The organism is Enterobacter sp. A8 (assembly GCF_004296595.1).
Taxonomy (GTDB): Bacteria; Pseudomonadota; Gammaproteobacteria; order Enterobacterales; family Enterobacteriaceae; genus Enterobacter; species Enterobacter cloacae.
Genome location: NZ_SCMF01000007.1, coordinates 169,549 through 226,152, shown reverse-complemented (window position 1 = coordinate 226,152; position 56,604 = coordinate 169,549). Strand labels below are relative to the sequence as shown.

The following is a 56,604-nucleotide window of genomic DNA, read 5'->3' as shown; positions in this document are numbered from 1 at the left end:
TTAAGTCCATGGCATAGAGACCACTCTTAACAGACTACGATATATTTTGCGTACGCGTTAGCATTTTCATATCATGTGTTTGTTTCACTAATGCCACACAGCGCTTATCACCTAAAGGAATGAAAATGAGAATTAAGAGCATTGGATTTACTATAAAAAACAATAATAAAAACATAAATACTTCGGATGTAATGTCTGATTTCATAAAAAATTCTTCTCGTATTCACAACCGAACTGATTACTCTCGTCAAATCCTTATATCTGATGATAAGAGTTTTTACAGTGGCTTGGTTGTAACCTTCAGAAATCAGAAAAAAAACTGTTTAGCGCAATTTTCCAAGGGAAAATTCAAACTTAAAGTAGAGGACTTAACCAAAGGCGACAAACTAGTCAGCTTTAATTTCTTTTGTATAAAAAAGTCTAATCTTAAAGGCTTATATATGTATCATCATGGTTCTTGCTCGCTAAACGGCGTATTTACGCACTTACAGACTATAAGCAATGAATTTATCCGAAGTAAATGCAGTGAGGAGATAGATCTTTTAGGGAAATCTCCAGATCCAGATTTAGTAAGAAAAATAAATGAAAAATATCAAGCCAGATTCGAGTTCAGCTTAATTACCAGCAAAAAAGACATTTCATCAATTTTGCGTGCATTTAAGGAGATAAAACAAGCTACTTTTAAATTTGATCATGTAGATTTCAAATCAGGTCCAATGACTGCACTTTCACCTTTCATTAATACTACAGATATTAACTTCAATATTGAATCTGCAAGCCGAGTAAGAACAACCCCGTTATCACAGCATCTCGCAGATATTTATAAAAATGTAACCGGTATCGTAAAAGCAAGAGTAAGAGCTGTAGATCATTCAGGCATTGAAAAAGTAGTCGATTTTATGAATTGCCCTACTTTTCTTGAGACTTACGAATTCGATAGTATAGCTAAGGAAACAGATGGAATCACAAACACGAACTACCTCAAAAGCAAAGTATTCGCTATAATAAAAGACGAAATGTTGAAAGGGAAAAATAAAAATGTCTTTAACTGATGCGGTCGTTAGGCAGAAAATAGGCGTGCAATACGCTTTATTAATTATCATTTCCGCCCTGTGTCTCACAGGGCTATTCTTCCTGTATAGACATACTCCAGTAGTCAGTGATAATTTTTTTGATTTCTACCATAAAAACCTTCGTGGATATTTATTCTCAGGATTTATCTCTGTTGGTTCATTCCTTCTCAGTTTACATACATTCGTAATAGTCAACTTAAGAGATAAAGTTTTCGCCACACCTGAATATAAAGCTTCATTCTGTGAAGCTTATGAGGTAGATGAGGCGGACATAAGTGAAAAAAACTTATTCAAGCCATTAGACAACCTATCCTCATTTATAAACTCATCAATTCTTCTTTCATTTATCACAGCCATACTTCAATTTACAATAGGATTGTCAACTAACCTCTACGCTTGTTTATTATGTGTTTGGCTTGCCATACTTACAATATGCTTCCTGATTCATTGTCTAACAATAATAAGAATGAACATCAAAATCCTTCTAAAACAGAAATAAGCAGGTATCAATGAGGTTGCTACCTGCAATTTAGATCAAAAAAAGATGTTAATAATTTATCATAGATATACATCCATCGATAAAGCCGAGTGCTGTTTGTAATTCCTTTCTTATTGTTCCATCAGAGCAATTACGCCTTTTAGCTATTGCTCTTAGCGAAATACCGACCACGAAGTGGGCAATGATCAATTCATACTCATCAGGCTTAAACTTCCTCAGTCTAGCAACGCAACCATCGATCATTATACCTGTATCATCATCACACTGATTTCGTGATTTCTTTCCGTGTGGAAGAAGTCCTTTAAATCCGGCAGCGATTGGTTGCCAGTCAACGCCATTATGTTCATCTGCAGCCCAAGCACCCCAACGGTCCATTAATTCATACATATCGTTCATAAGTCCTCCTTACGCCAGAACGCCGAGCGCGTAGGCCCGGTCCAGCACTCTAATGATCATTTCCAGCTGCGAGCCATATTTGCGCTCGAATGCCAGTCGGTCGTTATGCAGTTCGATGTGATGCTTTCGGCAAAGTGGTATGGAGAAAATGTCATGCGCTTTTGTCGCCATGCCACCCTGCCCCCATCCGATTAAGTGATGTGGGTCGTCTGATTGCTGCTGGCAGCATTCACAGGGCTGTGTTTTCACCCAATTCAGATAATCGCGACTTTCCCAGCGAAGACGCTTTGGTCGACGCATGAAAGACTGAGGCGGCGCCGGATCCACCATCACACCTACTAGGGGTTCTGTCAGCGCATCAGGCTGGTCGACCGCTGAAACTAATTCCCTAAGGATGTTGCTGGCCGGCACAGAAGGCGTAATATCGCTTTCGCGACCGATCTTGCTTTCTTGAGGTAAACGAAGCGCTTCACGAACGCATGATTCTGGAAGTGCATCCGTAACCCCTTTACGAACTGCCCACCAGCAGAGTTCAGCGAGAGAAATCTCGCGGCTTTTGTCGATAGCGAGTGAAATACGAACCGAATCCAGAACAAAGGCAATTACGTTTCTCCATGCCAGTTCTGCTAGTTCCTCGGTACACTGCTCTCGAAGCTGGTTATCGCAAGAGCCACAAAGAAGGATGGATCCAGGCTCATGGTGCATGATGGTTAGTTCGTGATAGTGGTAATCACTGTGGGCGTTCTGGCAATGTCCGGCGCCGTGCTTCAGCAACCAGTAATCAAGCCCGCTAATACCGCCAGCTGCAGTCAGCACCTTTTCATTCAGAAAGAAGCTTCGCAGCTGCTCGTTTTCAGCCAGTGGCTGCCGCGCGTCCGAAACGCGACCAGTTTGATACCCGGCCATACTTTCTGGCTGGCGCTCGATTAACACTCTTCCTGCGGTGAACAACTCCATCAGCTCTCTTCCTGGCTTCAAAAGTACGACACCCAGCTCCCTAGCAATCACAGGTCGAAGAAGCGCACGCATCACTCGCTCTCCCTGATAATGATCTGCCCGTTCTCGCCCCAGAGCTTTGTTATCCTTGAATCCCAGATATGCGTGTCGTCCTCGAAGAGCGCATCCATCAGAGACTTCATCAGGTTATCAAGATCGGGTTTACCCTGATGGGGCTGCCCGTTCATCTCTGCGCGCTTCTTTTTGCTCCAGCTATTCGGCATCGGAAGAACGAAGGTAACGTGCGAATTTGACTCTGGCATGTAAATGCCCAGCAGCCGGACGTGATCGCAAAAGGCCCGGTAACGCATAACTTCAGGGCGCTTTTTCCATTTGTCTGCACGCGTCATGCGTGGCTTACCCATCGGCAGGATGTTGTAGACTGTCACAGTCACCCCCATGCCCGGGAACACATACTTTGCGCTGTCTTAGCTGAGGATTTTTGCTGAGGTAGTAATGCGCTGACTATCCAAAGACGAGGGTCAATATCGAGACTTTTCTCGACGGGGACGCCTTTAGACTTATAGCGAGCCACCAGCTCATTGGCTTCTTCGGTTGTCAGCCCGGTGTGAGTGAACCAGCTTTTCTTCATGCCGCCTCCTGCAGGAGTGACATCAAAAGAAAATTGCTGGCCCGTTGAGGGGTCAGTAGGGATTTATTCGTGTTTGGTGTTTGCGCCATGGTTTCTCTCCAGTGGCGCAGCAGGTATAGGGTGTTCAGGCCTATGACGGGAGTGTAACAGAATTCTTGGAAACGCGATAACCAGCCCGTTCAAGCATCTGCGTAAAGAGTGTCGGTGCTCCTACTATCTCATCATCCTGTAACGGCATAAAGGATACTTCATCCCCACGTCTGTACATGAGCGCGCGACCACTATCAGGAAATGAGTGCAGTCGCGCAACGATAACCCCATCGTTGCATCTGATGACCGCATAGCCCTTGTTAGGTAATTCTTCTTTTTGTTCCACCAATCTCCCCTCCAAACTGGAAAATTTCTGCATGCTGTTTCAATAAAACCAGTCGTCTGCACTTTCCCAGGTCTGCTGGAGGATTTCCTCGACCTTCTTTTTAGCTTCTTTTTCGCCATCGTAAACACTTAACCCATCGGAACCTGCGCGACGCACAATCAGACTGCACTCATCGAACTGACTCTGGATCCGTTTTAATAATTCTCTCTCAAGTGCCGGGACTGCACCCTCTGGAAGTTCTTTAGTACGATCAATGGTTAATTCAACTTTCATAAGCGCCTCCACCGCAAAAGCTGTATGTTTATACAGTACACTTATGGGGAAGTTTGATCAACGCCTTAACAGCACGAATTGTTAAAGTGTGATTATGTTGTTTACAAACGAGACAGTGGACGGTAATGTCGAAGCAAGTGTTATCCACCCAATAAATTCTTCATTAAATCAGCAGCATATAACTAATCTTTTAATGGAATCGATAAGCCATGACAATAACATCTTCGCCCAGACTCATTCTTCGTTCATTTAAAGAGAGTGATGCTTTAGCACTTCTGGACTATCTTTCTTCCCCTCGCACTCCCTGTTTTCAGGACGAAATGCTCAACTCAGTTGAGGATGCCGTAGAAGAAGTATGCAGAAGAGCAAATGATCCAAGCCAATTTGCTGTTTGCCTCAAAGACTCCGACCTCGTTATTGGCCATCTGTTTGCAGAAAATAGTGGCGAGCCAGATGCTAATACGTGGTCCGTAGGTTGGCACTTTAATCAGCGCTATGAAGGGTACGGGTATGCAACAGAATCAGTTGGGGCCCTGTTTAAATATTTGTTTAACGTGAAACAGGCAAGGCGTATCTATGCGTACGTTGAAGACTACAACCTGTCCTCTCAAAGATTGTGCTCCCGCCTTGGTATGCGACAGGAGGGTTGCTTTAAAGAGTTTGTTTCATTTATTACGGATGAAGGCGAGGAAAGATATGAGAATACATTTGTTTACGCATTATTAAAAAAAGAATTTAAATCAACGAGTTAAATTACGTTTCAAGTACTTATCAGAGTATGTAAGTTTTGGCTGTGCCATATAAATCCCCTGTGTGCAAGGAGCGGACATCCATTGTACTGGTTTGTTGAGCTCAATCAGGCAAACAATGCTGCCTGCTGCAGGTTATTTATTATTTAGCCAAATGTTTTCTCATCAGTGCATTTTCTAATGTAATTCCACGGCAAATAGGAAAACCTCTCTCCACTACATGAAAGCCGTGTCGTAGAAAGAACGCTTCCGCAGCCTTACTTACATTTGAAGTAAGCTCACTAGTTCCATGTTGCCTCGCTTCCTCATGAATGCAATTCATTAGTAATGTCCCTACCCCCTGTCCTGAATAGGTTCCTGAGACATAAAAATGGTCAATGTACCCATTTGGTTGGAGATCTGCATATCCAGCTATTTCGCCATCAAGCTCTACAACAATAGGGGATAGTTCCCTCATGTGATTGGCCCATTGTTCCTGGTCGATTTCTGCCGGGGCCCAAGCATCAATTTGTTCATGTGTGTAGTAGTCTGATGCGATGGTATGTACAGAAGAATAAAACACGTTAAATAATGAGATTTCATCCCCATTACGGAACCTTCTTATTTTCATATAACCTCATTATGAAAGCTGCTTGTAGAACAATGCTACTTTTTGTGAAACAGGGTGTCATCTCCTCTCTCACAGTGGGCCCATTCCCAGTTAGCCAGTCCGTTCTGTGCCAAAGGCGGACGTTGAGAGCACCTCTCTGCATCAATCCACGGGCAGCAGTTTACAACTTTATCGGCATTGTTAATAAGTTCTTTGATTGGTTGGGGAGAACTCTCTCCCCAACCAGTCAACCAAAGTGAACTGAGATTATTTTGTCTATTTTATTTTTATACTCTACTCTAGAAGTATCATCGAAAGGTCGCTTAAGTGTTGAGGTTAGTATCTCAAAGATAGAGTCGGTATATTTTTCATCACTGAAAACAATTTTTACTTGGCTAAAGTTATCTTTAAACTCAGTATAAGTAAATACTAAAATCTCGTTTAAAGTATTGAACGCCTCTTTTTCAATATCTTGAGAATCTAAAGACTCCTCTGTTACCCGTTGCGATAGTTTATTTATCAAAGTTGTTAATGCGCCAGCGTCAGGGTCATCATCTTTCACTAGCAATGCTAGGGTATCGATTAAATTTGAATCGTTATCCTTGAAGAAGTAATCCTCGTCAATAATTGCTAAAACACCATCTTTAATTGCGGAGCTCTCAATTTTCATCTCCAGCATTGAAAGTCTTTCAATTGCTCTCTGGGGAGTGTAAACCAACCATTCTTTATATTTGTCTTTTTGCCTTACTATATTCCTTAGTGTGTGCTGAGTGGCATCCCATGTAATTAGCATAGGGATTTGACCGACTCCCTTTTCATCGCAGTGTATGCTGTCATCAGATAAGGTTAATGCAGCATAAATATCATTATTAATAGTTCGTTGATTTCTTTTTTTTGAACCTGATATTTGTCTGGAAAACTTCCTGGCAACTTCCTCAATGATTCTATCTTCTTGATAAACTGAGGTTGAAATAACTTCAATTCTATTTAGATTTAAATACTGTGAGACTGAACGGCTTAGTTTATAAAACTTTGCATCGATAGAACCAGATGTATCTTCATAACCAATAAAATCTTCTAAGAAGTTTTCGAAATTGTAACTACTAGGCTGGCTTTTTTTAATATTTATGTATGTATTAAAAAATACGTTTTTAGAATTACCTATCTTCCCAACTAATTCATCATTGGCAAAAGAACTGATTTTCATTGCATTTACTAAATGTCGTGCTGTTTCTTCAAGATGTTCTTGGGTTACGCGAATGTATCTATTTTTAAGGTTGAATACTATTTTCTTTAACGTTTTAACGGTGCTTATTGATTTTTCACTGTTAGAAATTTTATCGTATCTTAATGCAACAAGATATGGAATCAATACTGGCGCATCTAGGTACAAAAAAAATGTTTTATTGTCAATGTATCTTTCAAGTTTCTTTTGATTTAAGAGAGTTATGCATAGTCTTGATGAGCAATAGTCTGAAAGATATTCATTTCTCCCAGATAATTCAACAAGCTCATTAGCTAATGTTGAAGACAATGAGTTGCTTATTTTTCCTTTTTCAGTTATCAGTTTTTCCAGTTGCTTAATAATTCCTTTCACAATTTGATTTCTTGGGGATTCGAAGTTTAATTCATTAAGCTGTAAATTGACTGACTCAGCATAAGCCTCCTTAATAAGGTCAAGAACCTCGGTGGATATATTTTCACTGAAATATTTTGAGGTCGCATTGCCAATTATTGTTAAAACCTCATTCCTTTTGGCTATTTCTTTTAACTCAAGATTTCTGATTCTCTTACTTTCAACCTCCGACAGACTGTATAAATCTCCATCGAGGATAATTCGATTATCTCGTTTTAAAAGATACAATCTATTTTTAAGGGTTTCATTATGCAGCCCAAGAATTTGAGTTTCATTGATTAAATCATGCTCTGACTTTCCTTGAACTGTAAGTAATGAAACTATGTATGAATCAATAATTACATTCTTTAAATTCGCTGCATCTTTACTTAACACCAGATATTCGTAAAATGCTATTTCTTTTATGTCCAACTCATCCTTTTTAGAAGATTGATAATTGTGTATATCCTCAAGAAGAAAAGTTAATATCTCCGGATAATCGTTGGTAATTTTTTGAGATATTCTATTTGCGTCATAAAACTCTAGGGTTATCCCATAATTTTTTCTGGCATTGTTTTTTAAAGTCTCAAGCTTGCTTTCAGATATTTTGTGGCTCCAAAAGAAATTCAATACAGGAGGGTAATTATATTTTTGAATTAAATCATCTGTTTTTATTAAGTCTTCTTCAAGTTTATCTTCCAAACCTTTTTTGATAATAGATACCTGTATTACCTCTCTTACTTCACGACCTCTTACTGAGTAAACGACATCCTTGCCTCCGTCATAAGGGCCATTTGTAATATAAGCATCTGCATTGAACATTCGCTGTAAAAACCGTCTAACAACCTCTTCGAAATCATTAAACCGCTCAATTGATGAAATAAATAGAATATTATTATCCATATCCGTTTGATTCCTCTATTAAAAACTAAGCCATAGGTGATATATAATCATTAATTCGCGATTTTGTAAATTTAATTGCGTACTATTGACATGAACATACTTCACAAACAATGTAGTCAATCTCGCTAAGAAAATCCAATATCTTATTGATGTAAAAGGTTTTATGGCTGATCGCTCAATATTTTGAGCAGCCCTGATACAAATGGCTCAATTTCCGCTACTCGCTCATAGCGGACTATGAAACTACCCCAGATTATTCCCTCGCTTCAAATCTCTTGCCTGTAACTTTTCCTTCAGTCCCGCGAAGGACGACCACTACAGATCCGACATTGGGGTTTTCGGATCTGCGGAAGCGGAAGCAGGCCCAGAGGATGTTCGTTACCGAGATGCGACAGCAAACATCCGCAAGTTATTGCAACTGGAGCCGGATGCCATCAAGCGTCTCCGGGAAAACAGCCAGCTTTTAAGCAGATGACAGCGGCAACGTTTGCTGACACCGGTCTGATCCCGATCCCTCAGCCTCTGATTGCAGAATTACTGCAGCCCTTTTAACGTGTATAACAGCGCTGGTCCTCCGGGCACTGACCAGCAGTTGTCTGTGCTTACGTCTTGCTTGCTATCGGTGGGAGCCCAAGATACATCAGGTCAGTGAGTGCGCCTCATGCCGGTATTGATACCTTCAGGAAATAGCAATCTCCGGTGCATGCTCCCTTATTTCTTTTAAAATAGCATTACTTAGCTCATAAATTTCACTGAAAAACGGAATATCTTTTTTTAAGACTGAGTACTGTTCTATGATCACGGTACGGTCATACAGCGCCTGCAATAGGCCTTCGTATATAGAAAATTCGGCTTTAAAATACTCCAGATCCCATACAAGATTATGTTTGCCATTTATGTATGACTGCAGGCGGGGAATAAGAACCTGAGCTTCTTTGTTGATCTCCCCCCAAAGCCTCTCAGAAATTTCATTATCGTCAGCATCCTGGCCAATCCGGGCACTGAACAGGTCAAAATCGTAGCGAAAGGGGTTCTGTTGCCTGTCCATTTCAATATGGTCCAGGTAGCCCGATGCTTGCATGGCCTCCGTAATTTCCCCGTCAAGCCCGGGAGAAGTTCTGTTTTCGAATACGGCCTGAGTAATGTCGTTTAACGTCGTGACAGTCACTTCTCCGTCTGAGTCCCCCACGGTTTTGATACCGTGATTTTTTAAAATACCGAGTGCCGCTTCCACAAAACGAACCGTGTTTTTAGCGTGACTGGCGTGCGGCGAAACCTCAAGCGCGAATGCGGTCTCTTGTTCGGAAGCACGGCGGACCATATCCGGGACTGTCACCAGAAGCCCGCACCGTTCAAGATCAGCCGGCGAGCAGAAATTCGCATCACTGACAAGATTTATGCCCGCTTTTTTAAAGCATTGCGCCACTAAGCGTGAACAAAACTGTTTTCTGCTGTTTTCACGGAATTGCCTCGTAAATTCAGGGCCTTTCACTAAAATGGCTTCAGCAACTGAATACTGGCTGCCCACAAGGTAACGGGCCTGATTGCACGCAATTGTTGTTATTTCTTGTCCCGGATCTTTGGCTAGCCTAAGGACTTTGAAATCAGATATGGCCCTTACCGCCGATCGGTTTGGAATACGACTGAATACGCCTCCGTCCCTTGTGGCTTCAATAATCGTCCCGCCAACATATATCATTGCATGAGAGTAGTAGCTGCCGGTCTGCTGGCAGATTATATCTGAGTGCATTTCATACCCCCGCTCCAGAATAATATCTCCGGGACGGAGACTGTCATGACGCAGTATGAAATACGGGCCAGCATAATCATTCGAGCTTGTAAATTTTCCCATCTTTTAATCTCCATGTTGTATTTGTGTGTTTGATCTGTCCGGGCTACCGGAACTCGAATTTAACAATGGTCTCCCTTGATACTGATTTCCCGTTACGATCTATACCGACAGTTGCCAGGCCGCCCGGCGGGAGGCCTCGGACAGAGGCATATGGCAGGGCCGTTTCAAATTCACCTTTCCTATTCAATTTAAATGGAAGAATGTAAAACCTTCCAGTAGCAGACCGCAAGAGCTCGGGTTCTGGGTGTTTTCGGATCTCAGATTATAACTGGAAGAAGCTGCGTTTTTCGATAGCCAGTCTTTCAGCCTGACGATGGCATGCGGTATGTGGATGCCGGGTGATGAAGGTTCGCTCTGTGCCAAAAACGGACATTGGTCGCACATCTGGTCGAATATACAGTGTTATTTGCTTTAATCATAAAACAGGCACGCTTTGAGTAAATCAATAGGCACACTTATTTGTTGCTGAAGAAGGAAAAACGCTCTAACTTAGATACTTAGAGTGGGCTAACCTAAAAATAACAGGCCAGAGAAAAGAAATAATGTACCAGCACGCTTTGGGGCGCAGCTCGTAGTCGTCGTTTGTAATTATCTAATTTTTATCAATATGTTAACGCTGGTGTGTCATCTGGTATAACCAGAGAAAGTGTGCTGGCACAAGATATAACTGTTAACTGGCTCATTCAACATATTCATTCGTAATCACTATATCCATACTATTTATGAGGCTTAAGATGAAGAGAACCAAGAAAATTGATATACAAATATTGACTGATGGTGATGAACTGATCAGCTCAGTTTGCCAGAATGACACTATCACTCTTACCGTTAAAAAACATGATGGCCGCTACAAAATTTTCCTCGTTGAGAAAAATAACAATGGATTGTTCAAGTTAAAGTCCGATTATGACATCTCAGTTTCTGAAGAGAAAGGAACACCCCTTGTAAAAACAAGTTCTGATGACGACGATTCAAATGACAGCGGTTACTCCGTTCGCGCTTATACGCTTTAGGAGCTAATGCTGTGAGTGAAAAGAAAAAAATTGACATGCTCATTTGGATAAAGGGCATTGATGAAGATAGCGAAGGTGATGTTCTAAAAGATGCTGTGGGGCTAAAAAAGTACACGGATGACATCGTTGTTGTTGCCGGGCCACCAGAAAAACTCTTAGCACCAGAAGCACGTAGAGAGTTACTCGAAGACTTAGATGACGACGGTGATGAAGAAGATGAGTGGGATGATGAAGATTGGGCGGTAATCGAAGGCGATGACTAAAGGAAGATCATACAAGCACCGAAAAGCACAGCGTGATGCTGTGAAAGAAGGAGCGTATAGGTGCAGAAAATGTGGGCTGGTTAGAGATGATGCTCAGGGGCACCATATTATCGAGTACCACATTGGTGGAGCCGCTGACACTCACATCATTATTCCCTTGTGTCGAGCCTGCCACATTGAGTATCACAAAAAAAATCCTGGCATTCGAATTTATAGACTTTAGCAACGGCCAGTGAACAAGTAGTTCCAGGTGACGCCTACGGCGCACCTGAACCAAGCGTTATGCACAAAGAGCTAGCCATGAGCCCTGGAATCCTAGAGTGGATTACCAATCGAGCACCTGAATTTGCGCACTTAGATGAGTCTGAGCGCAACGCTATTGCGGACTTCTCTATAGTGTGGAGCTTTTTTGAAGGCACCGATCTCAGAGGTTCTTGCAATTGACCTGCCCCCTTTTTATTTGCATACCTCTATGTTAGTCAGTTGATAGAATAATTGCTAAGGTCCGCTTCTCGCTCATAGCGGACCTTCAAGAGCATAGTGATGCCGCGGCTAAGCGGCATTTTTCATCTACTACATTCACCTTACTTTCTGGTGTGTGAAGCGTTTCAGGTCGAAATCGATTATTGTGCGTTGGTCACGGAAAATGCCGCAACGACAGTAGCGGATCAATTCGCCCCGTGCAATGGCTATTCGTATGTATTTCTCTGCGGTTGTGCGATGCAGATCGAACATCCCAACGACTTCTTTCGTCGTGATACGGCCATGCTTTTTCACCAACTCAATGATCCTTGATATGATTTGGTTGCGTTCACTCTGTGTTTTTGGTCTCGGCATCGGTTACGCCCTCCCCGCCTGACGCAGGCAGTCTTTACGACGCTTGGCGATACGGGCGACCTCAACAGCACTACCAGCTATGCCAAACATTTCTGAATACACCGCAGCTGCTCTTCGCCACAGGCCTTTTGCCTCAAGCGCCTTCGCTTTCTCCTCTGCGGCCTGCATCCTTACTGGATCGCTTTTTTCCGCCATACACGGAAGGATTACATCCGGAATATCCGCGTCTGGTACCACCTCGTATGTGTACTGAACACTATTCCGGGAACGAACGATCACGCCTTGGTCGCTTAAGTCACGAAGCAATTTGCCAGCTGTTGCACCTGACATATCCAGTGCCTCTGCAACATCGCCTACGGCGCAGTTCGGTTGGTAGCGCACAAACACTGCTACCTGCTGTTTTTGTGTTAATGCTTTGGTCATTGGTCAATGCTCGATTAGTTGGTTAAACCTGCCGCTTTACGGCGTTGGTACTCTTCTATCAGCAGCTGTGCCGGAGTTGGCCCTGCCGGATGCTGCGGTGCAGCTAGCTGCCGACGGATTGGAGGAACCGAAAGCCCGTTGCTTATGTGCTTCGTCCATTTGGTTAATAACTTCTCTGCCAGTTTTTTAAGTTCCCCCTCGGTCATCTGACGCTCAACACCAGTTCTGCGCATTTCGATGCAGATGTGATACAGCACCGGCTGCGGCCACGGATATTTGTCACTACCCGAAAAACGATACGACTCGTTACGCCAGCGTCGGTATTCACTCATCACCCGGTCGGATGTCAGCCCGAACGGATTTGCGCCACTCTCTGAAACCAGCGAAACGAACTCAGCAAGATCTGGGGGCCATGTATTACCTAATGCGCAACGGTCCATGCATTGCTGACAAACCAGTTTGATCTGGTTCTCAGTCATCGAACCTATTTGAGCTATCCACAGGGCCGTGGGTTCTGCCCCATTCTTCTGCGTCCAGCGGTTCGAGAAGATTTCCCCCATCACCTGCCATAACCGCCACGCTGTCTCCGTCGCCATCAAGTCCGTTCCGGCGTCGCCACTCTGCGTGTGCTGACTGTATTTGCTGAACAACTCGGGATGCTGCTGGCTGTGGTCTAACTGATGCATTCTCGGTACCTCCCGTTTGTGGTGCTTTCAGAACCTTTGCGCGATCCAGGTGGCGAGCGAACTTCTGCTCCCACTGAATTTGATGAAACACTTTCCCTTCGGCTTGCCAGTAAGCGATGAAACTGCTCAGCTCGGCTTCGATATTTATGCCTGCCTTGAGCGGCATGCCCCACAGGTTTGCCTGTCGTGCAAAGTCGGCTGTTGGCTTCCAGTCTTCAAACATCCGGAATTTGCCGAATGGCTGCTGTTGCCCAATTCCGATACCTGGCTGATCCGGATAATCAGGAATAACAGGTTCGACCAGTTCTGTATGTGTGGGGTTTAGATCTTTATGGTTCCTTGGTAGATTCCGTGTCCCGTTTTTGGGACTGTTTAAAGGGAAAAACGGCACTCTTTGGTTAAAATCTGACCTGTTAACAATCCCGTTTTTGGTACCCTTATTACCTGAAACAGTCCCGTTAATGGCACTGTTTGTATTAACAGTTCCGTTTTCGGTACGGTTCAAATCAACCGTACCGTTTTTGGGATCCTTTAAAGAGTTCCGGTTTTGGGTCTGTTCGGCATCGGGGATGCTTTCCTCAACACCGACCAGCTTGTACACAGGAATTTGCTTGGTCCTGCCGCGCCGTTCACCTGTGTCGACAACCAGGCCGATTTCCTGCAGATGCTGCAAGCCTGCAAGCACCGTCTTTCTGTCCATCTCAGTAGCCTCTGCAAGCGCAGCGACGGATGGGTAAGCGCACAAGTCAGCGCCGCACATATCAGCCAGCCAGGTCAGGATCGCCTTACTGGAGGATTTTCCGGTCTTAACTTTCTTGGCCCACCGCATTGCATCAATGCTCATGAAGCCTCCGGGTTGAATTCATTGGTCAAAACTCGATTAAAAAAATTGCGGCGCTACGGCGCTGATACTCGCCAGTAGTGGTCCCGCCGCGTCAGCAGGTAACATGTTGAATAAAGCGATTGCCGCTTCGCGGATCTCCTTCTCAAGCTTTTGCAGCGGTGCGCCCAGCAACTTCGCCTGATGTGCCTCACTGCATTCTTTGATAGCGCTCGCCACCAGTTCGGCTTCCGTTCTGGCATTACTGAGGCCATGCTTTCTGGCGATCTCAATGGGCATAGCGGCGACGATTGCCCCCGACAGTTGCATGATGTAAGCGGTGTATTTTTCCGAACCACCTTCATTTTTCAGATACCGGAATAAATTCTGCTTGTTGACCGCGATACCGCGGCCCCCTTCCTTCGTCCACTGCTCTGCCACCAGCAGAGCGATTTTTTCCTGCGCCTGGCCGGGCAAAGTAGATTCCCACTCCCGCACTGCTTCAAATATTCGTCGGCAGCTAATTTGCCCCCTGCGTTTCATATGGAAATGATTTTCGGATTTCAAAGAAGCATTGGTCATGTTGATATGATGTTCATACGTTATGTATTGCATTCTTCACTCCTTAGGGGGGATTGGTGGAAATACACTATCGAGAGTGCATTGAGACCCGAGTTCATTAAATTTTTCTACAATACGTCGGCAATCATTCAGGTTTGGCTTGCGAGTCCCATTTTCATAATTAGAGATACGTGATTGACGCCACCCGAACATCAGAGCTAGCTGTTCCTGTGTTAAACCGAGAGATAGTCTCTCGCTCGCTATTTTGTTCATATTGGACCTCTTGGTTATCGATAGATCGGATTTAAACACGCTTCGTGTTTCAATGTCAACACGATTTGTTTTTGAGCAATAACACGCTTCGTGGTAAAACGATTTTATGAATACAAATGAACGTATTGCTGCGCGGCTAAAGCAGGCCAGAGAGCAAAAAGGCTTATCTCAAAAGACACTCGCAGAATTGTGTGGGTGGGCTCAATCACGTATAGGCAACTATGAATCTGCAAGCAGAGCTATTGGTATTGATGATGCTATAGCGCTGGCCAAAGCATTGAGGATCCCTCCGGCAGAACTTGTCTTTGGACCCGAATCTACTCAAGAGTGGCTTTCTCCTCAACATAGGAGACTGCTCGACTTGTTTGATCAGTTGCCAGAAGCCGAGCAAGAACGAATGATCGATTTGTTCCAAGTTCGTTTGAAAGAAATTGATGACTATGTTGAAAAGTATCTTCGAGGTCGCTTCAAATCTGCAGAAGATTAGATTGCCATAGAGTCTACTGAACCAGCCTGCAGGCTGGTTTTTTTGTGCCCATAAATTCCCTTCCCTGAAAATCCCACCCAGCAAAACACATCATGTGTTGACATTAAATCACATTATGAGTTTAACTATAAACACAGCAACGTCATCAAGGCAGGACGCCCACGAAGTAGCTGCCGGCGGCATACGAAACACCGGATGAGATGGCAAGACAATCGCGCAGCAGGTTTAACGTTCCGCTAGCCGGCGATAAGGCGAAATGAGTTAACACCCCTGGTTCACCCGACATAGGGGTTAACTATCAAGGTAGGAAATAATGCATATCGAAATATTCAGAATTGAAGGGCGAGCTTGTTTACTCATATCCCCCATCAGAATCTCTGTAGCGGAGCGACTGGCTTCCGCCATGGAAAACAGCGAAGTCGTTGCAGCTCTTGGTGCTTATTTCACACCCGTTGGCGAGGCACCAGTTGGTGAACTCGTTGGGCTCTATCTCTACTTTGATAACCTCGATACCGCTGCGTTCATAACGATCAATCATCTGATTGAAACGGATAAGCCAATCCCGGTAATCGTCAGGTAGAACCCACGAATCTGTCAGTAACTCTATGCAGGAATCATATTGGTCGCGGTTTTTGAACCAATAAACACTTATTGGACGGGTTGCCATTTTTATGTCCTTGCAGGCTGATTTCAGATTTCAGCATACCACCGAGACTGAGGTGGTTAAAAGGCAGGCATTAACAGGAGAAGATCAACTATGACCGATTTCGCTAGAAAACCAGTACGGTGCCAGGCCGTACATCTGCCCTATTTTTGGGTGTTAGTCCGCCGCATTTGCTACGCCCTCGCTCAAAAAGGCGATCCCAGCGCTTCATAAAGCACAAAACCCGCGCAAGGCGGGTTAAGTACCCGGTCAGCCGACCAAAGCTTTCCGGAATCGAGTTTTGACCAATGACCACTACCCAAGGCGGCAATCACTAGCTGCGGGTATCTTACAACCAAAATTAAGGACCCGATATGGAATTCTTTCATTTAATCAAGGCAACGCAGAAATCCGGCAAAGAAGATGCCGTTATCTGGTTCACGGCTAAATCAGAAGCACGAGCCAATTTGCAGCTGGATGTAGAGCTGGAAGATGCTGGCATTGAAACCGGCCGGGGCAAGGATTATAGCAAGCCTGTCCGTACCGATTTCCCTGTTTACAACGACCTGCCGGAAGAAAGCACAGTAGATTACACCTGGTGCAAACGCTACGAATTGCAGGACGATGGACGCACCTGGCTGCCAAAGGCTGGTGCTGGATCAACTGAAGCCGTGGACAATACTGCCGCACCGGAACCGACCGTTAAAGTCGAAAGTACCGTCGAGAGTGTTCCTCTTGAAAACCGCACTCCAGCGGTCCGTTTTGCCGTCCACATGACCAGCGAAAAATACCAGTCACATATCACTAAAGAGCAGCAGCTGGCTGCCAGCGAAATGTCACTGGATGAAGGCAATACCTATCTTCAGAACATGCTGCTGGCGAAGAACAACATCCCTGAAGTTGCCGAACTCAGCCTGAACGCTGAGTGGAAACTGGTTCAGGCGATTAAGCAGGTATTCGCGCCAGATGAAGCGCACGAAACTGAAGATATCGCTGCATTCATGGCTGACTGGGCTAAAGCAGATGCCAGCGTTCACAACCAATTAGTTGAAGACTGGCGCAGTGGCAAATTTACCCCTCTGAAATCTGAAAGCACCAGTGACACCGGCGTTATAGCAGGTCAGGGTCTTGAAGCTGATAACGGTATCCAGATTGACAAGAATGATGACGAAACCACACGTTATCCAGTCGTTCGCATGCCCTTCCGCAAGCAGGTACTCGCCCAGTTCACCTGCGACGAACTGCGCCACCACTTAACCCGCGAAGAATACGAAGGTATCAGCGCGCTGGAGATGGACACTGACAATAGCTATGTCCAGAACCTGCTGCTGGCGGCAGAAAACTGCGAACAGGTTAAGGGTTACGACACCAAAGACCTGTGGCGCTATACCGACGCCATTCGCAAGGTGTTCAGCCAGGAAAAGCGTCACGAACTCGCTTTGGTTCTCCGATTCACCAGAATCTGGGCGGCGACTGATTACATTGACCGCGGCCTGCTGGTAAAAGAATGGGCCAAAGGCAATCGCGTTGCAGAAATACAGCGTACTGAAAGCGGTACGAATACTGGCGGAGGCAACAAGACCGACAGAAACCCTGACCTTAAACATGATCTCGACACTCTCGATTTAGAGATTGCGCTGGCCACGTTACCAATGGATTTCAACATTTACGATATCCCTGGTGGTGTTTTCCGTCGGGCTAAAGAGATTGTTAGTAAGAAAGAAAGTCCGTTCAAGGAATGGTCTAAAGCCCTTCGTGCAACCCCGGGAGTTTTGGATTACTCGCGTGCGGCTATCTTTGCACTTATCCGTAGCGCTCACCCAGAACATTATCTGTATCCGGCACGTCTCAGCGGATTCATTAACGCGAACCTGACTGAAAGCGATCATTCTGCACCATCAGACGAAACTCTTGTTGCGGCACGCCATAACCCGGAGGTGAGCTGGACAAACGAGATAGTGACTGATTCTGCTTTTGAAACTGGCGGCCAGAATGAAGGTGCGCAAGTCGACGGCGGCACGCTGGGCGGCACGCTGCCGGTTCTCGAAAAAGTTGGTAATGGTCTTTTTTCTATTGAAGGGCTGGCCACCAGCAACGCTGTAAATGTCCAACAAAATACCGCGGCGGAGTACCTTGATAATGTGCAGATGGAAGAAACTGGCAATGATGAAACCCCGGACGGTGCTGCGTTATCAGAAGGCACGGAAGAAACTATCTCAGGCGCAAGCACTACTGAGACTTATAGCAGCACAACTGCCATAAATAATGATTCCGGTCATCATAATTATACAGAGCCTGAAATGCTCTATACACACCTTATGATCGACATTGAAGCTTTTGGTAAAAAAGCTGATTCACCAGTCGTATCTATCGGGGCCGTGTTCTTTGATCCATCTACAGGTAATACCGGATCGGAATTTTACAAAGTTATTAGCCTGGAATCAGCCATGGCCAGCGGCGGAGTTCCGGATGCATCTACCATTATCTTCTGGCTAAAAGCTTCGCCCGAAGCGCGCTCTGAGTTGGTAATGGATGACGCTATTCCGCTCGATGATGCATTACTGCAGCTAAATGAGTTTATAGGCGAGAATGCGGTTAACGGCCCTGATTCTGTTCAGGTCTGGGGTAATGGTGCCACTTATGACAATGTCCTGCTTGAGGCATCTTATGACCGTACGGGGATCCCCTGCCCATGGAAATTCTGGAATAACCGGGATGTAAGAACCATTGTCGAGTTGGGTAAAGCCGTTGGCTGCAAGCCTCGCTATGAGATCCCATTTGAGGGAGAACCTCACAAGGCTATTTCGGATGCTCTTCATCAGGTCAAATACGTGTCAGCAATCTGGCAGCGTCTGACTGAACACTGATTTTTTAATATCAGAAAATGGCCCTGATATGGGCCATTATGAGGTAAATCACATGCTTCAAATGCTGACTTTAGAAGAATGGGCTGCGGAAAAATACCGGAGTAATCCTCCAAGTCTGAATACTTTACGCCGATACGCCAAAGAGAGCATGTTCACTCCCCCGGCCACCAAAGAAGGAAGATACTGGCGGGTAAGAGAAGATGCCGAGATTACAGGTAATTTAACCCAGCCCGTTATTAAAAAATCTGATTCTCCTATGCTTCAAAGGATACTGTCTGATGGCTGCTCGACCACGTAAAAACAACGTCAAGATACCTAATCTCTATCCGCTATACAGTCGGAAGGTAAATAAAATTTACTGGCGCTATAAACATCCCATTACAGGTAAGTTTCATAGTCTTGGAACTAACGAGGCCGAAGCAACAGCAATAGCAATCGAAGCGAATGAGAGACTGGCTGAACAGCGCACCAGGCAGGTTTTGGCTATCAGTGACAAGATCGCCACCAGCAAAGGAAAGGCGATAACAACAAATACTTGGTTGGATCGATATTGGAAAATTCAGGATGAAAGACTTGAGAATGGTGATATCAAGCCGAACACTCATAAGCAAAAGGCTAAACCAGTAGCCCTGCTTCGTGAGAGCGTAGGAATGAAATTGATTTCATCCGTCGATGTTCGAGATGTTGCCCTGATACTGGAGTCCTATGTTGCAGAGGGCCAGCCAAGAATGGCACAAGTCATACGCTCAGTCTTGATTGATGTATTCAAAGAAGCCCAACATTATGGCGAGGTACCGCCGGGTTATAACCCGGCTCTTGCTACAAAACAACCGCGCCGGCGGATTACTCGACAGCGTCTAAACCTCGACGAATGGCAAAAGATTTTTGAGATAGCTGATGCCCGCCACCAATACATGGGCAATGCAATGCTATTGGCACTCGTTACCGGTCAACGCCTCGGGGATATTTCCAACATGAAGTTTAGCGATATTTGGGATGACCATCTTCATGTCGTTCAGCAAAAGACGGGGAGCAAGCTAGCGATCCCCCTATCCCTAAGGCTTAACGCGATCGACTGGAGTTTGAGGGATGTAGTTGCGCGTTGCCGTGACTATGCAGTGAGTCCATACCTAATCCACTTTTTCCGGGCGACTTCAATGGCAGAAAGAGGGGCACAGGTGAAGTCGAACACATTAACGATGAATTTCAGTAAGGCTCGTGATAAAGCAGAAATAAATTGGGGGGATGGCACACCTGCTACCTTCCATGAACAACGCTCTTTAGCGGAGAGATTATATAAAATACAAGGAATTGACACGAAAAAGCTGTTGGGACATAAATCCCAACAACAAACAGAACGCTACAATGATGATCGCGGGAAAAATTGGACCATAGTGGTTTAAGACTTTTTAATCGGCCCCAACATACAATTTCTTATCATGCGATTCTTTATCGAATCGCTTAATATTTTCTAATATTTTTATCAATGCATGACTCGTTTTCTCTTGGCCAATTGCCACAGCATTCATAAAATAAGCTATCCGTACCCATGATTTGAAATGATCATTTTCTAATTCAGAAGAAACAGGGATCATATTATTAATGATATCATGTTGACTTTTACAGTACGCTTGAATCTTTAACACATTTTCTTCGCTTAAGCCACTATCTTTGATATGGGAAATTAACGCAGTCAATGATTTTTGATTTTGCTCGTAGTCGGTGCCGTAGAATCTTCCAGGTCTACTTGCTACTGGAAAATCTTGGCATGTATGATTTAAGAAAAAAATTAAAAACTCTCTTAAACGTCTTTCAACTTTAATCAGTTTTCTTCGTTCATCTCTTTGTTGCCAAACTTCGAAAACCTTAAGAATAATAATAAGATCTACACATACCCCAATGAATTCCGGAATTAAATTCCCTACAAAATAAGTATTATCATTTCCAAAGTGAGCAATTAACGATAAGCATATTAAGAGCAGAATTAATAGAGCTGTAAAAACATTCTTTGAGATTCTATCCATGACATTACTTCCAGAGCTGTTTTGATAACTTGTTTTGTTAAATTTTTGATAACCATTCGAAAACTAATAATAAAAACGGGAACCAACAGGCTCCCGTTCTATTTTAGGCCAGATTCTGAACTACATGTTCGCGATAATCGCGTCGCCAAACTCTGAGCATTTCAGCAGCTTAGCGCCTTCCATCAGACGTTCGAAGTCATAGGTTACGGTTTTCGCGTTGATCGCGCCTTCCATACCTTTAACGATCAGGTCTGCGGCTTCGAACCATTCCATATGACGCAGCATCATCTCTGCGGACAGGATGATAGAGCCTGGGTTCACTTTGTCCTGGCCTGCGTATTTTGGTGCAGTACCGTGGGTTGCTTCGAACAGGGCGCATTCGTCACCGATGTTCGCGCCTGGGGCGATACCGATACCGCCAACCTGTGCAGCCAGGGCGTCGGAGATGTAGTCACCGTTCAGGTTCATACAGGCGATCACGTCGTATTCCGCTGGACGCAGCAGGATCTGCTGCAGGAACGCATCGGCGATAACATCTTTAATGATGATCTCTTTGCCGGTGTTCGGGTTCTTGATCTTCTGCCATGGGCCGCCGTCGATCAGCTCACCGCCGAACTCTTCTTGCGCCAACTGGTAACCCCAGTCTTTGAACGCGCCTTCGGTGAACTTCATGATGTTGCCTTTGTGAACCAGGGTCACAGAGTCACGGTCGTTGGTGATCGCGTATTCAATTGCTGCGCGCACCAGACGTTTGGTCCCTTCTTCGGAGCACGGCTTGATGCCGATACCGCAATGCTCAGGGAAGCGAATTTTCTTCACGCCCATCTCTTCGCGCAGGAATTTAATCACTTTTTCTGCGTCAGCAGAGTCAGCTTTCCATTCGATACCCGCGTAGATGTCTTCTGAGTTTTCGCGGAAGATAACCATATCGGTCAGCTCAGGGTGCTTAACCGGGCTTGGGGTGCCCTGATAGTAACGAACCGGACGCAGACACACGTACAGGTCCAGCTCCTGACGCAGTGCCACGTTCAGGGAACGGATACCGCCACCAACTGGCGTCGTCAGTGGGCCTTTGATAGCAACGCGGTAGTCGCGGATCAGGTCCAGCGTTTCTGCTGGCAGCCAAACGTCCTGGCCATAAACTTGAGTAGATTTTTCACCGGTGTAAATTTCCATCCAGGAAATTTTACGCTCGCCTTTGTAGGCTTTCTCAACAGCGGCATCAACCACTTTCAGCATTGCCGGGGTAACGTCTACACCGATACCATCACCTTCGATGAATGGAATGATCGGATTGTGAGGAACGTTAATCTTGCCGTTTTGCAGGGTGATCTTTTTACCTTCCGCCGGAACAACTACTTTGCTTTCCATTAACCTCTCCTTCGAGCGCTTCTGGTTGTTACTGATCTTATGTTAATAAATTGTAATGAGCCCTTCGATAGTACCTGATTGTCCTGCGCCATGAAAGGTCTTCGTTATTAGGCTATAATGCGGCAATTGATAACGCCTGAAAATACCATGAAGAAAACTTCTTTTACAAAACACCGGGTTGAGCGATTCAGCTCAGGACAAGCCGCCAGAAGACCGCAAGAAAGCCAACCAAAGCGGGTTATTTTGTTCAATAAACCCTACGATGTGTTGCCGCAGTTTACCGACGAAGCCGGGCGCAGCACGTTAAAGGATTACATTCCTGTTCAGGGCGTTTATGCCGCGGGTCGTCTGGACCGCGATAGCGAAGGTCTGCTGGTCTTAACCAACGACGGAGCCCTACAGGCAAAACTCACGCAGCCCGGAAAACGCACCGGCAAAATTTACTTTGTGCAGGTGGAAGGTGAGCCGGATGAAGAGGCGCTCGCCGCACTCCGCAACGGCGTGACGTTAAACGATGGCCCCACCCTGCCCGCAGGTATTGAACGTGTGAATGAACCGGAGTGGCTGTGGCCGCGCAACCCGCCCATTCGCGAGCGCAAATCTATTCCCACCAGCTGGCTCAAAATCACCCTTTATGAAGGCCGCAACCGTCAGGTTCGGCGCATGACCGCCCACGTGGGCTTCCCTACCCTGCGCCTGATTCGCTATGCCATGGGCAGTTACACGCTGGATTCCCTGGCTAACGGTGAATGGCGGGACGTTGCCCCTTAAGGAGTCAATATGTTTAAACCTCATGTCACGGTCGCCTGTGTGGTTCACGCGCAGGGGAAATTCCTGGTTGTAGAAGAGAGTATTAACGGCAAAGCGCTGTGGAATCAGCCAGCCGGGCATCTGGAAGCCAATGAAACCTTATTACAGGCCGCAAAACGTGAACTCTGGGAAGAGACGGGCATCCACGCGGATCCTCAGCACTTCATTCGTATGCATCAGTGGATTGCGCCTGATAAAACGCCCTTCCTGCGTTTTTTATTTGCCGTCGAGCTTAGCGAAACGTGCGCCACTGAGCCGCACGACGACGATATCGATCGCTGCCTGTGGGTCACCGCCGACGAGATCCTGAACGCGCCAAACCTGCGCTCGCCGCTGGTTGCCGAAAGCATTCGCTGCTGGCAGTCAGGCGCACGCTTGCCGCTGGAGGTCATCGCAGAATTTAACTGGCCGTTTACAGAGGGTGTCAATGGTGGGGGGGCGTGATAGAATACGCCGCCTTGAAGTTCAATGTCGTGAGTATTCCATGTCAGATAACAGCCAGAAAAAAGTGATCGTCGGCATGTCCGGCGGTGTCGATTCCTCCGTTTCCGCCTACCTGTTGCAACAACAGGGCTATAAGGTGGAGGGCCTGTTCATGAAGAACTGGGAGGAAGATGATGGCGAGGAATATTGCACTGCCGCTGCGGATCTCGCCGATGCGCAGGCCGTGTGCGACAAGCTCGGCATTGAACTGCACACCGTTAACTTTGCCGCAGAATACTGGGATAACGTGTTTGAGCTTTTCCTGGAAGAGTACAAAGCGGGCCGTACCCCAAACCCGGATATTCTGTGCAACAAAGAGATCAAATTTAAAGCCTTCCTCGAATTCGCGGCGGAAGATCTGGGCGCAGACTATATTGCGACCGGTCACTACGTGCGTCGCGCCGATGTGAACGGCAAAAGCCAGCTGCTGCGCGGTCTGGACGGTAATAAAGATCAGAGCTATTTCCTTTATACGCTAAGCCATGAACAGATTGCACAAAGCCTGTTCCCGGTTGGCGAGCTGGAAAAGCCAGAAGTCCGTAAAATCGCTGAAGAGCTGGATCTGATCACCGCGAAGAAAAAAGACTCCACCGGTATCTGCTTTATTGGCGAGCGCAAATTCCGCGATTTCCTTGGTCGCTACCTGCCTGCGCAGCCGGGCAAAATTGTCACCGTCGATGGCGACGAAATTGGCCAGCATCAGGGGCTGATGTACCACACCCTCGGCCAGCGTAAAGGCCTGGGTATCGGCGGTACCAAAGACGGTAGCGAAGATCCGTGGTACGTGGTCGACAAAGATGTCGAAAACAATATTCTGATCGTCGCTCAGGGGCACGACCATCCGCGTCTGATGTCCGTTGGCCTGATCGCGCAACAGTTGCACTGGGTCGACCGTGAACCGCTCAAAGGTACCCTGCGCTGCACGGTAAAAACACGCTACCGTCAGACGGATATCCCTTGCACCATTACCGCGCTGGATGACGATCGCATTGACGTGCGTTTTGACGAGCCAGTTGCAGCCGTCACGCCGGGCCAGTCCGCCGTCTTCTACAGCGGTGATATCTGCCTGGGTGGTGGGATCATAGAACAGCGCCTGCCGCTGCCGGCCGTTTAACCCGATTGCACACATAAAGGAGAACGTGTGGCGAAGAACTATTATGACATCACCCTGGCACTGGCAGGAATTTGCCAGTCAGCCCGTCTGGTGCAACAGCTGGCGCATCAGGGTCATTGTGACGCTGACGCGCTGCACGTTTCGCTCAACAGCGTTATCGATCTCAACCCCGGTTCAACCCTGGGTGTCTTCGGTGGCAGCGAAATCAATCTTCGTCTCGGTCTTGAAACCTTGCTTGGCGTGCTTAATGCCAGCAGCCGTCAGGGATTAAACGCAGAGCTTACCCGTTATACGTTAAGCCTGATGGTGCTGGAACGTAAACTCAGCGCAGCGAAAGGCGCGCTGAATACGCTGGGTGACCGCATTGCCGGCTTGCAGCGTCAGCTCGACCATTTTGATCTGCAGTCTGAAACGCTGTTGAGCGCCATGGCCGGTATTTATGTTGATGTCATCAGTCCGCTGGGCCCGCGTATCCAGGTCACCGGTTCACCTGCCGTACTGCAAAGCCCGCAGGTTCAGGCAAAAGTACGCGCCTCGCTGCTGGCCGGTATCCGTGCCGCCGTGCTGTGGCATCAGGTTGGCGGTGGCCGCCTGCAGTTAATGTTTTCTCGTAATCGCCTGACGACTCAGGCAAAACAAATTCTTGCTCATTGTTAACCTCCCGGAGTTGCGAATTATGGAATTATCCTCACTGACCGCCGTATCCCCTGTCGATGGACGCTACGGCGATAAAGTCAGCGCGCTGCGCGGGATCTTCAGCGAATATGGCCTGCTGAAGTTCCGTGTTCAGGTTGAAGTACGCTGGCTGCAAAAGCTGGCCGCCCAGGCAGCAATCAAGGAAGTTCCTGCTTTTGACGCCCAGGCAAACGATTACCTTGATAAAATCGTTGCTGACTTCAATGAAGAAGATGCTGCTCGCATCAAGACCATTGAACGTACCACCAACCACGACGTAAAAGCGGTTGAGTACTTCCTGAAAGAGAAAGTGGCAAGCGTTCCGGCGCTGCACGCGGTGTCTGAATTCATTCACTTCGCCTGTACTTCTGAAGACATCAATAACCTGTCTCACGCATTGATGCTCTCTACCGCGCGCAAAGAGGTGGTTCTGCCTTACTGGCGTAAAATCATTGACGCGGTGAAAGCGTTGTCTGTGGAATACCGCGACATTCCCCTGCTCTCCCGTACCCATGGTCAGCCCGCTACGCCATCCACGATGGGTAAAGAGATGGCTAACGTGGCATACCGTATGGAGCGTCAGTATCGTCAACTGGAACAGGTTGAGATCCTCGGTAAAATCAATGGTGCGGTAGGTAACTACAACGCCCATATCGCCGCTTACCCGGAAGTGGACTGGCATCAGTTCAGTGAAGAGTTCGTGACCTCCCTGGGAATTCAGTGGAACCCGTACACCACTCAGATTGAGCCGCACGACTATATCGCCGAGCTGTTCGACTGTATCGCCCGCTTCAACACCATTCTGATCGACTTCGACCGTGACGTGTGGGGTTATATCGCGCTGAACCACTTCAAGCAGAAGACCATCGCCGGTGAAATCGGCTCTTCAACCATGCCGCACAAAGTGAACCCGATTGACTTCGAAAACTCTGAAGGCAACCTGGGTCTGGCCAACGCCGTGTTGCAGCATATGGCGAGCAAACTGCCGGTTTCCCGCTGGCAGCGCGACCTGACCGACTCCACCGTGCTGCGTAACCTGGGTGTGGGGATTGGCTATGCGCTGATCGCCTATCAGTCCACCCTGAAAGGTGTGAGCAAGCTGGAAGTGAACCGCGATCGTCTGCTGGACGAGCTGGACCACAACTGGGAAGTGCTGGCCGAGCCGATCCAGACCGTGATGCGTCGTTACGGCATCGAAAAACCGTATGAAAAACTGAAAGAGCTGACCCGTGGTAAACGTGTCGATGCGGAAGGTATGAAACAGTTTATCGATAGCCTCGCATTGCCGGAAGCGGAAAAAACCCGCCTGAAAGAGATGACACCAGCGAATTACATTGGCCGCGCCATCACCATGGTCGACGAGCTGAAGTAATCTCCCCCGCCCCCTTTTCGCCCGAAAAGGGGGCTGCTTTTTCCCCGGTTTACTCAATGTTTATCCCCACAACAACATAATCAGCGTTAAACTATTCATACTATTAATTCTGGGAGAAAGATGATGCGCGTACTGGTTGTTGAGGATAACGCATTGCTACGTCATCACCTGAAGGTTCAGCTTCAGGAGATGGGACATCAGGTGGATGATGCGGAAGATGCAAAAGAAGCCGATTATTATCTCAATGAACACCTGCCGGATATCGCCATCGTTGATCTCGGGTTACCTGACGAAGACGGACTGTCATTGATTCGCCGCTGGCGCAGCCATGATGTCTCCCTTCCTGTCCTGGTGCTGACCGCGCGTGAAGGCTGGCAGGACAAAGTGGAAGTGCTCAGTGCCGGTGCCGATGATTACGTCACCAAACCGTTTCATATTGAAGAAGTGGCGGCACGCATGCAGGCACTGTTACGCCGCAACAGCGGGCTCGCCTCCCAGGTGATTTCCCTTCCACCTTTCCAGGTGGATCTCTCCCGTCGGGAATTCTCAATCAACAATGAAGTCATCAAACTGACGGCCTTCGAATACACCATCATGGAAACGCTGATCCGTAACAACGGTAAAGTGGTGAGCAAAGACTCCTTAATGCTCCAGCTTTATCCGGATGCCGAACTGCGTGAGAGTCACACCATTGATGTGCTGATGGGCCGTTTGCGTAAGAAGATTCAGGCGCAGTATCCGCATGATGTGATCACAACCGTGCGCGGTCAGGGCTACCTGTTCGAATTACGCTAAATGAAACGACTAATGCGGCACATTATGCCCCTTTCACTGCGGGTTCGCTTTTTGCTGGCCACAGCCGCCGTTGTGCTGGTGCTGTCGCTTTCTTACGGCATGGTGGCGCTGGTTGGTTACAGCGTCAGTTTTGATAAAACGACCTTTCGTCTGCTGCGCGGTGAGAGCAACCTGTTTTATACCCTCGCAAAGTGGGAAAACAACCAGATCAGCGTCGAGATGCCGGAGAATCTTAACCAGCAGAGTCCCACGCTGGCGCTGATTTACAATGAAAAAGGGAAACTGCTGTGGGCACAGCGTGATGTTCCCTGGCTGGTGAAAAGCATCCGCCCGGAATGGCTGAAAACCAACGGATTTCATGAAATTGAAGCCGATCTGAATACCACCAGCAGCCTGCTGCGCGAAGATCGCTCTCTGCAAAAAAAGCTGAATGAGATCCGCGCCGATGACGCCGAAACAGAAATGACCCACTCCGTCGCCATCAACCTCTATCCCGCCACGCCTGACATGCCGCAGCTGACCATCGTGGTGGTGGATACCATCCCCGTCGAGCTTAAACGCTCTTATCGGGTCTGGGGCTGGTTCGTCTACGTGCTGGCTGCCAATCTGCTGCTGGTCATACCGCTGCTGTGGATTGCTGCCTGGTGGAGTTTGCGCCCGATTGAATCGCTGGCGAAAGAGGTTCGCGAGCTGGAGGAGCATCATCGCGAGAAGCTTAATCCTGAGACAACGCGTGAGCTAACAAGTCTGGTGCGTAACCTTAACCGCCTGCTGAAAAGTGAACGCGAGCGCTACGATAAATACCGCACCACGTTGACTGATCTCACTCACAGCCTGAAGACCCCGCTGGCCGTCATGCAAAGCACCCTGCGATCCATGCGCAGCTCCAGAATGAGCGTCGATGATGCCGAGCCGGTGATGCTGGAGCAGATCAGCCGTATTTCGCAGCAAATTGGCTACTATCTTCATCGCGCCAGCATGCGTTCCGGCAGCGCCCTGCTGAGCCGGGAGCTGCACCCCGTGGCACCACTGCTGGATAACCTGACCTCTGCGCTGAATAAGGTGTATCAGCGTAAAGGGGTGAACATCAGTCTCGATATCTCTCCTGAAATCAGTTTCGTCGGCGAAAAAAATGATTTCATGGAGGTGATGGGTAACCTGCTCGATAACGCCTGTAAATATTGTCTGGAGTTCGTGGAGGTTTCCGCCCGTCAGACGGACAACGAGCTGCACATCATTGTTGAGGACGATGGCCCGGGGATCCCGCGCAACAAACGTGACGTGGTATTTGATCGCGGTCAGCGTGCGGATACATTGCGTCCCGGCCAGGGGGTGGGGTTGTCCGTCGCACGCGAGATTGTCGACCAGTACGATGGCAAAATCGAAACCGGTGAAAGTTTACTTGGCGGTGCCAGAATGGAAGTGATTTTTGGCCGTCAGCAGCCCACATCGAACGATAGTTAGCCCGTTATGTGAAAAATGCGCGGATCTCGCACCCAGGCTTCTGCGCTTCCGTTATAATCCGACTCAGTAAGAGCCTGCGGAATAAAAAAATATGGATTATCACTTAGCACTGAACTGGCCCGAGTTTATTGAACGCTACTGGCAGAAACGCCCGGTAGTTCTTAAGCGCGGGTTCAGCAATTTTGTCGACCCTATCTCGCCTGACGAACTGGCTGGCCTGGCCATGGAAAACGAAGTCGACAGCCGCCTGGTGAGCCACCAGGATGGAAAATGGCAGGTCAACCATGGTCCTTTCGAAAGCTACGATCACCTCGGTGAAAATAACTGGTCATTACTGGTGCAGGCGGTCAACCACTGGCACGAGCCGACGGCAGCCTTAATGCGCCCGTTCCGCGCCCTGCCCGACTGGCGAATGGACGATCTGATGATCTCCTTCTCCGTGCCTGGGGGCGGCGTTGGCCCACATCTGGATCAGTACGATGTGTTTATCATTCAGGGGACCGGCCGCCGTCGCTGGCGCGTGGGTGAAAAAGTGCCGATGAAACAGCACTGCCCGCATCCTGACCTGCTTCAGGTGGATCCGTTTGACGGGATCATCGACGAAGAGCTGGAGCCGGGAGATATTCTTTATATTCCGCCGGGATTCCCGCATGAAGGCTACTCGCTGGAAAACTCCCTCAACTACTCTGTCGGGTTCCGCGCGCCAAGCGGTCGTGAGATGATCAGTGGTTTTGCCGATTACGTACTGCAACGCGAGCTGGGCAGCCATCGCTACAGCGATCCGGATGTGCCTTCCCGCGAGCATCCGGCAGACATTCTGCCAGCAGAACTGGATAAGCTGCGCGGCATGATGCTGGATCTGATCAACGAGCCGGAACATTTCAGACAGTGGTTTGGTGAGTTTATCAGCCAGTCACGTCACGAGCTGGATGTGGCGCCTCCGGAGCCGCCGTACCAGGCCGACGAGATTTATGATGCGCTGCTGCAGGGTGACAAGCTGGTTCGCCTGGGTGGGTTACGCGTGTTGCGCATCGGTGAAGATGTCTTCGTCAACGGCGAGAAGCTGGATTCTCCGCATCGCCCGGCGCTGGAAGCCATCGCCAGCCATCTGGTACTGACTGCCGATACCTTTGGCGACGCCCTGGAAGATCCCTCTTTCCTCGCCATGCTTGCCGCGCTGGTCAACAGCGGGTATTGGTTCTTTGAGGACTGAGTTGTAATGTATTGCCGGGTGGCGCTGCGCTTACCCGGCGTTTTTACTTCCACTCCCCCGCCGCAAAATCCACAATCTCCGCGGCCCAATCCGCCGGATACAACCCTTCCCGTACATCCCGATGAAACGTTGAAAACGGCCAGTCGACAACCTTACCAACGTACCCATGTTTCACCGGGTTGAGGTAGATGTAATCCATATGTCGGCGGTAATCATTGTCGTTGCGGATGGTATGTTCCCAGAAACGCGCCTGCCAGATATGGCGCATTTCAATATTTCGTGAGAACATTTTTTTGATGTCACGCCAGCGCCCGGAAAAATCGCTGTCACCTTCCGGCAAGGTCCAGATACAGTGCATATGTTCAGGAAGGATCACCCAGCCATTAATCGTAAAGGGCTTTGATCGTTTCACCGAGGAGGTGGCCTGGCGGAGGCTATCAATATGGCGGGTAAGTAAATCGCTCTGTCGGTTTTGCAGGTTAACGGTAAAAAACCAGGTGGCGCTGCGCTTACCGGGCCTACGATCCGAATGTAGGCCGGGTAAGGCGAAGCCGCCACCCGGCTTAATGTGGCTAACGCTTCGCGGTTAACTCCGCAATCCGCACAATCACCTTCACCGCTTTTTCCATCCCTTCCAGCGTCACAAACTCATGCTTACCGTGGTAGTTGTATCCCCCGGTAAAGAGATTCGGGCACGGCAATCCCATGAAGGACAGTTGCGAACCGTCGGTGCCGCCGCGAATCGGCTTCAGCACCGGTTCAATATCGCAGTCGCGCATGGCCTGCTGGGCGATATCCAGGATATGCGGATGCTCCATGACCTTCTCGCGCATATTGTAGTAGCTGTCTTCAATAATCAGCTCAATATAGCAGTCCGGGTGTAGCCCCTTACCCACCTTCTTCGCGATTTCCATCATCTTACGCTTGCGCGCTTCGAACGCTTTACGGTCAAAGTCACGCACGATGTAGTGCATCTGCGCGCTGTCCACCGTGCCTTTGATGCTGGTCAGGTGATAAAAACCTTCATAACCTTCGGTCTGCTCCGGGCTCTCATTCGCCGGAACTTCCGCATGAATACGGGACGCCAGCGACAGCGCATTCACCATCACACCTTTGGCGGAGCCAGGATGCACATTATTACCCACAATTTTGATGGTCACGGACGCGGCATTGAAGTTTTCAAATTCCAGTTCGCCCACGCCACCGCCGTCCACGGTATAGGCCCACTGCGCGTTAAAGGCCTCGACATCAAAATGTTTCGCCCCCTTGCCCACCTCTTCGTCCGGCGTAAAGGCCACACGGATATCACCGTGCGGAATATTTTTTCCTTTCAGCACCGCCAGTGCCGTCATGATTTCCGCGATACCCGCTTTGTCATCTGCCCCCAGCAGCGTTTTGCCATCCGTGGTGATCAGCGTCTGCCCGAGGAGCTGGTGCAGCACCGGGAACATTACCGGCGAAAGCACTTCGTCACCTATTCCCAGCGCAATGTCACCGCCACGGTAGTTTTCCACAATCTGCGGATTAACATGTTTACCGCTAAAATCCGGAGAGGTGTCGACATGGGAGATAAAGCCAATCGCCGGAATATCACCGGGGACGTTGGCAGGCAGCGTTCCCATCACAGTGCCTTTTTCGCTCAGGGTGACATTGACCAGCCCCATGGCCTCAAGCTGCTCTTTGAGCAGGTTTAATAACTTCCACTGGCCTTCGGTGCTTGGCACCTGGCGGACACCCGGTTTAGATTGGGTATCCAGCGAAACGTACTGTAAAAAACGCTCAAGTAATTTATCCATGCAGTCACCCTCACTTTTTGTGACAACATTATCAATAAGCATCAAAACGCAAATATTGCGTCAGGTCACTTTTATCCCGCAAACGAGAATATTTTCCGTTTATATCGTGTACGTCAGTAAATGTAGCTTATGAATCAGTGACAAGGATTGGCGATTACAGTGGTTTGCCGTAGAATGTCCGCCCTCATTACGAGTCACCAAGGTGGTTACACACAAACCCCGCTTCGGTCTGCTGCCCGGAGCGTCTATATGGGACAGCGCAAAAATTGAATACTCAATCCCGTTCACGTTCACCGCTGGTGCAACTGGAACGAATTCGTAAAAGTTTTGATGGTAAAGATGTCATTTCCGACCTCAATCTGACCATCAATGATGGTGAATTCCTCACGCTGCTTGGCCCTTCTGGCTGCGGCAAGACAACCGTACTGCGCCTTATCGCCGGGCTGGAAAGCGTCGATAGCGGCCATATCCACCTTGAAAAGCAGGACATTACCCAGGTCCCCGCTGAAGATCGTCACGTTAACACCGTTTTTCAAAGCTATGCTTTGTTCCCGCACATGACCGTGTTTGAAAACGTTGCGTTTGGTCTGCGGATGCAAAAAACACCGGCCAGCGAGATCCCGCCGCGCGTGACCGAGGCGCTACGGATGGTACAGCTGGAGGAGTTTGCTCAACGCAAACCGCATCAGCTGTCTGGTGGTCAACAGCAACGTGTGGCCATCGCCCGTGCGGTGGTCAACAAACCGCGTCTGCTTCTGCTGGATGAGTCCCTCTCCGCGCTGGACTACAAACTGCGCAAGCAGATGCAGAACGAGCTTAAGGCCCTGCAGCGTAAGCTCGGCATCACCTTCGTCTTTGTGACGCATGACCAGGAAGAAGCGCTCACCATGTCCGACCGTATCGTGGTGATGCGTGATGGCAAAATCGAGCAGGACGGCACGCCGCGCGAAATCTACGAAGAGCCGAAAAACCTGTTTGTGGCGAGCTTCATTGGCGAGATCAATATCTTCAACGCCACGGTTATCGAGCGTCTGGATGAGCAGCGCGTTCGGGCGAATGTCGAAGGCCGCGAGTGCAATATCACCGTTAACTTTGCCGTTGAGAAGGGACAAAAGCTCAACGTGCTGTTACGCCCGGAAGATCTGCGCGTCGAGGAGATCCACGGCAATGCGCAAGCCGAAGGATTGATCGGCTATATACGCGAGCGTAATTACAAGGGGATGACGCTGGAATCCGTTGTCGAACTGGAAAACGGTAAGATGGTGATGGTCAGCGAGTTCTTTAACGAGGACGACCCGGACTTCGATCATTCGCTCGATCAAAAAATGGTTATTAACTGGGTAGAAAGCTGGGAGGTTGTGCTGGCTGATGAAGAACACAAGTAAATTCCAGAATGTGGTGATTGCCACGATCGTCGGTTGGCTTGTGTTGTTTGTCTTTTTACCCAACCTGATGATCATCGCCACCAGCTTTTTGACCCGCGACGATGCCCACTTTGTGGCGCTGGTCTTTACGCTGGATAACTACTCACGTTTGATCGATCCGCTCTACTTTGATGTGCTGCTGCACTCATTGAACATGGCGCTGATCGCCACCGTTGCCTGCCTGGTGCTGGGGTATCCCTTCGCGTGGTTCCTGGCGCGTCTGCCGCAAAAAATCCGCCCGCTGCTGCTCTTTTTACTGATTGTGCCGTTCTGGACCAACTCCTTAATTCGCATCTACGGGCTGAAAATTTTCCTCAGCACCAAAGGCTATCTGAACGAGTTTCTGCTGTGGCTGGGAGTGATTGATACGCCAATCCGCATTATGTTTACCCCGGGTGCGGTGATTATTGGTCTGGTCTATATCCTGCTGCCGTTTATGGTGATGCCGCTCTACTCCAGCATTGAGAAGCTGGATAAACCGCTGCTGGAAGCGGCCAAAGATCTGGGGGCGAATAAGCTGCAGACCTTTATCCGCATTATCATTCCGCTGACGATGCCCGGCATTATCGCGGGCTGTCTGCTGGTGATGCTTCCGGCGATGGGCTTGTTCTACGTCTCTGACCTGATGGGCGGTGCGAAAAACCTGCTGATCGGAAACGTGATTAAGAGCCAGTTCCTTAACATTCGCGACTGGCCGTTCGGCTCCGCCACCAGCATTACGCTGACGGTGGTGATGGGTCTGATGCTGCTGGTTTACTGGCGCGCTTCACGGCTGCTGAATAAGAAGGTGGAACTCGAATGATCGGTCGACTGCTTCGCGGCGGTTTTATGACCGCCATTTACGCTTACCTGTATATTCCGATTATCATTTTGATCGTGAACTCGTTTAACAGTTCACGCTTCGGGATCAACTGGCAGGGCTTTACCACTAACTGGTACAGCCTGCTGATGAACAACGACAGCCTGCTCCAGGCCGCGCAGCACTCATTAACGATGGCGATTTTTTCAGCAACGTTCGCCACGCTGATTGGTTCTCTCACCGCCGTGGCACTGTATCGCTACCGCTTTCGCGGTAAACCGTTCGTCAGCGGCATGCTGTTTGTGGTGATGATGTCACCGGATATCGTCATGGCGATTTCTCTGCTGGTACTGTTTATGCTGCTGGGTGTCCAGCTCGGCTTCTGGTCGCTGCTGTTTTCCCACATCACCTTCTGCCTGCCATTTGTGGTGGTGACGGTCTATGCACGCCTGAAAGGCTTTGATGTGCGTATGCTGGAGGCCGCAAAAGATCTCGGCGCCAGCGAGATGACCATTTTGCGCAAAATTATCCTGCCGCTGGCGATGCCCGCCGTCGCGGCCGGGTGGCTGCTCAGCTTCACCCTGTCGATGGATGACGTTGTGGTCTCCTCTTTCGTGACCGGGCCGAGCTATGAAATTCTGCCGTTGAAAATCTATTCGATGGTGAAAGTCGGCGTCTCGCCTGAGGTGAACGCGCTGGCGACCATACTGTTAGTGTTCTCGCTGGTACTGGTAATTGCCAGCCAGATTATTGCTCGTGATAAAACAAAATCTCAGGGGACAATGAAATGAAAAAAATGCTTGCCGCTGCAGCACTGGTGCTCGGAATGGGCGTCGCGCACGCTGATGACAGCAAAACGCTCTACTTCTATAACTGGACTGAGTATGTGCCGCCGGGTCTGCTGGAGCAGTTCACCAAAGAGACGGGCATTAAGGTCATCTACTCTACCTACGAGTCCAATGAAACCATGTACGCCAAGCTTAAAACGTACAAGGACGGCGCGTACGATCTGGTGGTGCCATCGACCTACTTCGTCGACAAGATGCGTAAAGAGGGCATGATCCAGAAGATCGACAAGTCGAAGCTGACCAACTTCAACAACCTCGATCCGCAGATGCTCAACAAACCGTTCGATCCGAACAACGACTACTCCATTCCGTACATCTGGGGTGCGACCGCCATCGGGGTTAACAGCGAAGCAATCGATCCTAAAACCGTCACCCAGTGGGCCGACCTGTGGAAGCCTGAATACAAAGGCAGCCTGCTGTTAACCGACGATGCCCGTGAAGTGTTCCAGGTGGCGCTGCGCAAGCTGGGTTACTCGGGCAACACAACGGACCCGAAAGAGATTGAAGCGGCCTATAACGAGCTGAAAAAACTGATGCCTAACGTGGCGGCGTTCAACTCCGATAACCCGGCGAACCCGTACATGGAAGGAGAAGTGAATCTCGGCATGGTGTGGAACGGCTCTGCATGGGTTGCGCGTCAGGCCGGTACGCCGCTGGAGGTCGTCTGGCCGAAAGAAGGCGGTATCTTCTGGATGGACAGCCTGGCTATTCCTGCGAATGCGAAAAACGTTGACGGTGCCCTGAAGCTCATTAACTTCCTGCTGCGCCCGGACGTGGCGAAGCAGGTTGCCGAGACCATTGGCTACCCAACGCCAAACCTGGCCGCCCGCAAGCTACTGAAGCCTGAAGTGGCGAATGATAAATCCCTCTACCCGGATGCCGACACCATCAACAAAGGTGAATGGCAAAACGATGTCGGCGATGCGAGCCGTCTGTATGAAGAGTATTACCAGAAATTAAAAGCCGGCCGATAAGGGCCGCAGTCTGGCTCCTCACGTCGCCACGCCGTGAGGGGCCTTAACCCGCCGCATTTTCCCCCGCCCAGATCGTCGCCGTTCTCATGGCATCCACAACGTCATCATCCGACAGCCCAAGACCGTTCGCTATCCTGGCCGCCTCCTCCCACTCCTGCTGTTCATAGTGGCGGCACAGCGCCACCATATCGGCTAACACGCCTTCCTGATGACACAGGGCCTGGCTGACAGCCTGCGGCACCGCAATTTGCTTCATCAACTCTGCCATTGGCAATTCAAGCAAGGTATCAAGCAGAGAGAACAGGCCACACATAAACGCGTTTTCCGCCAGCCCCGGCGCAGGCATCTTCTCTGCAATCAGCTCACAGAATTTGCCCCGCATCATGCTCAGAGGATACAGCTCGTCGACGGTGTCGTTGCCGGCACTGGCCAGCACCACCACCGCAACAAAGCGTCGCAGCTGATTTTCCCCCAGATACCTGAGGACTTCGCTGAGCGTTAACTTGCTAAAATTGCAGGCACCGACGTGTTTAAACGCCGTGTGTTTCATATAACGCATGATCTTATAGGACAAGGTGAGATCGGTTTTTATTAACGACTCGATGATCCGAAAATCAGGTTTATTCCGCCCTACTTCCATCTGCAGGCGGAAAATCGCCAGTTGATTTTGTGATAAGCGTTTATATTTAATCACTTCAGGGCGACAGAAAAAGTAACCCTGAAAAAGCGAAAAACCGGCATCACGATAGCGTTTGAATTCCTCTTTAGTCTCAACTTTTTCAGCGAGATACTTTATATGGTGGGTCAGGTTTTTGCGAGTATTCAGGTAATCCTGAATTTGCGCTAAGGTATAATTTCTGACATCAAATTTAAGTACAGAAATATAGGGTAAAAAGCGATCCCATTCCGGCGCGAGGGTAAAATCATCAAGCGCAAAGCGATATCCGTGCGCATTCATCTCTTTCACAGCCTGCAATAACGCCTCGCCGGGAACCGCATCTTCAAGGATCTCAATGACCACGCTCTCCTTGTCCAGCGCTTCACCGCTGCGGTCGATGACCATTCTGGATGGAAAGTTGATAAACAAGGTCTGTGTCCCGGCGATACGCTGAGACGGTACAGATAAAAAATGATCGGATATCATTCTGGATGTTGCATATTCTGCCGATACATCCGGAAAACGGTTTGCCATCCCATCCCTGAAAAGCAGTTCATAAGCTACCGTATTCATATCCGGGTTAAAAATGGGTTGTCTCGCAATAAATCCGTACATATCCCATCCTCCTTATCGACGTTATATTTATTAGCATCCTCTTTCTACACCACGATAACGAGCATTATTAAGCACTATTTTGAGTGAATGCACAAAATAATAGCATCCACACTAATTAACAGGGCTTATATTGTGGTTTAGTAAACATCATTAATGGTAATTTCAGCGGACGAGTTTATAAACAAAAAAGCACCCGCTTAACGGGTGCCTTTTCATACTGTCGCTATTACAGACCTTTGAGCAGCTTGTCGACGAACTCGGGTACGACCTCGCTTGCCAGCCCATAGTGCTTCTCTTCAAACTCGCTTCCCACCTGGCTGGGTTCGAGGTTCAGCTCTACGGTATGCGCACCGTGCAGACGCGCTTCGTGAACAAACCCCGCCGCCGGATAGACATGCCCAGAGGTACCGATGGCGATAAACACATCCGCCATGGCCAGCGCGCTGTAAATCTCATCCATCCCCAGCGGCATTTCACCAAACCAGACCACATGCGGACGCAGACGCGAAGGGAACTGGCAGCAGTGACATTTATCCTCAGGCAGCACGTCCTCTTTCCAGTCCAGCACCTGGCCGCTCCAGGCACAGCGCACCTTCAGTAGCTCGCCGTGCATGTGGATGATGTTTTTGTTGCCGGCTCGCTCGTGCAGGTTATCGATATTCTGCGTAACCAGCAGAAAACGGTCACCCAGCGCTTCCTCCAGCTTCGCCAGCGCCAAGTGCGCCGGATTAGGCGCTATTTCTGGCTGCTGAAGCTGACGACGGCGGGCATTGTAAAATGCCTGCACAAGATCCGGGTCACGGGCGAAGCCTTCTGGTGTCGCCACATCCTCCACACGGTGCTCTTCCCACAACCCGTCCGCAGCACGGAAGGTTCGAATACCGGACTCGGCAGAGATCCCCGCCCCGGTCAGCACCACCACTCTGGGTTTATCCATCGCTTCTGGCATCATTCTGTCTCTGAAAAAGATCCGCTGGCGCAAGCGCTCACGTAAGCGGCGTTTATTTTTGCGAAAACGGCTGAGTCGACCCTGGCGACGCGACAGCATAGTAACCTCGTAAACTAGTCGGTGAGATGAAGGAATGCGGCTCCGCGCATGCCTCCTGCGTCCCCGTGTCGCGCACGTTCAATACGCGGCACGCGGGCGACTGGCAATAAATGTCGGGGCAGACGCCCGGACAGGTGTTCCGTTATCGCGGTAAAGTTTGATAACCCGCCCCCAATCACCAGCAGATCCGGATCGACGATGGTGAGGATATTTCCCAGACACACCGCCAGCAGATCGAGATAACGTTCAACGTGCTCTCGCGCCTGCGCATCGCCCTGCTCCCACAGGGTAATGATTTGAGGGGCTTCGAGTTTCTGATGATAGAAGTGTTCGTAAAGCCATGCAAACCCACGACCTGACAGGTAGTTCTCAATACAGCCATGCTGACCACAGCCGCAGCGGGTAAGCGGGAAATCGCGTCCCACGACCTCAAGCGCATCTACCGGTAAACGGATATGACCAAACTCTCCCGTGATATAGCTGCGCCCGGTGATCGGTTTGCCATTAATAACAATTCCCCCGCCAACGCCGGTGCCAAGGATCAACCCCATCACCAGCGGATAGTGACGGAATTCATCATCCCAGGCTTCAGAGAGCGCAAAGCAGTTGGCATCGTTATCTAAACGCACGTCGCGTTCAAGGAGAGCAGTGAGATCGGCGCGCAGCGGTTTGCCGCTGGCAGCAGGGACGTTGGCGGCATACAGCGTGCCGTCGTCGGTTTCAGGCATGCCTGGAATACCGATGCCGACGCTGCCTTTTACGCCAAAGCGTTCATCCGCTTGCGCCACCAGCGCGGCAATGGCGGTTAAAAATTCATCGTAGCTTTCGCGCGGCGTGGGAACGCGGGTTTCCCACTGCAGTTTGAGATCGTTATCAAACGCGCCGAGCGCAATTTTGGTGCCGCCAATATCAAATCCGTAATACATAACGCATTCCTCTTTTAACCTGGCGGCCCGTAAGCCGCTAGATCATGACGTAATTACTGGCCACTTAATACCCTCGCCGGATCAATTCGGCTTGCGCGACGCGCCGGATACCAGCTTGCCAGCAGACTCAGTAAAAGTGCTGTAACCAGCACATAAATAACGTCCAGCCAGTGCAATTCAGACGGCAGGAAGTCAATAAAATAGATATCACCCGACAGGAACTGGTGGCCGATCAGCTTCTCAATCCCGTTGATGATTGGCGTAAGCTGTAACGACACCACGACGCCAATCACCACCCCGCACAGGCTACCGAACAGCCCCGCCAGCAGACCATACCAGACAAAGATGGCGCGAATAAGACCGTCCTTTGCCCCAAGGGTACGCAGAACCGCGATGTCGCCACTCTTGTCTTTGACCGCCATAACCAGCGTCGAGACGATATTAAAGCACGCCACACCAATCACCAGCACCATCGCCAGATACATGATGGCGCGGATCATCTGGATATCACGATACATATACCCGTAAGTGCCGATCCAGCTTTTGATGTAGACATAGTTATTGGTCACGCTGCCCGCATCACGCACCAGTTTATTGGCATTGAAGACGTCGTTGACCTTAATGGCGATGCCCGTCACGCTGTCGCCCATGTCCAGATACTGACGTGCGTCTTCCAGCGGTACCATTGCAAAGCTGTGATCGAGTTGACCGCTCAGTTGCAGGATGCCGGTGACGTGCAGACGCACGCGCTTAGGCTGCTGCAATTTATGGTCAGCGCTGGCGTTTGGGATCATGATCGACACCCAGTCGCCCTGCTTCACTTTCAGCGCGTCGGCCACACCTTTGCCCATGATGATCTGTTGCTCACCGGCCTTAAAGTTTGCCCACGCGCCGTTCTGCACATACTTCGGCAGCGCGCTCAGACGCGCCTCCTGCGCCGGGTTCACCCCTTTCACCTGGATGGCGCGCAGGTTAACACCGCTTTCCACCAGCCCTGTAAAGTTGATGTAAGGTGCAGCGGCGGCAATGCCCGGCACGTTTTCCACTTTGCTGAGGGCGTCACGCCAGTTGTTCCACGGCTGATTAACCGGTTCAATTTCGCCGTGCGGCACAACGGCCAGAATACGGTTATTCAGCTCACGCTCAAAACCGTTCATGGCGCTTAATCCCACAATCAATACCGCCACGCCGAGCGCAATACCGATGGTGGAGATCACCGAGATAAGAGAGACCATCCCGCCGCGACGACGGCCGCGGCTGAAGCGTAGCCCGATGAGTAACGATAACGGTGAGGCCATTACTCCGCTCCCATCAGAGTCAGTTCAGCGTTCAGATGACCGTCACGCATCTCAAGCTGGCGTCCCATCCGTTTTGCCAGCTGCAAATCGTGGGTCACCACCAGAAACGCCGTCCCCTGTGAGGCATTCAGCTCACCCAGAAGCTGGAAAATACTGTCAGCATTGCGCGCATCCAGGTTGCCGGTTGGTTCATCCGCCAGCACCAGACGCGGGTTGTTCACCAGCGCACGGGCAATAGCCACACGCTGACGCTCGCCACCGGACAGCTCAGACGGGCGGTGGTCACCGCGATGCCCCAGGCCTACGGCTTTCAGCATGTCGCTGGCACGGGCATTAATTTCTGCCGGTTTCTTTTTACCAATCAGCAAAGGCATCGCCACGTTTTCCAGCGCCGTGAAATCTGGCAGCAGATGGTGGAACTGGTAGATAAAGCCCAGCTCACGGTTACGCAGCTCCGCTTTTGCCGCAGAAGACATTTTGCTCATCGGCTGGCCTGAGAAAATTACGTCGCCACTGGTCGGCGTATCCAGCCCGCCCAGCAGGTGTAATAAGGTACTTTTGCCGGAACCGGAGCTGCCGACAATTGCCATCATCTCGCCTTCGCCCACGCTGAAGCTCACATTGTGCAGCACATCAGTCTGTACAGAGCCTTCCTGATAGCGTTTGGACAGGTTGTCGCATTGCAACAGGATCTTATTCATAACGTAAAGCCTCAGCGGGTTGAGTGGCGGCAGCGCGCCAGGAAGGATAGAGCGTAGAAAGCAGCGCAATGGCCATCGCGGCCAGCGCAATACCGACCACCTGCAGCGGCTCGATAGCAACCGGCAGCGCCGCGCCATCAAGCAGCGCGCCGATGATCGGCATTAAGTTATTCAACTGACTGGCCAGCAGCGCCCCGAGAACGGCCCCGAGTAACGCGCCAATGATCCCGGCGCTGGCCCCCTGCACCATAAAGACGGCCATAATCTGGCGCGGCGTCAGCCCCTGGGTTTGCAGGATGGCAACTTCGCCCTGCTTTTCCATTACCATCAAGCCAAGCGAGGTGATGATGTTAAACGCCGCGACCGCGACGATCAGGCTCAGCAGCAGGCCCATCATATTTTTTTCCATACGCACGGCCTGGAACAGTTCGCCTTTACGCTCGCGCCAGTCCTGCCATTTTGTGCCTTCCGGCAAGGTTTGCTGGCTGAGGGTATCGACCTTCAGCGGTGCGTCGAGCCACAGACGCCAGCCGGTAATGTTGCCCACCGGATAACGCATCAGACGCGAAGCATCCTGGATATTCATGAGCATCTGGTAGCCGTCAACTTCGCTGTTGGCGGCAAACGTGCCAATAACCGTGAACAGACGCTGGCTGGGCAAACGTCCCATCGGCGTAAACTGGCTGGCAGACGGCACCATCACGCGCAGCTGGTCGCCACGGTTCACGCCAAGCTGCCCGGCAAGCTGTTCGCCGAGGATGACGTTGTATTTGCCCGCTTCCAGATCGCTTTGCTTCACGTTGACCAGATACGGCGTGAGCGGATCTTTTTGCGCCGGGTCAATCCCCAGCATGACGCCCACCGCCACGCTGCGGGCGCTTTGCAGGACGACATCACCCGTTGTCACGGGCGCAACGCGCGTGACACCCTGTAACTTCGCCGCACTTTCCGGCAGTTGTTGCGGGTTAACGGAACCGTTGGTTGAAGAGAGAATGGCCTGCGGCATCAGCCCCAGGATGTTGTTTTGCAGCTCGCGCTCAAAGCCGTTCATGACGGAAAGCACCGTCACCAGTGCCATCACGCCAAGCGTAATGCCAATAGTCGAAAGCCAGGAGACAAAGCGACCGAAACGGTCCGCGGCGCGCCCACGCATGTAGCGTAAGCCTATGAAGAGTGCGACAGGTTGATACATGAAGTCCGTCTGTTTGCTGATAGCAGACCCACGAGTATATAAGCGAATCCGTTAAGCGTAAATGACTGAAACCGTAAGCTTTGGTAATCATTTTTCTGAAAAATTCAGATAAATCAGAACGCTACTCTTCGAATTATCGCGCCACACCCTCCACCTTTTCCGAAAAACTTCCTGATACAGACTGTTTCCCGTTACATCCCGGCTGCGTTTACCAACAATTGTTCGTTCGTTTATGGCAATAAGGTAGTTGCGAACAATGAAGCAAAAAGCATTATGGATTAACCAGATAAAGGGGCTGTGTATCTGCCTGGTGGTAATCTATCATTCGGTTATCACATTTTATCCCCATCTGACGGGGCTACAACATCCGTTGTCCGGTCTTCTCGCCAAATGCTGGGTCTATTTTAACCTTTATCTCGCGCCCTTCCGTATGCCGGTATTTTTCTTCATATCCGGTTATCTGATCCGTCGTTATATTGACGAGGTGAACTGGCGCACCAGTTTTGACAAACGGATCTGGAGCATTGTCTGGGTCCTTGCGCTGTGGGGCGTATTGCAATGGCAGGCGCTGAGCCACCTCAATGCCTGGTTGGCACCTGAACGTGAGCTGGCCACCTCCTCGAACGCCGCGTATGCCGATTCACTTTCCGGGTTTGCGTGGGGGATGCTCACTGCCAGCACCAGCCTGTGGTATCTGTACGCCCTGGTGGTCTATTTCACGCTATGTAAACTGCTTAGCCGCTGGAAGCTGCCCGTACTGGGGCTGCTGGCACTGGCCAGCATCACGATCAATTTCCTGCCGCTGCCGTGGTGGGGAATGAACAGCGTGGTACGCAATATGATCTACTACAGCCTTGGCGCGTGGTATGGCGCAGAGCTGATGGCCTGGATGAAGGGGCTGAACCTGCGTCGTACCTGGCTGGCGCTGGCCGCTTTTGCTGCGGTCTCCGTGGTACTGTGGTTTGCTAACGTTCCGCTGCTGCTTTCCCTGCTGTCGATCGTGCTGATCATGAAGCTTTTCTATAGCCTCGAGCAGCGTTATGCCGTTCATCCCAGCAACCTGCTTAACGTTATCGGCTCAAACACCATCGCTATCTACACCACGCACCGCATCCTGATAGAGGCCTTCAGCCTGTTCCTGATCGGTGAGATGAATGCTGCCTACTGGCCGGTCTGGGCCGAGCTTGCCTTGATCCTGGTCTACCCATTTGCCAGCCTGTTGATCTGCACCCTCGCCGGACTTGGCGTACGCAAAATATCGACGGCACTGTTTGGCGATCTGTTCTTCTCTCCCCCTTCCGCGAGCGCACTGTCTCCGGCAACCCGATAATACCGCCCTCGCCCCCCGTCCGGGGGCGAATCTTCCCGCGTTGCAGTTCAGATTTGCTTATGCAAAACGATCGAGGATAATAAAGACATTGCGTATCAGTGATATGCCCCAATACTGTTGGTATATCCACAAGAGACTCTGACATAGCCATGCCTGAACACTATCGTTATTCCCTGCCTGTTAAAGCGGGCGACCAGCGCCAGCTGGGCGAACTCACTGGCGCTGCGTGCGCCACGCTGGTGGCAGAAATCGCTGAGCGACATCCTGGTCCGGTGGTGCTGGTCGCCCCGGATATGCAAAATGCGCTGCGACTGCATGATGAAATTCGCCAGTTCACCGATAACCTGGTCTTCAGTCTGGCCGACTGGGAAACGCTGCCGTATGACAGCTTCTCCCCGCATCAGGAGATCATCTCCTCGCGCCTGTCGACCCTCTATCAGTTACCGACCATGCAGCGCGGCGTGCTGATCGTTCCGGTCAACACCCTGATGCAGCGCGTCTGTCCTCACAGCTATTTGCACGGCCATGCGCTGGTGATGAAAAAAGGTCAGCGCCTGTCCCGGGACGATCTGCGCGCGCAACTGGACAGCGCCGGATACCGTCATGTCGATCAGGTTATGGAGCACGGGGAATACGCCACGCGCGGTGCGTTGCTCGACCTGTACCCGATGGGCAGCGACCAGCCGTATCGACTGGACTTCTTCGACGATGAGATCGACAGCCTGCGCGTATTCGACGCCGACACGCAGCGCACGCTGGAAGAAGTGGAAGCCATCAATTTATTACCCGCCCATGAATTCCCGACGGACAAAACCGCTATCGAGCTGTTCCGCAGCCAGTGGCGCGACAAGTTCGACGTTAAGCGCGACGCTGAGCATATCTATCAGCAGGTCAGCAAAGGTACGCTTCCTGCCGGGATCGAATACTGGCAGCCGCTGTTCTTTAACGAGCCATTGCCCGCTCTGTTCAGCTACTTCCCGGCGAACACGTTGATTGTCAACACCGGTGATATCGACGCCAGCGCCAGCCGCTTTGAGAGCGAAACCCGCGCGCGCTTTGAAAACCGGGGCGTAGACCCGATGCGTCCGCTGCTGCCACCTGAAGCGCTGTGGCTGCGCACCGACGAGCTCAACGCCGAACTCAAGCGCTGGCCTCGCGTACAATTGAAAACCGATACGCTTGCCGATAAAGCTGCCAACACCAATCTTGCATTCCAGAAGCTGCCAGATTTAGCCGTTCAGGCACAGCAGAAATCCCCGCTGGAGAGTCTGCGCAAGTTCCTCGATGCCTTTACCGGCCCGGTTGTCTTCTCCGTTGAGAGTGAAGGCCGCCGTGAAGCGCTGGGCGAACTGCTGGGGCGGATTAAAGTTGCTCCGAAACGCATTTTGCGCCTGAGCGAAGCCACGGGGACGGGGCGTTATCTGATGATCGGTGCCGCCGAGCACGGGTTTATCGATACCCTCAACAACGTGGCATTAATCTGTGAAAGCGACCTGCTGGGTGAACGTGTTGCGCGTCGCCGTCAGGACAGCCGTCGCACCATTAACCCGGATACGCTGATCCGCAACCTGGCGGAACTCCATCCGGGCCAGCCGATTGTGCACCTTGAACATGGCGTGGGTCGTTATCAGGGGATGACGACGCTGGAAGCCGGTGGCATCAAAGGCGAATACCTGATGCTGACCTACGCCAACGACGCCAAACTCTACGTGCCGGTCTCATCCCTGCATCTGATCAGTCGCTACGCCGGGGGTGCAGAAGAGAATGCACCATTGCATAAACTGGGCGGTGACGCCTGGGCACGCGCCCGGCAGAAAGCGGCGGAAAAAGTGCGTGATGTGGCGGCCGAGCTGCTGGATATCTATGCCCAGCGTGCGGCCAAAGAGGGCTTTGCCTTTAAGCATGATAAAGAGCAGTACCAGCTGTTCTGCGACAGCTTCCCGTTTGAAACCACGCCGGACCAGGCTCAGGCCATCAATGCCGTGTTAAGCGACATGTGTCAGCCGCTGGCAATGGACAGGCTGGTCTGTGGCGATGTCGGCTTCGGGAAAACCGAAGTAGCCATGCGCGCGGCGTTCCTCGCCGTCGAGAATAACAAGCAGGTGGCGGTACTGGTGCCCACCACCCTGCTCGCTCAGCAGCACTTCGATAACTTCCGCGACCGCTTTGCCAACTGGCCGGTACGCATCGAGATGCTGTCACGTTTTCGCAGTACCAAAGAGCAAACGCAAATCCTGGAGCAGGCCAGCGAGGGTAAGATCGATATTCTGATCGGCACCCACAAACTGCTGCAGAGCGACGTGAAGTGGAAAGATCTGGGGCTGCTGATTGTTGATGAAGAGCACCGTTTCGGGGTACGCCATAAAGAGCGTATTAAAGCGATGCGTGCCGACGTCGATATCCTGACCCTGACCGCGACGCCGATCCCGCGAACCCTGAACATGGCGATGAGCGGCATGCGCGATCTGTCAATTATCGCCACGCCGCCGGCGCGTCGTCTGGCCGTGAAAACCTTTGTGCGCGAATACGACAATCTGGTGGTGCGTGAGGCCATTCTGCGTGAGGTGCTGCGCGGCGGTCAGGTCTATTACCTCTACAACGACGTGGAAAATATCCAGAAAGCGGCAGACCGCCTGGCAGAGCTGGTGCCGGAAGCGCGTATTGCCATCGGTCACGGGCAAATGCGCGAACGCGAGCTGGAACGGGTGATGAACGACTTCCACCACCAGCGCTTTAACGTGCTGGTGTGTACGACCATCATTGAGACCGGGATCGATATCCCGACGGCCAACACCATCATTATTGAACGCGCGGATCATTTCGGTCTGGCGCAGCTTCATCAGCTGCGTGGCCGCGTCGGGCGTTCGCACCATCAGGCCTATGCATGGCTGCTGACGCCGCATCCAAAAGCGATGACCACCGATGCGCAAAAACGTCTGGAAGCGATCGCCTCGCTGGAAGATCTGGGCGCTGGCTTTGCACTGGCGACGCACGACCTGGAGATCCGCGGTGCGGGTGAGCTGTTGGGTGAAGATCAAAGTGGCTCGATGGAAACCATCGGTTTCTCGCTCTACATGGAGTTGCTGGAAAACGCGGTCGATGCTCTCAAGGCCGGACGCGAACCGTCGCTGGAAGATCTCACCAGCCAGCAAACCGAAGTTGAGTTACGCATGCCATCTCTGCTACCGGACGATTTCATTCCGGATGTGAACACCCGCCTGTCGTTCTACAAACGTATCGCCAGTGCGAAAAATGAGAACGAGCTGGAAGAGATCAAAGTCGAGCTTATTGACCGCTTTGGCCTGCTCCCGGATGCCGCACGCAACTTGCTGGATATCGCGCGGCTGCGTCAGCAGGCGCAGAAGCTGGGCATTCGTAAGCTTGAGGGCAATGAGAAAGGCGGCGTGATTGAGTTTGCCGAGAAAAACCACGTTAACCCTACGTGGCTCATCGGTTTACTGCAAAAGCAGCCGCAGCATTTCCGCCTGGATGGGCCAACGCGTCTGAAATTTACGCAGGAGCTGACGGAGCGTAAAACCCGTATGGACTGGGTACGCAACTTTATGCGCCAGCTGGAAGAGAACGCGATCGCATAATCTGCTCTGCCCCCGGTTGCGCCATGCTACCGGGGGTAACAATTTACAAACTCTTTTCACTTCACCCGATCTTCCCGACAGACCCCTTCGCCATAATTATCACTAACCGTTATAAAACAATCACCCTGTCATTTATATGGATTATAGTGATGATGACCTCTTCGCGTTTCACTCGCTGGATAACCGTGTTAGCGCTGGCCGCAACGGTCGCGGTTGCATTTCCCGCTCGCGCAAACACCTGGCCACTCCCGCCTGCAGGCAGTAAGGTGGTTGGGGAAAACCGTTTTCATGTGGTTGAAAACAATGGTGGATCGCTTGAGGCGATTGCCAAAAAATATAACGTCGGCTTTCTGGCCTTACTGCAGGCCAACCCCGGCGTTGACCCTTATGTCCCGCGCGCTGGCAGTGTGTTAACCATCCCGCTGCAGACGATTTTGCCGGATGCGCCGCGTGAGGGGATCGTGATAAACCTTGCCGAACTGCGTCTTTACTATTACCCGCCCGGTAAAAATGAGGTGACCGTATACCCTATTGGTATTGGCCAGTTGGGCGGTGACACGCTGACCCCGACGATGGTCACCACCGTATCAGACAAGCGTGCAAACCCAACCTGGACGCCAACGGCCAATATTCGTGCCCGCTATAAAGCGCAGGGGATCGATCTGCCCGCCGTTGTACCGGCCGGCCCGGATAACCCAATGGGCCACCATGCCATCCGCCTCGCGGCCTATGGCGGCGTGTACCTGTTACATGGAACGAACGCGGACTTTGGTATTGGCATGCGCGTCAGCTCCGGCTGTATTCGTCTGCGCGATGACGATATCAAAACGCTCTTCAACCTGGTCACACCGGGCACCAAAGTGAACATCATTAATACCCCGATCAAGGTCTCTGAGGAGCCAGGCGGCGTGCGACTGGTTGAAATTCACCAGCCTTTATCGAAAAACATTGATGACGATCCGCAGACGCTGCCAATCAACCTGAATGCGGCGATGGTGAGTTTTAAAACCGATGCAAGGACGGATGGCATTGTGATGGAGCGGGCAATGGAAGCACGTTCGGGCATGCCGACTGACGTCACACGACATCATGGTGTCGCCCAGCAGTCGATGTAAACCCAAACGCAAAAACGCCCTGCACATGCAGGGCGTTTTTTTAGCAGTGGCATAAATGAGGGTTTAGCCAGGCTTATTTGTAAATAACAGCGGTACCGTGCAGGGTGTTAGGACCGGTTACAGAGGTAATGCGGAACGATTTCGCACCCATCTCATCCGCTTTTTGCGCCAGCTGGTCTTCCAGTGAACCCAGGTTAGTCCCGGCGCTGGCAGAGATGGTCCCTACTTTATGCTGGTCAGCAGGCGTTGACTGGACTTCCACAGCAGCAAAGCTTGCGAAAGAGAGTGAGCTAAGAACAGCAGCGGCGATGAGGGTTTTTACGTTTTTCATGATTTTTACCTTTGGCAGATGAATTTTGAGGTCGTTAGCCATTTAGTTAACGATCGATAGGTAAATGATAGGTGTGATCCAGCTCACACGTCAACATATTTTTATAACGACCATTAAATTAATTTTAATTCCGTTGTTTTTCATACCCATATGATTAATTTATTTTTCAGAAAACAGCACTGGTGGTGAAATGCGTTTATTTTTATAATGGTTATTCAACAAACCAACAGAGGACCAACGGCAAATGACAACCGATGTCACGAGTTGTGCGAAGAAAAGCCGTGGCCGACCAAAAGTGTTCGACAGGGATGCAGCGCTTGATAAGGCCATGACTCTCTTCTGGCAACATGGGTATGAAGCGACTTCGCTTTCCGATCTGGTAGAAGCCACCGGAGCCAAAGCGCCGACGCTGTATGCGGAATTCACGAATAAAGAGGGGTTGTTCAGGGCGGTACTGGACCGATACATCTCTCGCTTCGCATCGCGATACGAAGCACAGCTATTTTGTGAAGAGAAAACGGTTGAGCAGGCACTGCATGACTATTTCACCGCCATCGCCACCTGCTTCACCAGCAAAGAGACGCCCGCGGGCTGTTTTATGATTAACACCTCCGCGACGCTTGCGGCCTCCTCAAAAGAGATCGCCAACACGGTGAAATCGCGTCATGCCATGCAGGAGGAGACGCTCAGCACCTTCCTGGCCCAGCGCCAGCAGCGTGGTGAAATTCCGGCGCATTGCCGCCCTCAGGAATTAGCACAATACCTGAGCTGTATTTTACAGGGGATGTCGATTAGCGCCCGAGAAGGGGCGACGCTGGAAAAACTGCAGCATATCACCGAGACCACCCTGCGACTGTGGCCCGAACTGCTTAAAATACAGGGCTAAAAAAAAGCTCCTCAGCCTGAGCGCTTGAGGAGCTAAGTTCAGAGAACATCTTTTTTACGCTTTGTTATTCAGTACCAGCTGGCCATTTCCATCCAGCGGAATTTGTGTGCCAGGGTCTCTGTCCATACGGATTTTGCCCTGCTGGTCACCAATTTTGTACGTCACGTCATAACCCAGCATTTTTTCCGACTTGTCATAGACGGTTTTACAGCGCTGCTGTGTCGTGGTGTACGTATCGTTATCCTGCATTGCGCCCTGCACCTGGTTACCGGCATAGCCGCCACCCAGCGCACCGACCACGGTTGCCACATCTTTACCACGGCCGCCACCAAACTGGTGACCAATCACCCCGCCTGCTACCGCGCCCAGCACAGAGCCGGCAATACGGTTTTCATCCTGAACCGGACGACGATGGGTGACAGAGACGTTACGGCACTCCTGACGAGGCGTTTTAACTGTTTCTTTAATCGGGGTTGCAGAAACCACCTGCGCATACTGTGGGCCGCGATTCAGTACGTTGAGACTGGCAACGGCAGCCACACCTAACGCAGCAGCGACGCCAATCCCTATACCCGCCAACATTGATTTATTCACGGGACTTCCTCCTTTGTTGCTATTGGTAACAATTTTGCAATGCAGGCTACGCTTCGCCAATAAGACAAAGGCTCAAAAAAGTGGCTTTCAGGAGAGTGACTGGGCGTTTAGGAGAACTCTTAATCACTCAATCTGTGATGAGCAGCATGATATGCTAAAAAATCCCTCCGGAGGGCCCGGAGGGAGAGAAAAATTAGTGCAGCTTCAGACGTGGACGGATCACGCGGTTGATTCGCCCTACCAGCATCATCAGGCCGGTTTTGAAGTAGCCGTGCAGCGCAATCTGGTGCATACGGTACAGGGAGATATAGACAAAGCGTGCGATGCGCCCTTCTACCATCATCGAGCCGCGCATCAGGTTCCCCATCAGGCTGCCTACGGTTGAGAAGTTTGACAACGAAACCAGAGAGCCGTGGTCTTTGTAGACGTAGGCCTTCATTGGCTTGCCTTTGCGCTGTGCCAGAATATTGTGCAGCACCAGGCTTGCCATCTGATGCGCTGCCTGGGCGCGAGGAGGCACGAAACCGCCTTCTGGACGCGCGCATGACGCACAGTCACCAATCGCGAAAATCTCTGGATCGCGCGTGGTTTGCAGCGTCGGCTCGGTCACCAGCTGATTGATACGGTTGGTTTCCAGCCCGCCAATGTCTTTCATGAAATCAGGTGCTTTGATACCCGCCGCCCAGACCATCAGATCCGCTTTGATGTACTCGCCATCCTTGGTGTGCAGGCCACCTTCGTCTGCGCTGGTCACCATCGTCTGGGTGAGAACACGTACGCCCAGTTTGGTCAGTTCGTTATGCGCCGCGCCAGAAATACGCGGAGGCAGCGCAGGCAGAATACGCTCACCTGCCTCAACCAGCGTTACGTTCAGCGCTTCATTGGTTAACCCTTTGTACCCGTAGCTGTGCAGCTGTTTTACCGCATTGTGCAGCTCAGCGGAGAGTTCAACGCCCGTTGCGCCACCGCCTACAATGGCGATATTCACCTTACCATTCGCACCCATGTTATTGGTGTACTTAAGGAACAGGTTCAGCATTTCCTGGTGGAAACGACGCGCCTGGTGCGGGTTATCCAGGAAAATGCAGTGCTCTTTCACACCCGGGGTGTTGAAATCGTTGGAGGTACTGCCCAGCGCCATGACCAGTGTGTCATAGGCAAGCTTGCGCTCCGGGACCAGCAACTCCCCTTTTTCGTCACGCAGCTCGGCCAGGGTAATGGTTTTGCTCTCACGGTTGATATCCACCACGGAACCCAGCTGGAACTGGAAATGGTGGTTACGTGCGTGCGCCAGATAGCTCAGCGCGTCCACGCCCTCATCCAGTGAACCGGTCGCCACTTCGTGCAGCAACGGTTTCCACAGGTGGCTGTGGTTACGATCCACCAGCGTGATTTTGGCTTTTTTGCCGCGACCCAGCTTCTTACCCAACTGTGTCGCCAGCTCCAGCCCGCCAGCACCACCGCCTACAATCACTATCTTTTTCAATGGCGTAGTCAACGTGACCCCCTCAAATTATTAACCAATTGTTAATTAAAAGTTATAAAAATAACCCTTAATTAACAACAGGTTACAGCACTGAAACCATTCAGGTGCATTGAGAATACCACGTCAGGCGCATTGGTCATACCAAAATTGATGTGCATCAAGTTTTGGTGGCTTAAAAGTAGACAATTCTGCAGAAAAAGAAAGCCCGGCACGCTTTCGCGGCCGGGCCTGGGAGATCTTATGCAGTATCTTAGCCCAGTGTTTTGAAGGCTTTGATGCGCTGCAGATGCGGGGAGATGTTCTTGAACTTGTGGGTCTGTTCTTCGTCCCAGACAATTTCATAGTAGTGATGCAACAGCTCAGCCGCACGGTGGCTGTTGAGCGCCTCATCATTACGCGAAAGGATCACCAGACAGCGGTCGCGGTTCTTTTCACGGAAATTGCTGACGCACTTGGTGGCAATATCGACATACTCTTCTGGGCGGTCAATCTTGCCTTCCATGTTCTCGTTCGGGAACAGGTTAGGATTGAATACCACCTGGCGAATATCGCACAGGAATCCAATCCGCTCCGCCCAGTAGCCACCCAGCCCCACCCCGCAAATCAGCGGGCGATCGTCGATGTTGAGCTGCAGCATCTTGTCCACTTCTTTGAGCAGATGCTGCATGTCATGTTTCGGATGGCGCGTGCTGTAGCTGATCAGCCGTACATCCGGATCGATAAACTGCAGTTGCAGTACCTTCTCATGATTACCAGGACTGTTTGAGTCAAAACCGTGTAAATAGATGATCATCGTCTTCTCACCACGCTACGCCTTCCGGGAGGATTTACAGACTGGCTTTATGTGCCTGCCAGCGCTCATTCAGTGCTTCAAGCCGGGCGTTAACCGCTTTCCAGCGTGCCGAATCCATCAGCTCCTGACGGCTAAATGAACCTTTATGATACAAATGTGTAACACGCTCTGCATTGATCGGCGACAGGTTATCCAGCACGCTGACTGCGCCTTTACGATTATTGCAGACGAGGATCATATCGCAACCTGCGTCGAGCGACGCCTGCCCACGCTCCGCGTAGCTGCCCATGATCGCCGCCCCTTCCATCGACAAATCGTCGGAGAAGATCACGCCGTTGAAACCGAGTTCCTGACGCAGCACGGTTTTTAACCAGTGCGGAGAACCGCTCGCCGGGCGCGGGTCGACGTCACTGTAAATCACATGCGCAGGCATAATGGCATCCAGCTTGTTATCGCTAATCAGCGAGCGGAACACCGACATATCTTTGGCACGAATTTCCGCCTCCGGGCGCGGATCACGCGGAGTCTCTTTATGCGAATCCGCCGTCACGGCGCCGTGCCCCGGGAAGTGTTTACCGGTGGTTTTCATTCCTGCATCGTGCATGCCGTCGATAAAGCGGGTGGCCATCTCCAGCGCAATACGGGGATCGCTATGGTAAGAGCGCTCGCCAATTGCCGCACTGATATGCCCTACGTCCAGCACCGGGGCAAAACTGATGTCGATATCCATGGCAATCATCTCGCTGGCCATCAGCCAGCCGGCCTCCTGGGCCAGATTTCCGCCCTCTTCGGTGCCGAGCAGCGCCGCGAAAGACTGGGCCGCGGGCAGACGGGTGAAGCCCTCACGGAAACGCTGCACGCGCCCGCCTTCCTGATCGACGGCCACGACCAGATGATTACGCGACGCCGCGCGGATCTGGCGAACCAGCTCACGCAACTGCGCCGGATCGTGATAGTTGCGGGTAAACAGGATGAGCCCCCCCACCAGCGGGTGCGCCAGAATTTCACGCTCCTCCGCATCCAGTTCAAACCCTTCTACATCCAACATGACTGGACCCACAGCAACCTCTCTTATCCTTTAATGTGTAACTGACGCCAGGCATCATCTGCCAGCGCCATAAATTGTTTCTCGCCGGACTGCTGAAAACGCATTTCAAACCAGCCCGCCATCAGCATGACGACCCAGGGCCGCCAGCGTCTGACCTGACGCGCCAGCTGTCCCGCGTCCAGATGCGCAATGCGGGCGTAATCACCGATCAGTCTTTGGCGCGCTGTATCATCTTCCACCCAGACGGCCGCCAGCTCCAGTGCCACATCCCCATCACCGGCATACTCCCAGTCGATAAGCCTGATGCCGGTGGACGTATGCACAATATTTCCGGCATGAACATCCATGTGTAATGGCGACAGCCGAAGCGGCTGAGGCTCTCCCGCAGTGCGTAACCGTTTAAGCTGCGCAAGCCACCGTGGGGTACGTCTGTCCGGTGAGGCTCGCTGCCAGTATTGTTCCAGCAAAGGGAGCAGCGTGACTCGCCACCCCAGACACGGCTGATGGTGCAACTGACAGAGCGTCGTCGCAAGCGTTGCGCTGTCGGGCAGCGTATGCCGGATCTCCCCTGCCAGATACTCTACCGCCATCCAGCCCTGTCTGAAAAAGCGCGGGGCTGGCACGAGATCCGCCGGTAGACGCTTCAGGGCACGAAACTGACGGCGAAAATGGGAAACGGGGGCTAAGGGATCGTGGTGATGACGCAACACCAGACGCTGCTCGCCCTGTTCCAGAATGCAACTCGCGCCGCCAAGCCCGGAGTGGGCCTGCGGCGCGATAAGACGATACTGCGGAAAATAATGCGTGAGGATCGCTTCACGCGTGCAGTCAGAGTTGCGTAACCGCACCTTTACCTGACCAGATAATCTCGCCTGTCTGAACCAGCATCAGCTGCATCTGCAGGGCTGGCGTATTCACGTTACCGGTGGCATTAGAGTACAGCACATACTGCGCACCAACGTTACGGGCAATCCCCATCGCCTTACTGCGCGTACCGAGGCTGTCCTGTGGCGACAGACCAAGCTGCTGTTTGGCTACTGCCAGCTGCTGTGCGGAAACCAGCGTAAACTTGCCGTTATTGGCCAGTGCATTGCGCAGGGTTTCTGTCGCTTCCCCGGCATTAAGTGAACCGTTAGTCCGGTTATTTACGCTATCCACCAGCAGTACACTGCCTGCCGTCACGCCCTGCGCCTGCAGCATTTTGCCCACCATCGGTTGCATCGCACCGTTCCAGTCATAATGACGCACGCGCGGCGTTGGCTGGGAGGCCTGGTCCGGATGTTCAATCGGGCCAGGCTGCGACGGGATCGTCGGTACAGACGGCACGGTTGGCTGCGGTTGCGTTGGCTGTGTCGGCTGCTCCGTACCCGGTTTTGCCTCGTCCACCGGCGCAGGCTGTTCGGTTCGCGTCACACATCCTGCAAGGAACAGTGCAAAAGCTGTCACGAGCGCATAACGGCTCATATTTTTAATCAAGGTTCACCTCTTACAGATAAAGATAAAGTCTCACCTTATGCGCACCCAGATAGTTGGCGCTACCATAGAGCGTTACCGACGATCCTGCCGGAATGGTCACGCTGCGCGGCGCTTCCAGCGGGTGCATTTCAAGACCCCGTACGTCATACCAGAAGAAACGGTAGTGCACCGTCACCGGTTCGTGTCTTTCGTTAAAGAGCGTAGAAGACGCAGAAGATTTAATTTCACTGATGATCAACGTAGGTTGTTCTGCGGTGATGCCCGCGGCAAGTACCGAGGACTCCATCACCAGCGTCTGTTCATCACTGACAGGAATGGCCGGGCGCGTGCTGCATCCCACCATTACCAATGTCATTGCCAGCGCTGCAATACGCCCTTTTAACATGTCAAAGACCTTTATGTGACAGCATCGGTCCCAGAGGACGCCCACCCAGAAGATGCATATGAATATGATAAACTTCCTGACCACCATGGCGATTACAGTTCATGATCAAACGGTAACCGTCTTCAGCAATCCCCTCCTGCTCGGCGATTTTCGCGGCTACCGTCAGCATACGGCCTAACGCCACTTCATGCTCGGCTTTTACGTCATTGACGGTGGGAATCAGAATATTTGGAATGATAAGGATATGAGTCGGAGCCTGAGGAGAAATATCTCTGAAAGCCGTCACCAGCTCATCCTGATAAACGATATCCGAAGGGATTTCGCGGCGGATAATTTTACTGAAAATGGTTTCTTCAGCCATGACCTGTTCCTTTGTAGTTTAATCTGGCGTGGTGCGTCCGCTATTAACACAATCTCTGCATGAGTGTGTGGCACAATGGAAGAGTATGAGCGACTTTCTCCTGTCCTTTCAACCTTCTCCCCGGATTTCTTTCCTGAAAGTGTTTCAGCTGTCTGAAGAGTAACCGCTCTCGACGCTTCACCACCTGAAACATAATTTCATTTCCTTTTGACACATCTGTTTACAGTGCTAATCACAATGCGTATATTTCGCATTTGCATTTTCATGCGCATTTTTAACATAGAAAACAACGTCAGCCCGTTCTCACGGGACTGTCGCACTCACCTTTCACCATTCAGTAAGGGTTTGATGATGTCTTTCATTTATCACACCAGGGATGGGCAACCGCAGCCAGCCGCCACGCCTTCGTTGCTGGCTGCCTGTATTGCTATGGCATTGATGCCAGCCGTCAGTTTCGCCGCCTCTGCAACCGAAGATACCGTGGTTGTCGAGGGCGGTTTTGATAACGCACAGGACCCGTCCAGCAGTCAGGATACGGACTACAGCGTTAAGACCACCACCACGGGGACGAAACTGTTACTGGTTCCCCGCGATATTCCGCAGTCCGTCAGCGTCATTAGCCAGCAGCGTATGGCAGATCAGAATCTGCAATCCCTCGGCCAGGTGTTAACTAACACCACCGGCGTCACCGCGCAGGTACAGGACAGCGACCGGACGGTATTTTACTCGCGCGGCTTCTTTGTCAGTAACTATGCGTATGATGATCTGCCAACCTCCATCAGCGAAGTATGGAACTTTGGCGACACCGCCGCCGATA

The 56,604-nt window shown here is 50.7% G+C and carries 59 protein-coding genes (1 of these 59 only partly in view); 26 read left to right on the top strand and 33 right to left on the bottom strand.

The window, feature by feature from the left end; genetic code table 11:
- Window positions 1-125 precede the first annotated feature (125 nt).
- Window positions 126-1,052: a hypothetical protein gene (locus EQV24_RS22070; RefSeq protein WP_121425927.1), complete on the top strand. Its 927-nt coding sequence runs from the start codon at window positions 126-128 to the stop codon at window positions 1,050-1,052.
- 568 nt (window positions 1,053-1,620) lie between these two features.
- Here the strand turns inward: EQV24_RS22070 and EQV24_RS22060 are convergent.
- The 5 genes from EQV24_RS22060 to EQV24_RS22035 form a co-directional block, all read right to left on the bottom strand.
- The gene (locus EQV24_RS22060) at window positions 1,621-1,968 is read right to left on the bottom strand and encodes an antiterminator Q family protein (protein WP_121425926.1); all 348 of its coding nucleotides are present in this window, start codon (window positions 1,966-1,968) and stop codon (window positions 1,621-1,623) included.
- Window positions 1,969-1,977: 9 nt separating this feature from the next.
- On the bottom strand, window positions 1,978-2,997 hold the full coding sequence (locus tag EQV24_RS22055; protein WP_130627053.1) for a DUF968 domain-containing protein: 1,020 nt from the start codon (window positions 2,995-2,997) through the stop codon (window positions 1,978-1,980).
- Window positions 2,997-3,353, bottom strand: a complete 357-nt coding sequence (locus EQV24_RS22050; RefSeq protein WP_225828815.1) for a RusA family crossover junction endodeoxyribonuclease — start codon at window positions 3,351-3,353, stop codon at window positions 2,997-2,999. Before EQV24_RS22050 ends, EQV24_RS22055 begins: the two co-directional genes overlap by 1 nt.
- 2 nt (window positions 3,354-3,355) lie before the next feature.
- Window positions 3,356-3,556: a hypothetical protein gene (locus tag EQV24_RS22045; RefSeq protein WP_086581621.1), complete on the bottom strand. Its 201-nt coding sequence runs from the start codon at window positions 3,554-3,556 to the stop codon at window positions 3,356-3,358.
- Between the two features lie 415 nt (window positions 3,557-3,971).
- Window positions 3,972-4,205 carry a DinI-like family protein gene (locus EQV24_RS22035; protein WP_130627051.1) on the bottom strand — a complete coding sequence of 78 codons (234 nt, stop codon included), beginning with the start codon at window positions 4,203-4,205 and terminating at the stop codon, window positions 3,972-3,974.
- A 209-nt stretch (window positions 4,206-4,414) separates the two neighbouring features.
- Between EQV24_RS22035 and EQV24_RS22030 the strand changes: the two genes are divergently transcribed.
- A complete protein-coding gene (locus EQV24_RS22030; protein ID WP_086581623.1) occupies window positions 4,415-4,957 on the top strand; it encodes a GNAT family protein in 543 nt (180 codons plus the stop codon).
- A 139-nt stretch (window positions 4,958-5,096) separates the two neighbouring features.
- On the opposite strand, the gene EQV24_RS22025 is transcribed toward EQV24_RS22030, so the two are convergent.
- The 3 genes from EQV24_RS22025 to EQV24_RS22015 form a co-directional block, all read right to left on the bottom strand.
- Window positions 5,097-5,564: a GNAT family N-acetyltransferase gene (locus EQV24_RS22025; RefSeq protein ID WP_086581624.1), complete on the bottom strand. Its 468-nt coding sequence runs from the start codon at window positions 5,562-5,564 to the stop codon at window positions 5,097-5,099.
- A 226-nt stretch (window positions 5,565-5,790) separates the two neighbouring features.
- A complete protein-coding gene (locus EQV24_RS22020) occupies window positions 5,791-8,061 on the bottom strand; it encodes a hypothetical protein (protein ID WP_130627050.1) in 2,271 nt (756 codons plus the stop codon).
- A gap of 679 nt (window positions 8,062-8,740) precedes the next feature.
- Entirely contained in the window at window positions 8,741-9,913 is a 1,173-nt protein-coding gene (locus tag EQV24_RS22015; RefSeq protein ID WP_086581180.1) for a YiiX/YebB-like N1pC/P60 family cysteine hydrolase, read from the bottom strand.
- A 734-nt stretch (window positions 9,914-10,647) separates the two neighbouring features.
- Between EQV24_RS22015 and EQV24_RS22010 the strand changes: the two genes are divergently transcribed.
- Together EQV24_RS22010 and EQV24_RS22005 are read left to right on the top strand one after the other, a co-directional pair.
- Window positions 10,648-10,926, top strand: coding sequence for a hypothetical protein (locus EQV24_RS22010; RefSeq protein ID WP_130627049.1), 279 nt, complete (start codon window positions 10,648-10,650; stop codon window positions 10,924-10,926).
- Between the two features lie 11 nt (window positions 10,927-10,937).
- The gene (locus EQV24_RS22005) at window positions 10,938-11,189 is read left to right on the top strand and encodes a hypothetical protein (RefSeq protein ID WP_126544525.1); all 252 of its coding nucleotides are present in this window, start codon (window positions 10,938-10,940) and stop codon (window positions 11,187-11,189) included.
- Between the two features lie 579 nt (window positions 11,190-11,768).
- On the opposite strand, the gene EQV24_RS21995 is transcribed toward EQV24_RS22005, so the two are convergent.
- The 6 genes from EQV24_RS21995 to EQV24_RS21970 are packed head-to-tail and all read right to left on the bottom strand — an operon-like array spanning window position 11,769 to window position 14,789.
- Complete coding sequence (locus EQV24_RS21995) at window positions 11,769-12,026, bottom strand: DUF977 family protein (RefSeq protein ID WP_086581177.1); 258 nt, start codon at window positions 12,024-12,026, stop codon at window positions 11,769-11,771.
- A 3-nt stretch (window positions 12,027-12,029) separates the two neighbouring features.
- On the bottom strand, window positions 12,030-12,449 hold the full coding sequence (locus EQV24_RS21990) for a PerC family transcriptional regulator (protein ID WP_023292752.1): 420 nt from the start codon (window positions 12,447-12,449) through the stop codon (window positions 12,030-12,032).
- Between the two features lie 14 nt (window positions 12,450-12,463).
- Window positions 12,464-13,009: a replication protein P gene (locus tag EQV24_RS21985; RefSeq protein WP_126775338.1), complete on the bottom strand. Its 546-nt coding sequence runs from the start codon at window positions 13,007-13,009 to the stop codon at window positions 12,464-12,466.
- Window positions 12,921-13,979 (bottom strand): DnaT-like ssDNA-binding domain-containing protein, encoded by a 1,059-nt coding sequence (locus tag EQV24_RS23870; RefSeq protein WP_130627048.1) that lies wholly within the window; start codon window positions 13,977-13,979, stop codon window positions 12,921-12,923. Before EQV24_RS23870 ends, EQV24_RS21985 begins: the two co-directional genes overlap by 89 nt.
- A 36-nt stretch (window positions 13,980-14,015) precedes the next feature.
- Window positions 14,016-14,570: a toxin YdaT family protein gene (locus EQV24_RS21975; protein ID WP_023343834.1), complete on the bottom strand. Its 555-nt coding sequence runs from the start codon at window positions 14,568-14,570 to the stop codon at window positions 14,016-14,018.
- Window positions 14,571-14,573: 3 nt separating this feature from the next.
- A complete protein-coding gene (locus EQV24_RS21970; RefSeq protein WP_071787673.1) occupies window positions 14,574-14,789 on the bottom strand; it encodes a helix-turn-helix transcriptional regulator in 216 nt (71 codons plus the stop codon).
- 106 nt (window positions 14,790-14,895) lie between these two features.
- Here EQV24_RS21970 and EQV24_RS21965 point away from each other — a divergent pair, with 106 nt between their 5' ends.
- The 5 genes from EQV24_RS21965 (at window position 14,896) to EQV24_RS21935 (ending at window position 20,189) form a co-directional block, all read left to right on the top strand.
- Window positions 14,896-15,276, top strand: a complete 381-nt coding sequence (locus tag EQV24_RS21965) for a helix-turn-helix domain-containing protein (RefSeq protein WP_032637657.1) — start codon at window positions 14,896-14,898, stop codon at window positions 15,274-15,276.
- Window positions 15,277-15,679: 403 nt separating this feature from the next.
- The gene (locus EQV24_RS23740; protein WP_243649074.1) at window positions 15,680-15,856 is read left to right on the top strand and encodes a hypothetical protein; all 177 of its coding nucleotides are present in this window, start codon (window positions 15,680-15,682) and stop codon (window positions 15,854-15,856) included.
- Window positions 15,857-16,293: 437 nt separating this feature from the next.
- Entirely contained in the window at window positions 16,294-18,786 is a 2,493-nt protein-coding gene (locus EQV24_RS23910; RefSeq protein WP_340347429.1) for a 3'-5' exoribonuclease, read from the top strand.
- Window positions 18,787-18,838: 52 nt separating this feature from the next.
- The gene (locus EQV24_RS21940) at window positions 18,839-19,084 is read left to right on the top strand and encodes an excisionase (protein ID WP_071787694.1); all 246 of its coding nucleotides are present in this window, start codon (window positions 18,839-18,841) and stop codon (window positions 19,082-19,084) included.
- Window positions 19,065-20,189 carry a site-specific integrase gene (locus EQV24_RS21935; protein WP_086581175.1) on the top strand — a complete coding sequence of 375 codons (1,125 nt, stop codon included), beginning with the start codon at window positions 19,065-19,067 and terminating at the stop codon, window positions 20,187-20,189. The genes EQV24_RS21940 and EQV24_RS21935 overlap by 20 nt, the downstream gene beginning before the upstream one ends.
- 6 nt (window positions 20,190-20,195) lie before the next feature.
- On the opposite strand, the gene EQV24_RS21930 is transcribed toward EQV24_RS21935, so the two are convergent.
- Window positions 20,196-20,810 (bottom strand): hypothetical protein, encoded by a 615-nt coding sequence (locus EQV24_RS21930; RefSeq protein ID WP_023292760.1) that lies wholly within the window; start codon window positions 20,808-20,810, stop codon window positions 20,196-20,198.
- Between the two features lie 120 nt (window positions 20,811-20,930).
- Window positions 20,931-22,181: an NADP-dependent isocitrate dehydrogenase gene (gene icd, locus EQV24_RS21925; RefSeq protein WP_013097077.1), complete on the bottom strand. Its 1,251-nt coding sequence runs from the start codon at window positions 22,179-22,181 to the stop codon at window positions 20,931-20,933.
- Window positions 22,182-22,298: 117 nt separating this feature from the next.
- Here icd and rluE point away from each other — a divergent pair, with 117 nt between their 5' ends.
- The 8 genes from rluE (at window position 22,299) to EQV24_RS21885 (ending at window position 30,107) form a co-directional block, all read left to right on the top strand.
- Complete coding sequence (gene rluE, locus EQV24_RS21920; RefSeq protein ID WP_100168567.1) at window positions 22,299-22,952, top strand: 23S rRNA pseudouridine(2457) synthase RluE; 654 nt, start codon at window positions 22,299-22,301, stop codon at window positions 22,950-22,952.
- A 9-nt stretch (window positions 22,953-22,961) separates the two neighbouring features.
- Window positions 22,962-23,435, top strand: a complete 474-nt coding sequence (locus EQV24_RS21915) for an NUDIX hydrolase (protein WP_038419123.1) — start codon at window positions 22,962-22,964, stop codon at window positions 23,433-23,435.
- A 40-nt stretch (window positions 23,436-23,475) separates the two neighbouring features.
- The gene (gene mnmA, locus EQV24_RS21910; RefSeq protein ID WP_013097080.1) at window positions 23,476-24,588 is read left to right on the top strand and encodes a tRNA 2-thiouridine(34) synthase MnmA; all 1,113 of its coding nucleotides are present in this window, start codon (window positions 23,476-23,478) and stop codon (window positions 24,586-24,588) included.
- A gap of 27 nt (window positions 24,589-24,615) precedes the next feature.
- Complete coding sequence (hflD, locus tag EQV24_RS21905) at window positions 24,616-25,245, top strand: high frequency lysogenization protein HflD (protein ID WP_130627047.1); 630 nt, start codon at window positions 24,616-24,618, stop codon at window positions 25,243-25,245.
- Window positions 25,246-25,264: 19 nt separating this feature from the next.
- Window positions 25,265-26,635: an adenylosuccinate lyase gene (gene purB, locus EQV24_RS21900; protein WP_040019575.1), complete on the top strand. Its 1,371-nt coding sequence runs from the start codon at window positions 25,265-25,267 to the stop codon at window positions 26,633-26,635.
- A gap of 123 nt (window positions 26,636-26,758) precedes the next feature.
- The gene (phoP, locus tag EQV24_RS21895) at window positions 26,759-27,430 is read left to right on the top strand and encodes a two-component system response regulator PhoP (protein WP_013097083.1); all 672 of its coding nucleotides are present in this window, start codon (window positions 26,759-26,761) and stop codon (window positions 27,428-27,430) included.
- Window positions 27,431-28,894 carry a two-component system sensor histidine kinase PhoQ gene (gene phoQ, locus EQV24_RS21890; RefSeq protein WP_029881973.1) on the top strand — a complete coding sequence of 488 codons (1,464 nt, stop codon included), beginning with the start codon at window positions 27,431-27,433 and terminating at the stop codon, window positions 28,892-28,894.
- Between the two features lie 91 nt (window positions 28,895-28,985).
- Window positions 28,986-30,107, top strand: a complete 1,122-nt coding sequence (locus EQV24_RS21885) for a cupin domain-containing protein (RefSeq protein WP_130627046.1) — start codon at window positions 28,986-28,988, stop codon at window positions 30,105-30,107.
- Between the two features lie 43 nt (window positions 30,108-30,150).
- On the opposite strand, the gene EQV24_RS21880 is transcribed toward EQV24_RS21885, so the two are convergent.
- Together EQV24_RS21880 and pepT are read right to left on the bottom strand one after the other, a co-directional pair.
- A complete protein-coding gene (locus EQV24_RS21880) occupies window positions 30,151-30,585 on the bottom strand; it encodes a transposase (protein ID WP_130627045.1) in 435 nt (144 codons plus the stop codon).
- A gap of 94 nt (window positions 30,586-30,679) precedes the next feature.
- Complete coding sequence (pepT, locus tag EQV24_RS21875) at window positions 30,680-31,903, bottom strand: peptidase T (RefSeq protein ID WP_013097087.1); 1,224 nt, start codon at window positions 31,901-31,903, stop codon at window positions 30,680-30,682.
- A 266-nt stretch (window positions 31,904-32,169) separates the two neighbouring features.
- Here pepT and potA point away from each other — a divergent pair, with 266 nt between their 5' ends.
- Genes potA through potD form a run of 4 tightly spaced genes read left to right on the top strand, consistent with a single transcriptional unit; the run spans window position 32,170 to window position 35,948 of the window.
- A complete protein-coding gene (gene potA / locus EQV24_RS21870) occupies window positions 32,170-33,288 on the top strand; it encodes a spermidine/putrescine ABC transporter ATP-binding protein PotA (RefSeq protein WP_013097089.1) in 1,119 nt (372 codons plus the stop codon).
- Window positions 33,272-34,129 carry a spermidine/putrescine ABC transporter permease PotB gene (gene potB, locus EQV24_RS21865; RefSeq protein ID WP_130627044.1) on the top strand — a complete coding sequence of 286 codons (858 nt, stop codon included), beginning with the start codon at window positions 33,272-33,274 and terminating at the stop codon, window positions 34,127-34,129. Before potA ends, potB begins: the two co-directional genes overlap by 17 nt.
- Window positions 34,126-34,917 carry a spermidine/putrescine ABC transporter permease PotC gene (gene potC, locus EQV24_RS21860; RefSeq protein ID WP_013097091.1) on the top strand — a complete coding sequence of 264 codons (792 nt, stop codon included), beginning with the start codon at window positions 34,126-34,128 and terminating at the stop codon, window positions 34,915-34,917. The genes potB and potC overlap by 4 nt, the downstream gene beginning before the upstream one ends.
- Complete coding sequence (potD, locus tag EQV24_RS21855) at window positions 34,914-35,948, top strand: spermidine/putrescine ABC transporter substrate-binding protein PotD (RefSeq protein WP_040019552.1); 1,035 nt, start codon at window positions 34,914-34,916, stop codon at window positions 35,946-35,948. The genes potC and potD overlap by 4 nt, the downstream gene beginning before the upstream one ends.
- Before the next feature lie 43 nt (window positions 35,949-35,991).
- Here the strand turns inward: potD and EQV24_RS21850 are convergent, their stop codons facing one another.
- The 6 genes from EQV24_RS21850 to lolC form a co-directional block, all read right to left on the bottom strand.
- Complete coding sequence (locus EQV24_RS21850) at window positions 35,992-37,221, bottom strand: HDOD domain-containing protein (protein ID WP_130627043.1); 1,230 nt, start codon at window positions 37,219-37,221, stop codon at window positions 35,992-35,994.
- A 226-nt stretch (window positions 37,222-37,447) separates the two neighbouring features.
- Window positions 37,448-38,269, bottom strand: a complete 822-nt coding sequence (gene cobB / locus EQV24_RS21845) for a Sir2 family NAD+-dependent deacetylase (RefSeq protein ID WP_029881967.1) — start codon at window positions 38,267-38,269, stop codon at window positions 37,448-37,450.
- Window positions 38,270-38,283: 14 nt separating this feature from the next.
- The gene (nagK, locus tag EQV24_RS21840; RefSeq protein WP_013097095.1) at window positions 38,284-39,195 is read right to left on the bottom strand and encodes an N-acetylglucosamine kinase; all 912 of its coding nucleotides are present in this window, start codon (window positions 39,193-39,195) and stop codon (window positions 38,284-38,286) included.
- Window positions 39,196-39,248: 53 nt separating this feature from the next.
- A complete protein-coding gene (gene lolE / locus EQV24_RS21835) occupies window positions 39,249-40,493 on the bottom strand; it encodes a lipoprotein-releasing ABC transporter permease subunit LolE (protein WP_013097096.1) in 1,245 nt (414 codons plus the stop codon).
- Entirely contained in the window at window positions 40,493-41,194 is a 702-nt protein-coding gene (gene lolD, locus EQV24_RS21830) for a lipoprotein-releasing ABC transporter ATP-binding protein LolD (RefSeq protein ID WP_013097097.1), read from the bottom strand. The genes lolE and lolD overlap by 1 nt, the downstream gene beginning before the upstream one ends.
- The gene (gene lolC / locus EQV24_RS21825; protein ID WP_013097098.1) at window positions 41,187-42,386 is read right to left on the bottom strand and encodes a lipoprotein-releasing ABC transporter permease subunit LolC; all 1,200 of its coding nucleotides are present in this window, start codon (window positions 42,384-42,386) and stop codon (window positions 41,187-41,189) included. Before lolC ends, lolD begins: the two co-directional genes overlap by 8 nt.
- Window positions 42,387-42,642: 256 nt before the next feature.
- On the opposite strand from lolC, the gene EQV24_RS21820 reads away from it, so the two are divergent.
- From EQV24_RS21820 to EQV24_RS21810, 3 genes are all read left to right on the top strand, one after another.
- Window positions 42,643-43,716, top strand: a complete 1,074-nt coding sequence (locus tag EQV24_RS21820) for an acyltransferase family protein (RefSeq protein ID WP_013097099.1) — start codon at window positions 42,643-42,645, stop codon at window positions 43,714-43,716.
- Between the two features lie 149 nt (window positions 43,717-43,865).
- Window positions 43,866-47,312, top strand: coding sequence for a transcription-repair coupling factor (gene mfd / locus EQV24_RS21815; protein WP_020689586.1), 3,447 nt, complete (start codon window positions 43,866-43,868; stop codon window positions 47,310-47,312).
- A gap of 149 nt (window positions 47,313-47,461) precedes the next feature.
- Window positions 47,462-48,427, top strand: a complete 966-nt coding sequence (locus EQV24_RS21810; protein WP_038419115.1) for a L,D-transpeptidase family protein — start codon at window positions 47,462-47,464, stop codon at window positions 48,425-48,427.
- 73 nt (window positions 48,428-48,500) lie between these two features.
- On the opposite strand, the gene bhsA is transcribed toward EQV24_RS21810, so the two are convergent.
- Window positions 48,501-48,758, bottom strand: coding sequence for a multiple stress resistance protein BhsA (gene bhsA / locus EQV24_RS21805; RefSeq protein ID WP_013097102.1), 258 nt, complete (start codon window positions 48,756-48,758; stop codon window positions 48,501-48,503).
- 244 nt (window positions 48,759-49,002) lie between these two features.
- Here bhsA and EQV24_RS21800 point away from each other — a divergent pair, with 244 nt between their 5' ends.
- Window positions 49,003-49,644: a TetR/AcrR family transcriptional regulator gene (locus tag EQV24_RS21800; RefSeq protein WP_013097103.1), complete on the top strand. Its 642-nt coding sequence runs from the start codon at window positions 49,003-49,005 to the stop codon at window positions 49,642-49,644.
- Between the two features lie 54 nt (window positions 49,645-49,698).
- Here the strand turns inward: EQV24_RS21800 and EQV24_RS21795 are convergent, their stop codons facing one another.
- The 8 genes from EQV24_RS21795 to hinT form a co-directional block, all read right to left on the bottom strand.
- Window positions 49,699-50,238 carry a glycine zipper 2TM domain-containing protein gene (locus EQV24_RS21795; RefSeq protein WP_013097104.1) on the bottom strand — a complete coding sequence of 180 codons (540 nt, stop codon included), beginning with the start codon at window positions 50,236-50,238 and terminating at the stop codon, window positions 49,699-49,701.
- Window positions 50,239-50,431: 193 nt separating this feature from the next.
- Window positions 50,432-51,736, bottom strand: coding sequence for an NAD(P)/FAD-dependent oxidoreductase (locus EQV24_RS21790; RefSeq protein WP_013097105.1), 1,305 nt, complete (start codon window positions 51,734-51,736; stop codon window positions 50,432-50,434).
- A gap of 238 nt (window positions 51,737-51,974) precedes the next feature.
- Window positions 51,975-52,517 (bottom strand): alpha/beta hydrolase YcfP, encoded by a 543-nt coding sequence (ycfP, locus tag EQV24_RS21785; RefSeq protein ID WP_013097106.1) that lies wholly within the window; start codon window positions 52,515-52,517, stop codon window positions 51,975-51,977.
- Window positions 52,518-52,551: 34 nt separating this feature from the next.
- Entirely contained in the window at window positions 52,552-53,577 is a 1,026-nt protein-coding gene (nagZ, locus tag EQV24_RS21780) for a beta-N-acetylhexosaminidase (protein ID WP_044158668.1), read from the bottom strand.
- An 11-nt stretch (window positions 53,578-53,588) separates the two neighbouring features.
- Window positions 53,589-54,413, bottom strand: coding sequence for a thiamine kinase (gene thiK, locus EQV24_RS21775; RefSeq protein WP_130627042.1), 825 nt, complete (start codon window positions 54,411-54,413; stop codon window positions 53,589-53,591).
- Entirely contained in the window at window positions 54,394-55,041 is a 648-nt protein-coding gene (gene lpoB / locus EQV24_RS21770; protein WP_130627041.1) for a penicillin-binding protein activator LpoB, read from the bottom strand. Before lpoB ends, thiK begins: the two co-directional genes overlap by 20 nt.
- Before the next feature lie 10 nt (window positions 55,042-55,051).
- Window positions 55,052-55,426 (bottom strand): YcfL family protein, encoded by a 375-nt coding sequence (locus EQV24_RS21765; protein ID WP_013097110.1) that lies wholly within the window; start codon window positions 55,424-55,426, stop codon window positions 55,052-55,054.
- 1 nt (window position 55,427) lies between these two features.
- On the bottom strand, window positions 55,428-55,787 hold the full coding sequence (gene hinT, locus EQV24_RS21760; RefSeq protein WP_013097111.1) for a purine nucleoside phosphoramidase: 360 nt from the start codon (window positions 55,785-55,787) through the stop codon (window positions 55,428-55,430).
- A gap of 351 nt (window positions 55,788-56,138) precedes the next feature.
- Between hinT and fhuE the strand changes: the two genes are divergently transcribed.
- Window positions 56,139-56,604: the 5' end (the start) of a ferric-rhodotorulic acid/ferric-coprogen receptor FhuE gene (gene fhuE / locus EQV24_RS21755; protein ID WP_130627058.1), read on the top strand. It continues 1,724 nt past the right edge of the window; 466 of the gene's 2,190 nt are visible here — the first part of the coding sequence; it begins with the start codon at window positions 56,139-56,141; its stop codon lies beyond the right edge, outside the window.

Coding starts and splice junctions, on each gene's coding strand:
- EQV24_RS22070 (WP_121425927.1), top strand. CDS start 126: ATGAGAATTAAGAGCATTGGATTTACTATAAAAAACAATAATAAAAAC.
- EQV24_RS22060 (WP_121425926.1), bottom strand. CDS start 1,968: ATGAACGATATGTATGAATTAATGGACCGTTGGGGTGCTTGGGCTGCA.
- EQV24_RS22055 (WP_130627053.1), bottom strand. CDS start 2,997: ATGCGTGCGCTTCTTCGACCTGTGATTGCTAGGGAGCTGGGTGTCGTA.
- EQV24_RS22045 (WP_086581621.1), bottom strand. CDS start 3,556: ATGAAGAAAAGCTGGTTCACTCACACCGGGCTGACAACCGAAGAAGCC.
- EQV24_RS22035 (WP_130627051.1), bottom strand. CDS start 4,205: ATGAAAGTTGAATTAACCATTGATCGTACTAAAGAACTTCCAGAGGGT.
- EQV24_RS22030 (WP_086581623.1), top strand. CDS start 4,415: ATGACAATAACATCTTCGCCCAGACTCATTCTTCGTTCATTTAAAGAG.
- EQV24_RS22025 (WP_086581624.1), bottom strand. CDS start 5,564: ATGAAAATAAGAAGGTTCCGTAATGGGGATGAAATCTCATTATTTAAC.
- EQV24_RS22020 (WP_130627050.1), bottom strand. CDS start 8,061: ATGGATAATAATATTCTATTTATTTCATCAATTGAGCGGTTTAATGAT.
- EQV24_RS22015 (WP_086581180.1), bottom strand. CDS start 9,913: ATGGGAAAATTTACAAGCTCGAATGATTATGCTGGCCCGTATTTCATA.
- EQV24_RS22010 (WP_130627049.1), top strand. CDS start 10,648: ATGAAGAGAACCAAGAAAATTGATATACAAATATTGACTGATGGTGAT.
- EQV24_RS21995 (WP_086581177.1), bottom strand. CDS start 12,026: ATGCCGAGACCAAAAACACAGAGTGAACGCAACCAAATCATATCAAGG.
- EQV24_RS21990 (WP_023292752.1), bottom strand. CDS start 12,449: ATGACCAAAGCATTAACACAAAAACAGCAGGTAGCAGTGTTTGTGCGC.
- EQV24_RS21985 (WP_126775338.1), bottom strand. CDS start 13,009: ATGGGGGAAATCTTCTCGAACCGCTGGACGCAGAAGAATGGGGCAGAA.
- EQV24_RS23870 (WP_130627048.1), bottom strand. CDS start 13,979: ATGAGCATTGATGCAATGCGGTGGGCCAAGAAAGTTAAGACCGGAAAA.
- EQV24_RS21975 (WP_023343834.1), bottom strand. CDS start 14,570: ATGCAATACATAACGTATGAACATCATATCAACATGACCAATGCTTCT.
- EQV24_RS21970 (WP_071787673.1), bottom strand. CDS start 14,789: ATGAACAAAATAGCGAGCGAGAGACTATCTCTCGGTTTAACACAGGAA.
- EQV24_RS21965 (WP_032637657.1), top strand. CDS start 14,896: ATGAATACAAATGAACGTATTGCTGCGCGGCTAAAGCAGGCCAGAGAG.
- EQV24_RS23740 (WP_243649074.1), top strand. CDS start 15,680: ATGGAAAACAGCGAAGTCGTTGCAGCTCTTGGTGCTTATTTCACACCC.
- EQV24_RS23910 (WP_340347429.1), top strand. CDS start 16,294: ATGGAATTCTTTCATTTAATCAAGGCAACGCAGAAATCCGGCAAAGAA.
- EQV24_RS21940 (WP_071787694.1), top strand. CDS start 18,839: ATGCTTCAAATGCTGACTTTAGAAGAATGGGCTGCGGAAAAATACCGG.
- EQV24_RS21935 (WP_086581175.1), top strand. CDS start 19,065: ATGGCTGCTCGACCACGTAAAAACAACGTCAAGATACCTAATCTCTAT.
- EQV24_RS21930 (WP_023292760.1), bottom strand. CDS start 20,810: ATGGATAGAATCTCAAAGAATGTTTTTACAGCTCTATTAATTCTGCTC.
- icd (WP_013097077.1), bottom strand. CDS start 22,181: ATGGAAAGCAAAGTAGTTGTTCCGGCGGAAGGTAAAAAGATCACCCTG.
- rluE (WP_100168567.1), top strand. CDS start 22,299: ATGCGGCAATTGATAACGCCTGAAAATACCATGAAGAAAACTTCTTTT.
- EQV24_RS21915 (WP_038419123.1), top strand. CDS start 22,962: ATGTTTAAACCTCATGTCACGGTCGCCTGTGTGGTTCACGCGCAGGGG.
- mnmA (WP_013097080.1), top strand. CDS start 23,476: ATGTCAGATAACAGCCAGAAAAAAGTGATCGTCGGCATGTCCGGCGGT.
- purB (WP_040019575.1), top strand. CDS start 25,265: ATGGAATTATCCTCACTGACCGCCGTATCCCCTGTCGATGGACGCTAC.
- phoP (WP_013097083.1), top strand. CDS start 26,759: ATGCGCGTACTGGTTGTTGAGGATAACGCATTGCTACGTCATCACCTG.
- phoQ (WP_029881973.1), top strand. CDS start 27,431: ATGAAACGACTAATGCGGCACATTATGCCCCTTTCACTGCGGGTTCGC.
- EQV24_RS21885 (WP_130627046.1), top strand. CDS start 28,986: ATGGATTATCACTTAGCACTGAACTGGCCCGAGTTTATTGAACGCTAC.
- pepT (WP_013097087.1), bottom strand. CDS start 31,903: ATGGATAAATTACTTGAGCGTTTTTTACAGTACGTTTCGCTGGATACC.
- potB (WP_130627044.1), top strand. CDS start 33,272: ATGAAGAACACAAGTAAATTCCAGAATGTGGTGATTGCCACGATCGTC.
- potC (WP_013097091.1), top strand. CDS start 34,126: ATGATCGGTCGACTGCTTCGCGGCGGTTTTATGACCGCCATTTACGCT.
- potD (WP_040019552.1), top strand. CDS start 34,914: ATGAAAAAAATGCTTGCCGCTGCAGCACTGGTGCTCGGAATGGGCGTC.
- EQV24_RS21850 (WP_130627043.1), bottom strand. CDS start 37,221: ATGTACGGATTTATTGCGAGACAACCCATTTTTAACCCGGATATGAAT.
- cobB (WP_029881967.1), bottom strand. CDS start 38,269: ATGCTGTCGCGTCGCCAGGGTCGACTCAGCCGTTTTCGCAAAAATAAA.
- nagK (WP_013097095.1), bottom strand. CDS start 39,195: ATGTATTACGGATTTGATATTGGCGGCACCAAAATTGCGCTCGGCGCG.
- lolE (WP_013097096.1), bottom strand. CDS start 40,493: ATGGCCTCACCGTTATCGTTACTCATCGGGCTACGCTTCAGCCGCGGC.
- lolD (WP_013097097.1), bottom strand. CDS start 41,194: ATGAATAAGATCCTGTTGCAATGCGACAACCTGTCCAAACGCTATCAG.
- lolC (WP_013097098.1), bottom strand. CDS start 42,386: ATGTATCAACCTGTCGCACTCTTCATAGGCTTACGCTACATGCGTGGG.
- EQV24_RS21820 (WP_013097099.1), top strand. CDS start 42,643: ATGAAGCAAAAAGCATTATGGATTAACCAGATAAAGGGGCTGTGTATC.
- mfd (WP_020689586.1), top strand. CDS start 43,866: ATGCCTGAACACTATCGTTATTCCCTGCCTGTTAAAGCGGGCGACCAG.
- EQV24_RS21810 (WP_038419115.1), top strand. CDS start 47,462: ATGATGACCTCTTCGCGTTTCACTCGCTGGATAACCGTGTTAGCGCTG.
- bhsA (WP_013097102.1), bottom strand. CDS start 48,758: ATGAAAAACGTAAAAACCCTCATCGCCGCTGCTGTTCTTAGCTCACTC.
- EQV24_RS21800 (WP_013097103.1), top strand. CDS start 49,003: ATGACAACCGATGTCACGAGTTGTGCGAAGAAAAGCCGTGGCCGACCA.
- ycfP (WP_013097106.1), bottom strand. CDS start 52,517: ATGATCATCTATTTACACGGTTTTGACTCAAACAGTCCTGGTAATCAT.
- EQV24_RS21765 (WP_013097110.1), bottom strand. CDS start 55,426: ATGTTAAAAGGGCGTATTGCAGCGCTGGCAATGACATTGGTAATGGTG.
- hinT (WP_013097111.1), bottom strand. CDS start 55,787: ATGGCTGAAGAAACCATTTTCAGTAAAATTATCCGCCGCGAAATCCCT.